Raw genomic sequence first — 55,904 nt, 5'->3', positions numbered from 1 at the left:
ATCGAGGAGTTCATCGACACCAAGGCGCGCGAGGAGGACAAGATCCGCGCGCTGCGGGACGCCGGCTTCGACATGGAGCTCGGTGGCCGGGACATCACCAGCGTCCAGTACCAGAATGCCAACAACTCGGTCCGGGTGTCGGACGAGTTCATGACGGCCGTCCAGGACAGTGGCGACTTCGCCCTGCGCGCCCGTACGGACGGCCGGGTGATCGAGAAAATCGACGCGAAGGGTCTGTTCGCCAAGATGGCGAAGGCCGCGTGGGAATGCGCCGACCCGGGCATCCAGTACGACGACACCATCAACGACTGGCACACCAACCCCGAGACCGGTCGGATCACCGCGTCCAACCCGTGCTCGGAATATATGAGCCTGGACAACTCGTCGTGCAACCTGGCGTCGCTGAACCTGATGAAATTCCTGCAGAGTGACGGGACTTTCGACACCCAGCGGTTCGTACGGGCGGTCGAGTTCGTCATCACCGCGATGGATATTTCCATCTGCTTCGCGGATTTCCCGACCGAGGCGATTGGTGAGACCACCCGCGACTACCGCCAGCTCGGCATCGGCTATGCGAACCTCGGCGCGCTTTTGATGGCCACCGCGCACGGCTACGAGTCCGACGGCGGTCGCGCGCTGGCCGCCGCCATCACGTCGCTGATGACCGGTACGGCGTACCGGCGCTCAGCCGAGCTCGCCGGGATTGTCGGGCCGTACAACGGATATGCCCGCAACGCGGAGGGTCACCAGCGCGTCATGCGCAAGCACGCGGCGGCCAACGACGCGGTTCGGCCCTTTGGCGGTGACGACACCCAGATCCTGCGCGAGGCCACCCGCCAATGGCAGCAGGGCCTGAAGGTCGGTGCGGTCAACGGCTGGCGCAACGCGCAGGCCAGCGTGCTCGCGCCGACCGGCACCATCGGCTTCATGATGGATTGCGACACCACCGGCGTGGAGCCCGACTTCTCGTTGGTGAAGTTCAAGAAACTCTCCACTGGCGGCTCGATGCAGATCGTCAACCAGACACTGCAGCGGGCCCTGGAGGTGCTCGGCTACCAACAGGAGTCGATCGAGGCCATCGTCGAATATGTGGCGGAGAACGGTCACGTCGTCGACGCGCCCGGTCTGCGCACCGAGCATTACGAGATTTTCGACTGCGCGGTGGGAAAGCGGGCCATCTCGCCGATGGGTCACGTGCGGATGATGGCGGCCGTGCAGCCGTTCATTTCCGGCGCCATTTCCAAAACGGTGAACATGCCGGAGACGGCCACCGTTGCGGAAATCGAGAACATTTACTTCCAGGGCTGGAAACTCGGCATCAAGGCGCTGGCGATCTACCGTGACAACTGCAAGGTCGGGCAGCCGTTGTCCGATGCCAAGGCCAAAAAGGCCGAGGCGCCGGTGGTTGTCGAGGAGTCGTCCGAGCACCGGGCCGTGCGCAAGCGGCTGCCGAAGAAGCGTTCGTCGCAGACGATCTCCTTCTCGGTCGGTGGCGCCGAGGGTTATATGACCTCGTCGTCGTATCCGGACAACGGTCTCGGCGAGGTTTTCCTCAAGCTGGGCAAGCAGGGATCGACGCTCGCCGGAGTGCTGGACGCCTTCTCGGTGGCGATTTCGGTGGCCATCCAGTACGGCGTACCGTTGGAGACTTTCGTTGAGAAGTTCACCAACATGCGGTTCGAGCCGGCCGGCATGACCGACGACCCGGACATCCGGATCGCCAACTCGGTGATGGACTACATCTTCCGCCGGCTGGCGCTGGACTACCTGCCGTACGACAAGCGTGCCGACCTGAGCATCTTCACGGCCGCCGAGCGTACGCAGCAGTTGGATGCTGCCAGCACCGCCGCGGCTCCGGTCGCGGACACCGACGTCGACTTGGAGGGACTCGCCCAGTCCGCTCCGGTCAGCGCCCCAGTCGGTGCGATTCAGGAAGCGCCCCGCAGCGTCGGGTCGACCGCCGAGCTTTTGGAGGTCGTCCAAGGAAAGTCCGCCGACGCGCCACTGTGCATGACCTGCGGGACGAAAATGCGCCCCGCCGGCTCCTGCTTCGTGTGTGAAGGCTGCGGTTCGACAAGCGGCTGCAGCTGAGCTGATGGCGGCAGTGCCTGCCGCGCGCATCGACTTGCCGTCGACGGGGTGTCCAAAGAGCGGGCACCCCGGCGCCGGCAGTCGGTCGGCCTGACGGCCGACGCGGCGGTGGTTGAGTTTCGGCCGCAGGTGGTGGGGTGATTCCGCGGAATCACCCCACCACCTGCGTGTATTTAGAGGTGCCTTAGTACGACGCCGAGGATTCGGTTTGTTGCTACGTAGCCGAAGTGTCGGGAGTCGGTGGAGTGGCTGGCGTTGTCGCCGAGTACGACCAGCTGTGCCGGTGGCACGTGTTCCTCGTGGATGTGGTGTTGCGTTTCCTGGGGGACCGGATCGCCGGGCACGGCGGCGACGCGTTTGAGGATCCAGTGCGGTGGGCCGGCCGATCTCTGATCGGCGAAGACCACGACCTGTCCGACGCCGATCGCGCTCTTTCGCCGTAACAGCAGGCGATCGCCGTGCTCGTACGCGGGGCTCATGCTTTCGCCGCGCACGGTGATCACCGAGTATTGACCGCGCAACCAGAAAACTCCGCCAATGATCAACACGAGCAGCGCAGCTGCCGCGATCATGACGTCACCGCCAGATAACCTTCGGCCTGCAGGTTGAACAACCGCGCATAGTCGCCATCGGCGGCCAACAGTTCGCAGTGCGTGCCCTGCTCGGCGATCAGACCGTCGACGAGGACGGCGATGTGGTCGGCGCCGCGGATCGTACCGAGCCGATGGGAAATCAGCAGGCTCGTACGACCCGCTCGGATCTCCCGCAGCCGCGAGTGCACCTCGTGCTCGGCCTCAGCGTCCAGACCCGCGCTCGGCTCGTCCAGGATCACCAGGTCGCGGTCCTCGCGCAGAAATGCTCTGGCCAACGCGACCCGCTGCCACTGGCCGCCGGAGAGCACCACACCGGGGTCCCTGTCCACATCGGACTGGCTGCGAAAAGCCCTGGTCAACAACGTGTCGTAGCCGCGTGGCAAGGCCGCGATCGCGTCGTGCACACCGGCCCGTCGAGCCGCGAGTTCGATGCGGTCGGGATCGGCGATCGCCGACAGGTCGCCGATCGCGATATTGTCGCTCGCGCTGAAGTCGTACGCCACGAAGTCCTGAAAAACGGCCCCCATCCGGGTGCGCAACTCGCCGACCGGGATATCCCGGATATCGACTCCGTCCCACCGGATCTCGCCTCGAGTCGGATCGTAGAAGCGGCACAGCAGCTTCACGATCGTGCTTTTGCCGCCGCCGTTGCGACCCACCAGCGCGACGGTCGACTGGTGCGGCAGGAAAAGATTCACGCCGCGCAGCACCCAGGGATGTGCGTCGGAATAGCGAAACCAGACGTCTCGCAGCTCAATTCCCTTGCGCAACGCCGAAATCTCGCCCGGTTGGGACGGCTCTGGCAAGTCCGGCCCTGCCGATATCACCGCGTCGAAATGCTCGAACAGCAAAACCTGCTGGCGCACCCGGGCGGCGGCGCTGACCATTGCGCTGGTGGCGGACTGTACAGCCGCGGTCGCCGCGACAAACAGCGAGACATCGCCGACCGTGAGCTCCCCTGCGCCGGCGGCCATCAGGGCCCACACCAGACCGGTGCCGGCGATCGTACCGGCGAGCGCGATCAACCCGCCGTGGTGGACCAGCTCTTTCCGGTCCATGTCGCGACTGGTGGCGTTGCCGCGTCGGGCTTCGGTGATCATCCGTCCGCGCAACAGCGGGCCGAGCCCGAACAGTCGGATTTCCTTGGCCGCGGAGGCCATGCTCAGCATGCTCGCGTAGAACAGCTCGCGTCGCTGGATCGGCGTGAGCGTCAGTATCATTTCGGTACGCTGCTTGGCCAATCGCAGTTCGACCAGGAGAGCGGGTGCGGCCGCGGCCAGTACGACGAAGGTGAACCACGGGCTGATGATCGCGAGCGCGCCGACAAAACCGATCAGCGTCACACCGCCGCGCCCGACCACGAGTACCGAGTCGATCAGCTGACCCGGGCTCGTCGCGCTCTGTTCGGCCAGCCGCAAGCGGTCCAGAAACTCTGGATCCTCGAATCGTGACAGGCCGGTGAAACGTTCCACGGCCGCGAAAAGCGTGTCCTTGGCGCGCAGCCCCGCGCGGCGATCCAGCTCCGCGCGTAAATACTGGCCGAACTGCGGGTTGAGCGCGCCAACCAGTCCCCAGACCGCGATGCCGGTCGCCAGTGCGAGCAGCAGGCCAACCGGGCCTGGGGACACCAGTCGGTCCAGCGCCAGCTTGGTCAACCATGCCACGACCACCGAGGTAAGCCCGCCGAGGGCGGTCAACACGACATAGGCCACGAGGTGCCAGGGAGCCGACCGCCAGACCAGACCGGTCACCCGGAACGCGGTTCTCACACCAAGGCCGGCAGCCGGGAGAAGTTCGACGCGACCGAGGTGACCGTGCCATCCACGACCACACAGGACATTGGAAACGCTTGTACGTCAAACGCCTCGCGTACCCCCGAGGAAGAGCGATCCAGCGCAACTCTGGTGACCTTTTCCAGCGCCGCGGTGAAATCGGCGCCGTCGGAAAAGGTGGTATCGACCACGACAAGGACTCGCTCGCGGTTTCGCGCACCGGCCCACGCCACCAGGTCAGGCAGGTCCGTACGACAGGTTTCGCATTCAGGGGAGACGAAAACCACGGCCGTCGTACCCACGAACGATATCGGCTCACCGTCCACTGTGGACGCCGTGAACTCCCGGACCGGCTGGCCGACGACAGGAGCTTTCGCAGTGCCGCCGTTCTCGCTGACGAGGCGCTCGAGCGTCTCGGTGTGCTCTCGCAGCCTCCGGATCACCCCAAAGGTCAACACCAAGTCGAGCAGGCACAACGCACCGACCAGGATCCCGATCGCGATCAATACGGCCATTAGTTCCGCCTCGTCAGAAGATGCCGGAGTGGGACAAGCGGCTGGTAGCGCTGACGCCGAAGGCCGGTACGACCCCGACCGTCAGTCGAACGTTTGGCCGCGACACCTCATCGCGCGCGTCTGGCGCACGCGATGAGGTATCGCGGCTAGGACCGTACAACTAACACCGGTCCTCACTGAGCTGACAATCCCCGCAGCGGGTGTCGTGCAGTTCGTCCCACAGCTCGTACGCCTGGACGAGATACATGTGCGTGCCAAAGCCGCAGCCGCACTTGCGTCGCGTGCACACCACCGCGTCGGCGGTCATCCGGGGAACGACGCGTTCGAGCATCCGATCGCTCAGCCGCCCGATCCGTTCCTTGATTGTTGCCACCATGCCACCAGCTCTCTTTGTCGAGGTGCTGTGCTGAGCCCGAGCCCGCCGGCGGCGTGCCGGGATGGAGACAGCGCGAAATGTAGCCGCCGGCCGTTGGCAGTGCAATGCGCGTACGCCCAACCAAGGGAAGTTTCCGCGATCTTTGAGAAGACATGCCGGAAGGGTGGAGCTTTCCAAAGAAACATGCAAAACTGCCAAGTTTAGCGTTAAAATCAGGCGGCGAAATACTCGCCGACAGTGGTCCGTGCTCGCGGCGATCCGCGAGGCGGCGCAACGTAAGTACGTCACGTACTTGACGTACGTAGTGATGTGGTGCAGGCTTGGGGTTCACCGAATCCTGGAGGCGCCACGGTGAACGCGATTCACTACGACAGCTACTCGGATGCGCGGTCGCATTTGAAGGACCTGTTGGACGCCGCCGAGCGGGGGCGGCCGGCGACGGTGCGGCGTGAGTCCGCGCTGGCGGCGGTGGTTGATGCGGGGCGGATGCAGCATTTCCTGGTGTCCGTGGTGCCCGCTCGTGCCCAGGTCGTGGCGGAGGCGGATGGCTGGTCGGTGTTCCTGCCGGGCGTGCCGGTGGCGGCTGATGGCGGCACCTTCGATGAAGCGATCATGGAGATGGTCGACTCTCTGCGTGAGTATGCGGACGATTGGCAGGACCATCTCCTGGACGTCGCCAACCACCGGGAAAACTGGGGTTTGGTGCAGCTGATCAGCCTCAGTGACGACCAGCAGCTACGGGACTGGCTGGTGTCCGCGTCATCGTGACCAGCTGGCCGACGCCGAGTCGGGCGGACCATGAGCGGTCCTGCCGAACCGAAGGGTGGCGGCGGATCCGGGACGCGCGCGGGCGGGCCGGAACGCATCACGTGACGTACGAGCTGGATCTTCCGGACGGGCGGGTGCTGCGTACGCGCATTTCACACCCGCCGGATCGCAGCGCGTATGGGCCGAGCCTGTGGGGGCACATTCTGCGCGACCAGCTGCACGTCGATGAGACGCAGTTCTGGGCGTGTGCGCGGGACGGCGCAAGACCGGATCGTGGCATGCCCAAGCCGCCGGCGCAGGCGTTGCCGGCGGAGCTGGTGCACCTGCTGGTGCACAGGGCGGGCGTGGACGAGCGAGAGATCGCCCAGATGACGCTGGAGCAGGCGATGGAGCGTGTGAACCGCTATTGGGCCGAAGGCGGCTGACGCCAGCGATCCAGGACCTGGTCGATGGTGTCGCGGATGCGGTCGCGGGCGTCTTCTCGTGGGACGCCGGCCATCAGCAACGTGTCGTAGTCGGTGTTCTCGTGACGTACGGACGCGATGACGGCCAGCGTGATCGCCTGGTGGCCCAGTGCCCGTCCGGCCGCGCTGCGGCCGACCCGGCCGCTGCCGCGAGTGCCGGCGTGCAGGGCGATGGCGTCGGCGCGGGGCGCAGGGCATCCTGGGAAGAGCCGGCCGATCTCGGCGGCGAACTTCGCCTGGAACTCCACGTCCTGGCCGACGCGGCGCACTCGGTCGCGTTCGCGGCGGCGCTCACGCGCGTCCTCGTCGGCGAGGCATTGTTCCTCGGCGGCTTCCAACGCCGGCTCCTCGACCAGGATGCCCTGGCGTTCGTACCGCTTGCGGGAGCGGCTGAAACGTACGACCACGGCCGACAGCACGCTGGCTTTCTTCGCCCGCCTGGTCAGCGCCGCGTCGCCGGACGGCAGGAACGCCAGGTGGTCCATGTCCGCGCAGGTGAGGCAGAGTGGCCCCGGACCATCCATGATCAGCAGGTCGCCGGTGCCCGTACAGGTCCCGCATTCCCAGTCTTTGAGCGGCATGATCACCAGCAGGTCCGGCGCTTTGTTCTGTTTCGCCGTCAGCTGCTCCTGCTTGGCCTCGCTGAGGTCCGGGGAATTCCAATGGACGCGGAAGATCCGGTCGGTGTCGGCCGTGCCGTCGGCGACGAACCGCAGCTCGCGACGGTCACGAGTGGCCGCGACATAGGACGCCTCGGTGGCGATCAGGTTTTTGCCGATGGCCCATTCCCGCAGATATTCCAGCGCCGCCGCGAGTTTGTCGGGGCTGGTGGAGACCATCTCGGTGAAGAAGTCGATCCGACCGGCGCGCCAGGCGTCGATTTGGTTTCCCGAAGCCCAGCCCATCGCGTTCAGCACCTCAATCGGTGCCACGTACTTCTGCCGCTCCAGCGCGGTTTCGGCGGCGGCGACCACCCGGCTCCGCACTTTCGCGTTGCTCATCGCGATATTCCTCGAACCATCCGTCAAACGATAGTGGGCGCGGTTTCGGTCAGCCGAAGCAGTGCCGCGTGATCCGAACTTCCAGGCGTGGCGCGGTAAACGACGAGCCGATGGTGGCAGGTGCCGGAGATGTCCAGCACTCGGTACGCCAGCCGAAGCCGGCCAGCGACCGGATGGGCGAACTCCTTCGCGCCGCTGTGCCGCGGTCGTACGTCCCGCCGGTCCCAGCGCTTGGCGAATTCTTCGCTGTCGGTCCGCAACCGGCTGACGAAATCGAGCAGCTGCGGGTCGTCCGGCCGGTGTCCGATGGTGGCCCGCAGATGCGCGACGGTGTCGTCGGCGACCTCCGTCCAGTCAGTGAGCAACCTGCGGGCGGCCGGATGGCAGAACACCCACCGAATATTGTTCGGGCGTGTTTCGCCGGGCTGAAAATGGCCGAGGAACAGGGCGGCCGCGGTCGGGTTCCAGGCGAGCACGTCGCTGACCCGGTCGATGACGTACGCGGCCGCGGGTGCCGCGATCATCTCCACTGCCTCTTCGGCAGCCTGGATCATGGCGGGGGTCGGCGTGGTCGGGTAGCGGTTGACGCCGGCGTCAACCAGCAGGTGCACGTGCGTTTTTCGTCCTCGGTCAGCCGTAGAGCCCGTGCCAGCGCGTCCAGGACGCTCGTCGAGGGCGGCCCGCCGCGGCCCTGTTCCAGCCGTACGTAATAGCCGACGCTGATGCCCGCGAGGTCCGCCAGCTCCTCGCGGCGCAAGCCCGCCGTCTTGCGCGCTTGGGCCGGCAGCCCGACGGCGGTGGGCTCCAACCTGGAGCGTCGATCCCGCAGGAAGGCACCCAGCTCGCGTAGCCGACCGTCCATCCGCGCTCGTCTCCCTTCGCCGTCGTCACCGCCAGTTTATTCCGCGCCGGGTGACCATGGCATGGTCACCCAGAACGCTGTCCAGGCTGGTCAGGGCCGACAACGATAGTGGTCATGGCACAGACTTTGATTCCCACCGTCGAAAAGCGCTCCGGTGTGCGGGCGTTGGTGGTCGCCGCGCTCGGTTTTTTCGTGCTGACCCTCGATACCCAGATTGTGACCGTCGCCATGCCGGTGATCGGGCATGAACTGCACGGCGGCATCAACGCCTTGCAGTGGGTGGCGACCGGCTACACGCTGATGCTCGCCGCGCTGTTGCTGTCCGCCGGCTCGATGTCCGATCGGCTTGGCGCGAGCCGGACCGTCGAGATTGGCCTCATCGCCTTCACGCTCGCCTCGGCAGCTGGTGGGCTCGCGCCCGGTCTCGGCGTACTGATCGGCGCCCGTTTCGTGCAGGGAGCGGCGGCCGCGGCGATCCTGCCGGCGTCGCTTTCGCTCGTACGACAGGCATTCCCGGACACGGCGGCACGGACCCGGGCGATCGCCAGCTGGACCGCGGCTGGCGGTGCCGCGATGGCGGCCGGTCCGCTGGTTGGCGGGCTGCTCACCAGCACGCTCGGTTGGCGGTGGGTTTTCTTCGTGAACGTACCGATTGGGATCGTCGGTCTGGTTCTTTTGGCTCGTATGCCCCGATCCCTGCCACGCCGTGTGCCTTTCGACCTGCCGGGGCAGATTTCCGTCGTGGTGGCGGTGGCCGCGGTCACCTACGCGGTCATTCAAGGTGGCCGGGCCGGTCTCGTCGCACTCGCTGTTTTCGTGGCTGCGGCGGTGTTTTTCGTGGTCTCGCAAAGCCGGTCTGCGCATCCGATGGTGCCACCGCAGCTCTTTCGGTCGGCCGCGGTGACGGTCACCACGGCCACCGGGATGGCACTCAACTTCGGTTTCTATGGTGTGGTTTTCCTGATGGCGCTGTATTTCGAGCAGCTTCGTGGGCTCTCGTCGCTGGTCACGGGTTTGATGTTCCTGCCGATGACCGCGTTGATCACCGTGGTCAACCTGCTGGCTGGCCGGTTGACCGGCCGCTACGGGCCACGGCTCCCGATGCTGGTCGGCCAGGCCCTGTTGTTCGCCGGTATGCTGGGCCTGCTCGCATTGGACGTCGGCAGCTCGTTTTGGCTGCAGGTGGTGGTTCTGCTGCCCTTCGGCCTCGGCGGCGGGCTGGCCGTACCGGCACTTACCGCGGCGCTGATGGGGTCGGTCGACGCCGACCGGGCCGGGATGGCTTCGGGCGTACTCAATGCCGGCCGCCAGTTCGGCGGTGCTTTAGGCGTGGCTGTCTTCGGTACGCTCGCGGCCGGCGATTTCATTGCGGGGCTGCATCTTTCTGCTGTGCTGGGGGCTGTCTTGTTGGTGATCACTGGGACCGTCACGACGATTTTCCTTCGCCCGCGCTAACAGAATTCGTCGAAGGCCGGGCAGCCGCGCGGGACAACCCACTGTCCGGTGCTGGTTTTGCGGTAACGCGAAAGACAAGTGGCCGGGTCGACATCGACAGCGTGCCGTACCAGCGGCCACCGGCGCGGCTCGTTCGGGACCGAGGTGAGCACCGGGGTGCTGGCGCACAGCAGGCGACTGCCCTCCGGGTCGGTCACCACCACGTCCAGGACTCGCAACCGATGGTCGGCGGCCGCCTGGAGCAGCGCGTAGACCCACCCGATGTCACACCGCTCCGGAGCCACCGAATTGCGCTCCACCAGCAGTGACAGCCAGCTGTTGGCGCGCTGCCTGGGCCGGGTGGCGACCAGTTGTGCGACCAACGGCTCGATCGGGCTGCCGGTGGCGGCGTCGCCGAGGCAGTACGGCGCGGGCGCGAGCCTGGCCATCCAGAGCGCCGGCATTCGGGCGTCCGCGAGGATGGCGGTCACCGCACAACCGGACCGGAGCCAGTCCGGCGGACCGAGCAAACGGTTGACCAGATCCCCGGCAGACTTCAGTGCTGGTGGCATCCAATGGGGTGGCCGGTCTTCGTACAGATGAGAATCGCTTATCGACATGTAGAGAACTGTGGCCTATTCGGGTGCGGCGGCGCTGCGGTTATCCACAGGATTTCCCTGAAAGGAGGCGCCTTAGCACATTGAAAGTGATTTTCGCGGGTATCCCCAGTGCGTCTTTTCGTCCACAGATCTGCGTCGCGTCCATTCCAGCCGGCCACCGCGACGCAATGCTGGTGGCATGAATTCCTTCCGCCAGCGATCACTCGCCGGGCAACGCGCCGACAGCGCCCTGGAGTCAGGTGCCCGCATCCGGCTCCGCGGGCCTGGCGCGATGGCCGCCGCGATGCCATACATGCTGGGTTTCCACCCGTCCGAGAGCCTGGTCGGATTCGGCCTCGCCGCGGACCGCCGCCGAGTGCGGCTGACCGCGCGGATCGATCTGCAGCGCCCGCCTTTCCGACAGGAGGCGGCGACCCTCGCCGCCTACCTGAAGGAAGCCGAGGCGGTCGAGGTCGTGTTGCTGGTGGTCTCCGAGCTGCCGTTGTCGATTGTGCGCCGGGCCGCCGGCGCGGCCCGCGCGGCGGCCCGGCGAGCCGGCCTCACGGTGTCCGAGGTGATCCATGTTTACGATGCCAGGTGGAGGTCGCTGAGCTGCCGCAACGCGGCCTGCTGTCCACCCGGCGGCCGGCAGATCGATGAGGAAGCCGCGGCTGGCTATGCCGCCGAGTTGGCCGCCCTCGGTCGTGCGGTGTTGCCGGACCGGGCCGCCGTGCAGGCATCGGTCTCGTACCAGCCGTCCGCCGAGGTGGTGGAGGTGCGCGCGGCGTACGAGGCGGCTCGGGAAGCGCAGACGAACCTCGCGACCAGCACCACCATCGAAGCCATGGTGGACGCCGGTGAGCGGATCTTCGGAGCCGCCGTGGTGGCCCGCCGTGACGGCCCACGAGAACTGACCGCCGCCGAGGTCGGCGAGCTCGGCGCCGCTCTCGCGGTGGTAACAGTCCGCGACCGCGCTCTGCGTTGGACCATCAGCCCCCTCGCGGATGCCGCCGAGAGCATCTGGCGCCAGCTCGTCCACCGCCTCCCGCCGCCGCTCGCCGCACCCCCGGCCACCCTGCTGGCCATCTGGGCGTATGCGGAAGGAGACGGCACTCTGGCCAAGGTCAGCCTGGAACGAGCACTAGCCGAGGACCCCGACTACGGAATGGCCCAGCTCGTCGACGAGATCCTTGCCCGCGCCATCGCGCCCAGCGAATTCTCCGCCACCATCCGGCAGGCATGGTTCAGCGAGCTGCGCTTCAAACGCACCCAAGCCGCGGCCAAGGAGGCTCCAGTGACTACCTAACCGACTCAGCAGCACCCGGCCCGGCCTGCGACCGGTACGCCGCCCGACGCGATCGCAGCGCGCCGCGCGACGGCCCGTGCTGCACAGTGGCCCGTGCCGCACGGAAACCCGTGCGCCGCACCGAGCCGCCTGCTGCCGGTCACGCAACGAAGAGGGGGAGGGTGGGGGTGGGGGAAGGCCCCGGCAGGTCGGATCGAAGGTGGCGGCAACGTGGTCGAGATCGTCTCGCACAGCTGGGACGCTGGCCCTTCGCGAACTCGACGTTTTCGCTGCCGCCGCCGATTGCCACCACTAAAACGTCAAACTCGCGGTGTTAACGCTGGACGTGGGTCGTGAATCACCTCGACCGCGGGACAAAATCCCACATTCGACGTCGACTGCGGGACATTGTCCCGCACTCGCCGACCAACACCACAGCATCGTCACGCTCAGCACCGACAGGCGGCCCAACTCGGCACTCTCGGTCACCGAACGTTGGGGGATCCGCGAATGTAACGAAACTGCGCGGATCCGTCCGTTTTGTCCGCCGTTTCGTTACATTCGCCGAGCGCCGAGCGCCGAGCGCCGAGCGCCGAGCGCCGAGCGATCTGTTTTCGCTGGTAAAGCGCTACAAGGCAACAAATGACGAAATGTTGCTATGTTGTTAAGGCGCTTTGTCCGTTCTGTGGGTGCATCGGCGGATGGGATTTGCGATAGTGCGTCCACCTACATCCTATGGTGAGGGAGAACGTATGAATCTCTTGCGCACGAAGACGATCGAACAGTCGATCGCGGACACCGACGAGCCGGACACCAAGCTTCGCAAGAGTTTGAGCGCGCTGGATCTGACAGTCTTCGGTGTCGCCGTGATGATCGGGGCCGGCATCTTCATCCTCACCGGCCGGGCGGCGGCGACCACGTCCGGTCCGGCGATCGTCATTTCCTTCGTCCTCGCCGCCATCGCCTGTGGGTTCGCCGGGCTCTGTTACGCCGAATTCGCGTCGACGGTGCCGGTCGCCGGCAGCGCGTACACGTATTCGTACGCGACGCTGGGCGAGTTCGTCGCCTGGATCATCGGCTGGGATCTGGCGCTGGAGCTGGCGCTCGGCGCGGCCACCGTGGCCAAGGGCTGGTCGAGCTATCTGCTCAACACACTGCAAGGCTTCGGGATCCCGGTGCCGACCTGGTTCGCCGGCTCTGACGCGAAAGTCGACTTCGGCGCGTTCATCCTGGTGGCCGCGCTCACCGCGTTGCTGGCGGTCGGTACGAAGCTGTCCAGCCGGGTGTCGCTGGTGATCACCTCGATCAAGGTGGTCGTGGTGTTGTTGGTGATCGTCGCCGGCGTTTTCTACATCAACGGCGCCAACTACGTGCCGTTCGTGCCGCCCGCGCAGGCGGCGAGTGCCGGTGGTGGCGGCTTGCTCGACAGCACGCTGATCCAGGCGGTGTTCGGCGGCATCGGTACGTCGTACGGCCTGTTCGGTATTTTCGCTGGCGCCTCGCTGGTGTTCTTCGCGTTCATCGGGTTCGACGTGGTCGCGACCGCGGCGGAGGAGACTCGCAATCCGCAGCGGGACGTGCCGCGCGGTATTCTCGGGTCACTCGTGATTTGTACGATCCTGTATTGCGCGGTCTCGATGGTGATCACCGGTATGCAGAAATACAGCCAGATCAACCCGAAATCGGCCGCGCCGCTCGCTGACGCGTTCAAGGCGCACGGCGTGCAATGGACATCGCAGATCATTTCGTTCGGCGCGCTTTGTGGTCTGACGACCGTGGTCATGGTGTTGCTGCTCGGCCAGTCGCGGGTGTTGTTCGCGATGAGCCGCGACAACTTGCTGCCGCGCGCTTTTGGGAAAACCAACCGGAAAACCAACACCCCGGTCTACATCACCGTCACCACTGGCGCGGTGGTCGCGCTGCTCGCCGCCTTCGTGCAAATCGGTGCACTGGAGGAAATGGTGAACATCGGAACGTTGTTCGCGTTCATTTTGGTGTCGGCTGGCGTTTGGGTGCTGCGCAGGAAACGGCCCGACCTGCCGCGCAAGTTCAAGGTGAAGGCGGTGCCGGTGGTCGCGACCCTCGCGATCGTTTTCTGTGTGTGGCTGATGCTCAACCTCAGTGTGGTGACCTGGCTGCGGTTCATCATCTGGATGGTGATCGGTCTGGGCTTCTACTTCGCGTACGGGGCCTGGAAATCACGCCTCGCGGTCGAAGAGAAGAAAGCCAGACAACAGAACTGAAGCAAAAGAAACCGCCAGCGGTGCTGGCGGTTTCTTTTTGCTCGTACGAAGAATCAGGCAGCTCCGACGAACACCAGGTTCGCCACCTCTCGGGGCAACTGCACGGACTGCTCGCCGTTCACCACCTGCATGCCGCCGTCGATCCGGGACACCGTGATCGTCGCGCCCGGCGCCACCCCGGCACTGTGCAGGGTTTCCATCATCCGCTCGTCGGCCTGCAGCAGCTCGGAGATCCGCCGCACCACCACCGGGTTCTGATCCCGCACCGCGTCCAGGCTGACCGCCGGTTCCTCGTCGTCCGCGCCGGTGGCGAGCTCGTCCAGCTCGTCCAGCCCGGGGATCCGGTTCCCATACGGCGACACCTTCGGCCGGCCGAGCATCTCGTACACCTTGCGCTCGACCGCGTCGCTCATCACGTGTTCCCACCGGCAGGCCTCGCTGTGCGCGGCCTCATATTCCAGCCCGATGACGTTCACCAGCAAAAGCTCGGCGAGTCGGTGCTTGCGCATCACCGAGATGGCACGCCGGCGGCCCTCGTCGGTCAACTCCAGGTGCCGGTCACCGGAAACGCGGACAAGTCCGTCGCGCTCCATCCGGGCCACCGTTTGGCTTACAGTCGGGCCACTTTGATGCAAACGCTCGGCAATCCTCGCCCGCAGCGGCGTGATGCCCTCTTCCTCGAGGTCGAGGACAGTGCGCAAATACATCTCAGTGGTGTCAATTAGGTCGTTCACAGTTGCCTCCTCCCGCCCTGAGAAGCCTACTCTCACCACCGTCGTCAACACTTGAGCCATGGCACCCTCACCGATCACCACTGTCGCCGACTTGCGTGCCGCGCTCGACACGCCCGCCCCGCTGCGGCTGCTGGACATCCGATGGCACCTCAGCGGACCGCAGGGCCGTCCCGAGTACGACGCCGGGCACATTCCGGGTGCTGTTTTCGTCGACCTCGAAACCGTCTTCTCCGGCCAAAGCGGTGGCGGCCGGCACCCCTTGCCGGATGCTGAGACGCTGCAGGCGGGTCTGCGAGCCGCCGGCGTAAGCGCTGAGGTGCCGGTCATCTGTTACGACTCCGGTGACACGCTGGCCGCGGCGCGCGCGTGGTGGGTCTTGCGCTGGGCCGGTCTCACCAACGTGACCGTGCTGGACGGCGGCTGGGCGGCCTGGCTTGCCGCGGGTGGCCCGGTGAGTACGGACGAGCCGCGGGTCGAGGCCTCTGACCTGGTCGTACGTACGGGCGCCATGCCATTGGTCGACGCTGACGGCGCGGTCCACGCTGAGCTCCTTATGGACGTACGAGCGCACAACCGCTACACCGGCGAGGTGGAGCCTTTCGACCGGGTCGGTGGGCACATCCCGGGCGCGGTCAACGTGCCCGGCGGCGATGACTTCGACGAATCTGGCCGGTTCCTCGCGGCTGACCAACTGGCCAACCGGTACGCCGACGCGGGCGTGGACGCCGACCGCGAGGTGGTTGTTTCGTGCGGCTCCGGCATCACCGCCGCTCGTACGATCCTCGCCATCGAGGCCGCCGGGCTGCCCGTCCCGACGCCCGCGCTGTACGCCGGCTCGTACAGCGACTGGTCGTCGGACCCCTCCCGTCCCATCGCCACCGGCCCCCAGTCGTAACCCTCCGGAGTCGCCCGTTTGCCGCATCGACGCGATGCGTGCCTCAGGCGCACGTATCGCGTCGATGCGGACAAGGCTGGGTGGCTGAGGGCGACGGGTGGGCGGTGAGATGGTGGGTGGCCGGGCGGCGTGATGGGATAGCGGCATGCAGACCGCGCTGGTGTGGGATCCGGCCCTGCTCGGCTACAACCTCGGCGAGCATCCGTTGGATCCGGTGCGGGTGGAGCTCACTATCGCGCTGGCTCGGGAGCTTGGCGTGCTCGACCGCGACGGCGTCGAGCTGGTGGTGCCGGCGCCGGCACCCGAGGAAGCACTGCTCAGGGTGCATTCCGCAGAGTATTTGACGGCTGTCCAGACGGCGCCGCACGACCCGTTCTGGTCCGGGTTCGGCCTGAACACGCCCGACAACCCGACCTTTGACCACATGCACGAGGCGTCCAGCCTGGTCTGCGGCGGCAGCATCGCCGCGGTCGAGGCCGTCTGGTCGGGGCGTACGCAGCGGGCCGCGAACATCGCTGGCGGCCTGCACCACGCGATGCGCTCGTCGGCGTCCGGTTTCTGCGTCTATAACGACGTGGCCGTGGCGATCGCGCGCCTGCTGGACATGGGCGCGGAGCGGCTCGCGTACGTCGACCTCGACGTGCACCACGGCGACGGCGTGCAGGCCGCGTTCTACGACGATCCGCGGGTGATGACGATCAGCCTGCATGAGACGCCGCTCGCGCTGTTCCCCGGCACCGGTTTCTCCGAGGAGATCGGTACGAGCGGAGCCGAAGGCACGGCGGTGAACGTGCCGCTCCCGCCTGGCGCCGGCGACGCCGAATGGTTGCGCGCGTTTCACGCCGTCGTGCCGAGCCTGCTGCGTGCGTACCAGCCGCAGCTCCTGCTGACCCAGTGCGGCTGCGACACGCATGCCGTGGACCCGCTGGCCGATCTCCGGCTAAGCGTTGATGGGCAACGTGCTTCCTATCTGGCGCTGGAAAAACTGGCCGAGGAACTGACCGGCGGCCGGTGGGTGTGTTTCGGCGGCGGTGGGTACGGCGTCGTCAGTGTCGTCCCGCGCGCGTGGACCCACCTGCTCGCCACCCTGACCGGCCAGCCGCTGGACGTGACCATCGAGACGCCAGACCGGTGGCGGGCCTTCGCCGCCGAGCGTCGCCCGTCCGCCCGCGTTCCGCTGGCCATGACCGACGGTGGCAACACCGAGTTCACGCCGTGGCAGCGTGGCGGGGATAGCGTGGACCGTGCGGTTCTCGCGACCCGCCGAGCCGTGTTCCCGCTGCACGGCCTGGACCCGGACGATCCGAGAGACTGAGAAAGCACATGTCCACTCAGGACGGTTATCCCGAACATCGCGCGGCCGACGTCCTGCTTTCCGACGGCGGCACTGTCCACATCAGACCGATCCGGGCAACCGACGCGGACCAGGTCGTCGCGCTGCATTCCCGGTTCAGCGAACGGACCCGCTACCTGCGGTATTTCTCGCCGTATCCGCGGATTCCGGAGCGCGACCTGAAGCGTTTCGTGACCGTCGACCACGTGGACCGGGAGGCTTTCGTGGTCGAGCTCGGTGACGAGCTGATCGCGATCGGCCGGTTCGACCGGATCTCCGCGGACGAGGCCGAGGTCGCCTTCGTGGTCGAGGACACCCATCAGGGCCGCGGCATCGGTTCGGTGCTGCTGGAACATCTGGCCGCCGCCGCCGAGGAAAGTCACATCCGCCGGTTCGTCGCCGAGGTGCTGCCGACGAACCACACGATGATGCGGGTTTTCAGCGACGCGGGTTACACGGTGGCGCGGTCGTACGACGACGGCGTCGTCCATCTTGAGTGGGACATCGTGGAAACACCGCAGTCGGTGGGCGTCCTGCGGCGACGCGAACAGCGTTCCGAGTCGGCCTCGATCGCCCGGCTGCTGTCGCCGCGGTCGGTGGCGGTGATCGGCGCGAGCTCCACCGAGGCGGTGGCCGGCCGGGTGCTGCTCGACAACCTGCGCGAGGCCGGCTTCGGTGGCCCGGTCTACGCGGTGAACCCGCATCGCAGCGAGATTGCCGGCATGGTCTCTTTTCCCACTGTGACGGACATTCCCGGTGGTGTCGACCTCGCGGTCGTGGCGGTGCCAGCGGCCGCGGTGGCCGAGGTCGTACGCCAGTGCGGCCGGGCCGGCGTCCGTGGCCTGGTCATCGTTTCCGGTGGTTTCGGGGAAACCGGGCCGCACGGCCGACAGGCCGAGCGGGAGCTGGTCCTTTCCGCGCGTTCCCACGGCATGCGCGTGGTCGGGCCCAACTGTCTGGGCATTCTCAACACCGATCCGGACGTACGACTCAATGCCTCGCTGGCGCCGACGCTGCCCTTACGCGGCAGGATCGGGTTTTTCTGCCAGTCCGGCGCGCTCGGCATCGCGCTGCTGGACCAGGCCGAGCAGCGTGGCATCGGACTGTCCACTGTGGTCAGTGCGGGCAACCGCGCGGACGTGTCCGGCAACGACCTGATGCAGTTCTGGATCGACGACCCGAGCACCGACGTGGTGCTGCTCTACCTGGAATCTTTCGGTAACCCGCGAAAATTCGCCAGAGTGGCCCGACGACTGGCCCGCCGCAAGCCGGTGGTGGCAGTGAAGAGCTCGACCCCGCCACCGTCGCTGGCCGGCCGCGGCCCGACGGTCGGCGAACGCGGTGTCGAGGCACTTTTCGCCCAGTCCGGGGTGATCCGGGTGACCACGGTGTCCCAGCAGTTCGACGTGGCGCAGATTTTGGCGTACCAGCCGCTGCCGACCGGTCGTACGGTCGCGATCGTCGGCAACTCGGCAGCGCTGGGCGTGCTGGCCGCCGACGCGTGTGCCGCGGTTTCGTTGCGGGTAGCCCAAGGATCGCCGATCGATATCGGGCCGGACGCCTCCGCCGACGACTTCGCGGTGGCCCTGCGGTCCGCTGTCGACGATCCGCAAGTGCATGCCCTGGTCGCGGTGTTCGTGCCGGCGATCGCCACTTCCGCTGAGGCGTACGCCCGGGTGCTGCGGGGAACCGTGGGAGATTGCGGAAAACCGGTCGTCTCCACTTTCCTGGCCGCGGAGGGGGTGCCGGAGCGGCTGCGTCAGCGCGGCGAGGCCGGCTACACCGACCGCGGCTCGGTGCCGTCGTATCCGTCGCCGGAGGAAGCCGTGCACGCGCTCGGCCTGGTGGCCAACTACGCGGACTGGCGGCGGGCCCCGGTCGGGTCGCTGCCGGACCGGTCCGATGTGGACACTGCCGGCGCTCGGGTGGTGGTGCGGAAATGGGATGCTCGGCACCGGCTTTCCGAGCATCCGGACGGCAAACAGATCGATGACCAGGCGGCAGCGGAGCTGCTGGCCGCGTACCGGATCGGGGTGCTGCCGTCGATTCGCTGCGGCACCCTGGACGAAGTGCTGGCGGCGGCCGATTCGGTCGGTTACCCGGTGGTCCTCAAAGCCGCCGACGACGAGTTGCGGCATCGCATCGATTTGGGCACGGTACGGCTGGATATCGGCGGGCCGGGCGAGCTTTCCGCCGCGTACGGCCGCGTACGAGACGTGTTGTCCGCGTCCGGCTCAGATTCCGCGGTGCTCGTCCAGACCATGGTCGACCCCGGGGTGGCTTGCGTGGTCGAGGTCGCAGACGACCCGTCTTTTGGTCTGGTGCTGGGATTCGGCCTCGCCGGCGTGGCCACCGAGCTGCTCGGCGACATGGCCTGGCGGGCCATTCCAGTGACCGACGTGGACGCCGCCGATCTGGTACGCGCGCCACTGGCCGCGCCGATGTTGCTCGGCCACCGCGGGGCCACGCCGGCCGATGTGGACGCACTCGCCGACCTGCTGCTTCGGCTGGGCATGCTGGCCGACGACGTACCGGAAATCCGGCACCTGGCACTGCGCCCAGTGTTGGCCCGTGCGCACGGTTTCGCCGTCCTGCACGCGACCGTACGACTCGGCCCGCCGGTATCGCGCCCGGACCACGGCCCCCGCCGGCTCCTTCTGTAACTCAGAGAGCGGCGAGCGCCTCGACCTCGACCCGAAAGCCCGGATGCACCAGGCCGCTGACCTGGACGAGCGAGCTGGCCGGGGGAGTGTCAACGGTGATGTGTTTGTCCCGTACAGCACGGAAAATCGGCAGGTCGGCGAGGTCCGTCAGAAAGACGGTCAGCTTCACCACGTCCGCCATCGTCGCGCCCGCGGCGGCCAGCGCGGTCTCCAGATTGGTGAACACCTGCTCGATCTGTGCCGCCGGATCGTCCGGTCCCACGAGCACACCATCGGCGTCCAGCGGGACCTGGCCCGAAATGACCACCGTCTGTCCTTTGTAGACGACCGCGTGACTGTAGCCATTGACCGGCGGCAGCCCAGCCGGTCGAAGCAGATGGTGGCGCATTTCGTGGATTCCTTCCGCAACGGTGATTGGTCAGTCGCCGATGGCGGCGAGGACCTGGTCGAGGTTGTGTTCGATCGCGTCCACGGTCAGCTGCGCGGCGGCCAGCGGGGCAAACTCGCCTCGCATCCGTTCCACATGGTCCCATCCCACCTCTTCATCCCTTCACCATAATTCGCCCTCCCCCGGACGTCCGCAACGCTCCTTTGCTTGCGCCACACGCAAGTAAAGGGGCGTTGCGAACAATGCGGAGGTTCAGCTGGCGAAGGCGCGGAGCCGGTCGCAACGTGAGGGGTCGCGGAGCTTGCTCATGCAGGACTTCTCGATCTGCCGGATCCGCTCGCGGGACAGGCCGAACTCGCGGCCGATTTCCTCCAGCGTACGAGTGCGGCCGTCGCTGAGCCCGAACCGCAGCACCACCACGTCCCGTTCGCGCTGGGTGAGCGACTCCAGCACGCTCTGGACTTCGGTTTTCAGCAGCCCGTAAGACATTCCCTCGCCGGGCAGGTACGGGTCATGGTCGGCGATGAAGTCGCCGAGCAGGGTCTCGCCGTCGTCACCGACGGTCTGGTCCAGGCTGACCGGCTCCCGGTCGTAGCCGAGCAGTTCCACCACCCGGGCCGGATCCAGCTCGAGTTTCGCGGCGATCTCAGCGATGGTCGCCTCCCGGCCGAATGCGACCGACAGCTCGCGGCGGGCCCGTACCAGTCGGTTGACCTGCTCGACAAGGTGGACGGGCAGCCGGATCGTCCGGGACTGGTCCGCCATCGCCCGGGTGATCGCCTGCCGGATCCACCAGGTCGCGTACGTGGAGAACTTGAATCCCTTGGCGTAGTCGAATTTCTCCACCGCCCGGATCAGCCCCAGGTTGCCTTCCTGGATCAGGTCCAGCAGCGCCATCCCGCGGCCGGTGTAGCGCTTGGCGATGCTCACCACCAGCCGCAGGTTGGCTTCCAGCAGCCGCCGCTTGGCGGCCTCGCCGTCCCGGACCACGGTCCGCAGGTCGGCGGTCAGTTGCTTGTCCTCTATGTCCTGCCCCGAAACCAGCCGCTCGTCGGCGTACAGCCCGGCCTCGATCGCCTTGGCCAGTTCGACCTCTTCGGCCGCGGTCAGCAGTTTGGTGCGACCGATGCCGTTCAGGTACGTACGAACCAGGTCGGTCGAGATAGTGGCCTCGGTGTCCTGCCAGGTCTCCACCAGTTGGAGTGCCACAGTCCTTCGCCTCCTCAAAAACGCCGCCCCGTTCGGCGATGTTGAGGTGACTCTGCTCCTGCGGGCGTGAAGCGGCCGTAAGACGGATGTGTGATCCGTGTGAGTTTTGAGGGTGGTTCCACAGATTCGGCGATATCTCCCAGTGGACCGTGACCCCAGTGTGCAGAACGCTGTCAAGCCGGCGGTCGGGAGAAAACCCGGAAGAGTACGACTAATGCCGGTATGACGCAGGAGATGCCGGCGAACAGGATGATTCCCACGGCCAGCACGACCGCCGGCGGTGCCGCGGTGCCGGGCAGGCTGAGGTTTCCCACGCCCAGCGCCGGATACTGCGCCAGCCACCAGCCCCACAGCACGCCGGTAGGGGCGAGACCTGCGGCGATGCGGGCTGTTCGGTACGCGCGGCGCCAGAGCAACCAGAGGCCGAGAACCCCGCCGGCGATCGAGACCACCATGAAAACCAGGCCGCGACTGGTCAAAGCCGCGAAGAGCAGCGGGGCGTCGGTGGCCGCCGCGATCAGGGTGACTACCGCGAGTGCCCCGGTGACTACCGCAGCGGCCAGTGCGCGCGTACGAAAAAGCTCACCCAGTCCTTTGTGGACTCGCTCGGCGTCCCGGCAGAGAAAGACCGCCGCGAGATAGGCCGTACAACTGACCGCGAGCGCACCGGCACAGAGCGCGAGCGGAGACTGGAAAGGCGCGAGCAGGCCGCTGGAGCCGTCGGCGGCCAGCCGGCCGGTGGCCACCGAGGCCGCGCCGGCGCCCAGCACGAACGGCGTGATGGTCGACGTCACCGCGAAAACCCGGCCCCACGTGCGGGCCAGCCGGCCGTTGCCACCGTACTGCCGGAAGACGAAAGCCGAACCGCGCAGCACGATCCCCAACAGTGCCAACGAAAGTGGCAGGGCCAGGGCGCGTGAGTACGACGCGAAAGCGAGCGGGAATGCGGAGAAGAGTCCAATCAGGACGAACACCAGCCAGACGTGGTTCGCCTCCCACACCGGTCCCATCGACTCGGCGATCACCTCCCGCTGTATTTTCTTGCGTGGCCCGAAAGCGAGCAAATCCCAGACCCCGCCGCCAAAGTCGGCGCCGCCGAGCAGCGCGTACGCGGTCAGGCCGAGTCCCAGCAACACCGCGATGGCATTGACGACGGTCATGCCGAGACCGCCTCTTTTGGTGCGCCGGTGGCGATTCTTCTCAGCAGTACGACCAAAGTCACCGCAAGCAGCGTGTATATCGCCGCAGCCGCGTAGAAGTAGACGTAAAGGCCGGGTTGGTCGCTGACGGCCTGGGTCGTACGCATCAAGTGGAAGACGATCCACGGCTGTCGGCCGACCTCGGTGACGATCCAGCCGGCGATCAGCGCGACCATCGCGGCCGGACCGCCGATCGCGACCGCCCGCAAATACCATTTCCGGTCGCTGATCCGGACCATCGTGCCCTTCCGGTGCCGCCACCAATACCAGAGCGTCCACACGCCGAGCGCCACGAAAGCGGTCCCGATGCCGACCATCAGGTCGAAACAGAGGTGCACGACGGCGACCGATGGCCGGTCCGCTGGTGGCACCGCGTCCAGGCCGGTGACGACCGCGTTCGGGTCGTAGGCGAGCAGAAGCGACAGTGCTTTGGGGATCTCGATCGCGCCCCGGAGCTGCCCAGCGGCGGCGTCGTAAATGCCGCCGAGGGACAGTGGTGCGCCGGCCATCGTGTGGCCGAGGCCCTCCATCGCGGCCATCTTGGTCGGCTGCGTCTGCGCCACCACCCGTACCGCCCAGTCGCCGACGATGACCTGCAGCGGGGCCGCGACGAGGCCCATGACCAGCCCAGACGCGAGCCCGCGGCGGTGGTAGGCGTCGCGGCGGCCACGCAACATGCCCACCGCGTACACGGCCGCGACGGCGAACCCGGTGCACAGCAAAGCGGCCAGCAACATGTGCGTCACCTGCGGCCCACTGGTCGGCGCGGTGAACGGCGCGAACGGTTCGGCGGCGACGATTTTCCCGCCCTGCATGACAATTCCAACCGGCGCGTTCATCCAGGCGTTGGCCGTGGTGACGAAGCCGGCGGACGCGAGGCCGCCGACCGCGACCGGTACGCCGGTCCACCAGTGCGTCCGCGGTTTGAGTCGGTCCCAGCCGTAGAAGTAGAGCCCGAGGAAGATCGCCTCGGCGAAGAAGGCGAAGGCCTCCAGCGAGAACGAGACGCCGAAAGCGCCCGAGTAGGTCGCCATGAAGTTCGGCCAGAGCAGCCCGAACTCGAACGACAGCACGGTTCCGGAGACCGCGCCGATGGCGAAGATGATCGCCGACGCCTTCGCCCACCGGCGGGCCAGCGCGGTCCAGATCGGGTCGCCCGTACGGATGCCCCGATCTTCGGCGTAGAGCATCAGCCAGGGCATGCCGACGCCCAGAACAGCGAAAATGATGTGGAAGGACAGCGAGATGGCCATCTGCTCGCGGGCCGCGGTGAGGTTGTCCAACATGAGATCAGTATCTTCTACGGATCGTAGAACTTCTACTGTGCGTAGAATGGAACTCGCAGTTGGGTGCGTCACGTTCACCCGACAGGGTTATGGATCGACAGGTGCGCATGCCGGACAATAGGCCGGAGACGTACGAATGCGCCTGTCGTACGGAAGGAGCCGGATGCTGCGCCTGGGCGAGCTGGAACGCGCGGTCATGGATGTGCTGTGGTCTGCACCCGGCCCGGTGACCGCGCGGGTGGTGTCCGACGCGCTGTCCGACCGCTCGTTGGCGCTGACGACAGTGCTCACCGTGCTGTCCCGGCTGGAGGCCAAGGGCTATGTGAGCCGGATGCGGGACGGCCGGGCGCACCACTACGCGGCGACCGCTACCCGCGAGGAACATGTGGCGGGTCTGATGCATGAGGTGTTGGATACTGCTGGAGAGTCATCCGACGACCGGTCCGCTGTGCTGGCCCGGTTCGTCGGGCAGGTCAGCCGGGAGGAGGCGGAGGCTTTGCAGACGGCCTTGGCCGAGGCACTGCGCCGCAGACCCGGTGGTCGAGAGGTGCCGACCGAGTGATCGCACCGGCCATCTTCCTGGGCATGCTGGCGGTCGTGCTGGTGCTGCCAGCCGCGCACTGGCTGGCGGCGGCCCGGTGGACGGTCCGGGAGCCGCGCGCCGCACTGGTGCTGTGGCAGGGGCTCGGGTTGGCGTCCGGGCTGGCCGCGCTTGGCGCGGTGCTGATGCTGGGCCTTAGCCCGCTGGGGTCGACCGTTGGGCAGGCCGCTGGCGCCTGGCTGGTCGCGGTTGGCCACGGTGACCTCACCGCTCGTCTGGACCCGATCCACCTGCTTCTGGTGTCGTTGGCCGTTGTGCTCTTCAGCCGGCTGGTCGGCGTGCTGCTGATGTCGATCGTACGGACCGCCCGGACCCGGCAGCGGCACCGTGAGGTCGTCGACCTGGTCGGCGTCCCGTACGAACGGGACCGCTCCACCACCGTGCTGGATCACCCGGACGCGGTGGCGTACTGCCTGCCCGGCGTTCGTGGCCGCGTCGTACTGACCGCCGGCGCGATGGAGCTGCTCGACACCGACGAGCTGGACGCCGTCCTGCTGCACGAGCACGCGCACCTGTCCGAGCGGCACGACCTGGTGGTGCTGCCGTTCAACGCCTGGACCGCCGCGTTGCCCTGGCTGTCGGCCGTACGCTCCGCCGGTTCCGCGGTCCGCCGGTTGGTCGAGATGGTCGCCGACGACCGTGCCTGCTTCGGCTGTGAGCGGCACGTGTTGGCTGCCGCGTTGGCCCGGCTCGGCTCCGCTGCGCGGGGAAGCGCACCGGCAGGTTCGTTGGCCGTCGCCGAGGCCGCCGTGCTGGACCGCGTCCACCGCCTGCTGACCCCGCCCGGCCGATCCCCGCTGATCCGCCGGTTCGCTTATCTTGCGGCCGCGCTGATGGTCGCGTTGGCGATGCTGCTGCCCTGGGTCGCTCTGCCTCTTTAGCCTGTCGCTGCACAACCGGGCTCCGATGCGCACACACGCGCGCCCTTTGACCTGCGACGATCCCCGCTCTGTTGCAGTCGGACACGTTGCGACGGTGTCCGACTGCAACTTCTCTTGCCTGTTTGAGTAGTTAACGGTCAAGAAAGTGACAATCGGACATCGCGGCCGGACCGACCCGAACTGCCGGAGGATCGGCAGGCGTCACTCAAAGGGCTTGATCACAACATCACTACGCCACCAGCGCCTTCGCTGCTGCGGGTCAGAAGCATGTCACTCCGGCAGCAACTCGAATGTCTTGATGTGTTTTGGCCGGACAATAGTGAAATGTCGCTTGTCCAGCGTCGCGATTTTGGTGACTTTCAGCCGCTCTGCAACCGCGACAACGCAGGCATCGGCAGCGCCTAGTGGCAAGTCCTCGTACTGCTGGACGAGTTCTGCCGCTCGCGCGTAGTCATCGGACACAAGCTCAACCACTTGCAGCTCACCCTGTGCAAGGGGGGTCAGAAATGATGCTTTGCTTGAGTTCCTCGTCGACTAGCCAGGAGTTGGCAGACTTCCAGCACTATCGGAGCCGGAACCATGACTGGGCCGGGGTAACTTTCCAGAAGCGTGAGGCACGACTTGTGAAACTTGTCGCGATCATTGGCGACTGCCACGAGCGGGCCTGTGTCGGCGACTATCAACCAGCGTTCCGGCGGGTGAGATCGTCGAGGATCTCTTCGGAGCGCTCTGCGAAGTCTGGCTCCGCAGAAAGTGAGCCGGCGAACGACAGTCGTCGACGAGGCTGGGTGGACTCGACCTCAGGAGTGGTGACGAGCTGCAGCACGACAGCCCGCACGGCATCGGCCTGCGCGGGCTTCAACTGGTCGACCAACCGATGAAGGCCGTCGTACTGATGTGCTGCACTGGTCACGTCGACAAGTCTAATCTCCATGGCGCGAACCTGCGATAGAGCAGTTGTCGGTCAGTCCACGTCGAGAATGACGGTCTGCGGGCCGTCGTTGACGGATTCGACGAGCATGTCGGCGCCGAAGCGGCCGGTTTCGACGGGCGCGCCCACGGCGCGTAGAGCGGCCACGAAAGTGTCGATCAGCGGCGCGGCGACCGGGCCGGGAGCGGCGGCCTGCCAGGAGGGGCGGCGGCCCTTGCGGGTGTCGGCGTAGAGGGTGAACTGGCTGACGACCAGGATTTCCGCTCCCACCTCAGCGGCCGACCGCTCGCCTTCGAGGATCCGCAGGCTGTGAATTTTGCGAGCCAGCGCCGCTGCGATCGAGGGAGTGTCGGTGTGCGTGACGCCGACAAGGACGAGCAGGCCGGGGCCGATTTTCCCGACGACCTCGTCGTCGACGGTCACTGATGCCCGGGTGACGGTCTGTACGACCGCCCTCACGGCCGCAACAATCCATGCCGTACGAGTGGACCAACCACCAGCTCGGCGGCGGCGTGCAGCGAGGTGGGCTCGGTGTCGTACGCGTGAGCGAGCACGGTTAGCTGGTCCCGCAACGAAAGTGTGCCGTCGCAGCCAGCCACCAGCGACACCATCAACGGATCGACCGGGTGAGTGGCCCGCAACCCGCCGCCGGTCAGCAGTTGGTCCTCGACTTCCCAACCGTCCGCACCACGCGAAGCCTCTTGCCGAAGTCGCAGATCGGGCGCCGCGACGAGGTGCAGGTCGAGCAGGCCGGTACGCCGTACCGCCGCCTGCCGGTCGAAGAATTCGCCCACCTGAATGCCGAAAGGATGATCGGTCTGCTGCCGTAAATCCTCGATGACCTGGCTGGGGGAGTCCACATTGGACGCTCGTACGCTGATCAGCCCGAAGCCAACGCCCCGCACGTCGTGCTCGGCGAACCAGTCCAGCCAAGCCGTCGCCCGGTGGGCGTGCTCGGCGGTGTCCTGGCCGGCGTCCCGCAACCACATCGCCACATATTCGGCCGGGTCCAGCACTTCGCGTTGCACGACCCACGCGTCGCAGCGATCAGGCAGCCAGCCGGCCACCCGCTCGGTCCAGTCCCGATCGGCGAGATGCAGCCAGTTTCCCAACAACTGCAACCATCCGCCGTCATTCAGGAGCGACGGCGCGGTAGCCAGCACCTCGGCGACCACGGCGTCCCCACTGCGTCCGGAATCTCGATACGCGTGCGTTGCGTCGCCGGTGCCGATCACGAAGGGCGGGTTGGTCACGACCAGGTCGAAGCGGCGGCCAGCCACCGGCTCGGTGAGGTCACCGGCCAGCAGTTCCCACTCCAGGCCATTCAGCGCGGCGGTGGTGGCCGCCATCGCGAGCGCTCGCTCGCTGATGTCGGTGCCGGTGATTTTGGTGCTGTGTCGGGAAAGGTGCAGTGCCTGAATGCCGCAGCCAATGCCGATGTCCAGCGCGGAGGCGACCGGCTGTCGTACGGTCGCGCCGGCCAGCGTCAGCGCGGCCCCGCCGATGCCGAGCACATGATCTGGTGCCAGTGGTCCCGGTCGTACGTCCGTGCCCAGGTCCGAGAGCACCCACCAGTCGCCGTCATCGTCGCCGTACGGCCGCAGGTCCATCGCCGCCCGCAAACCCCCACGCGCCGGCTCGACCAGGCCGACCGACAGCGCCTGGTCGACCCGCAGCGGGTCCAGGGCCGCCTGCACGGTCGGTGTCGACAGCACCCCACCGCATACGAAGAGGTTGATCAGCGTCTCCAGCGGCGACCCACCGCTGGTGGCCCGCCGGGCCGGCAGCAGGTCGCCGCGCCCGAGCGCCACGCTGGCCTGCGGTCCGAGCACCGCGGCCACCCCTTCAGCGGTGTAGCCGGCCTTCTCCACCGCGGCCCGCAGCTTGCTGGTGACATCGGAACTGAACAGCGGTTTCACGCCCCCATCCTGCTGCATTGCCGGGTGGCCAGAGAACGGAGGTCAGCTTTCACCCTGAAGGCTGGAGAGATCGGTCCTCAGACCTCGCGGGTGATCGGGAGAGCGTCGAGTCGGCGACTGTACTCGTCGGCCAAAGCCGGAAACCGGCTTTGGGTCTCAGCCTGAAGTCCCGCTGCCCAGGTGGCCCTCAATTGGTCAACCGCGTCCTGGACATAGCGAACGGTTGCTTCTGGATCCGCATCGGCGTTGTCTGCCAGGTGTCGGAAATCATCAAGCCGAATGGACGTGGGAAGTCTCTCGCCGTTCAGGCTGAGCGCGAGCGGCTCATACCTGTGAATGCCGAAGAGGGTGACTCGGAGCCTCGAGCGGGTCGTCCAGAAGGTCAGCTGTCGGAAGATTTCCCTGCGGGTGAACGGTAACCGCTCCGGGGAGGTAGCTGCCGAGGTGCGCGAGGATGCTGTAGTCGCCGATGTTTCCGCCGCCCAGATCCCGGATGACCTGTCGCTTCATCTCACCTTCGGGGAGGAGATTGGCGAACCACGGTGGGATGCCGATCCGGCTGCGTCGCACAGTTCGGGGGTCGTCCTCGAAAACCTGTCCGAGCACCTCATGATCTGGTTGAGCGAGATCGTCCTCGTACGAGAAAATGGCGCCGCCGCGGTCAAAGCGAAGGTCACCCACCCGTCGCCCGTGCAGCCGGACCTCGGCGGTTGCCCCGTGATTCACTCAGACCGCCCGGCGCATGAGGTCACTGACAGCATGGGCATCTCGGGCTCCCCATTCGGCCATCTGGCTGACGTGCCAACGAATCGCCCGACTGAGTGCTTCGCCACGGTAGGCGGTGAATTCCTCGATGCTCCCCGATTTCAGCAGGCCAAGCGCGACCGCGTCGACAAGGTGACTTTCCCGAACCTCCGCGGGTGCGAGCGTGAGTCGTCGCTGCGCGTCGGGGTATTTGCGCTCGGTCACAATTCGGTTGGCCAGCTTGAGACCATCCGGAACTTCAGTGTCCGCGAGGACAGCGACCAGTGGACTTCCAGAACGCAATGCCTCGGGGATGTCGATCGAGGCTCCGGTGAGCAAATCATGAGGGTCGGACGCGAGCATCCCCAACACATTGATCTTGGTGATCGCGTGGTTGAAATGCACCTTGTCCAGTTCGACGGTGAATTCGGGTGGCGTGTTTACGAGTCGAAGCAGGTGCATCGCCGATTCGACTGGATCCTTCCCGCTCACTGACTCGACCTGGTTTCGTACGTCGGCGACGCTGATGCCGCGTGCGCGCGTACCCGCCACGGCGCCTCGCCATACCCAGCGGCGCAGCAGGGTAGCTGCCCGGCCCTCCGGTTGGCCAAACAGGCCGACGAACCGGGTAAGGACAGGCACGAAATGGGAGTAAGGAAGGAGCCGGATGTGTGGGATGAGAGCGTCCTGCTGGAGAAATCTAACGACTTCCAGCAAAGATTCCGAGACATTACGGAAGGTGTCCGCGCGGTCTTCCGGAGACAAGAACTCTTCCTTGAAGTCCTCTCGGAATATGTCGCCGCCGCGGAAGGCGAGAACGCACCGCAGGGCCAACCGGTTGTCGAGTGCGCCGAAACCGAGGCTTGCGGTGACATTCTCCAGGTCTTTGAGTGTGCTGGGGCCGTCGCCGGACCTACTGGAGTGAAGCGCCTGGAAGACCTCGTCCTTTCTTAGCCGCTTTCCCTGGCTGTTCATCCGCGCGAAGATCTCCACCAACGGTTCCTCGTCGGCGGAAGTCACCACATAGGTGGGGATCTGGTATTCCCTGATCGCCTTCGCCGCACTGTCGCCAAGCGAAAGATTGTCTTCGGTCAGCCATTCTCTGTTGTCCCTGACCCAGCGTAGATACGTACGAGTGTCCAGCAGTTTGCTGACTGGGATCCACGAGCGCGGGGGCACCTGCCGAGCGCCCGCCGTATGGAATTCGGCGTTGTCCAGGTCGAGGTGGACCCGAAACCGCGAGTCCGAAGAGGTCTCCGCGTCAACGAGTGCTCCCACCAGCGAGGTGATCCGCTGTTGACCGTCGACCACCCAGAGGGCCGAGTCGGTCTCCGGTGCGTCGATGACGAGTGGCCCGATCGTCAATCGCTGCTTCGGAGCTGGTCGTCGCCAGAGCAGGATGTTGCCGATCGGATAACCACGAAAGATGCTGTCGAACAGCATCACGACGTCTCTGGCTTCCCATTTGAAGCTGCGCTGAAAAGTAGGGATCCGGATCAGGCCACGCTGGACCTCGCCGACGAGGTCATCAGGCGTTCTGTACTCAATGCGCGGTCGGTCAAGGGTGGGCATGACATCTCCTCAGCTGCCGAACCAAGCCTACTGGGGGTTGCGTCGGCGGGACTGCAGGTGAGCCCGTAAGACAGAGGTGTGGCGAGAGTGGCGCGGCGTGGCACGATGGGCGGCATGAGTACCAAACGTGCCGCGGTGCGGTTGTGCTTGGCGCAGCAGCCGGAGGCGGACGCCCTGCTGTCGAAGGACCCGCTGGCGTTGTTGATGGGCATGCTGCTGGATCAGCAGGTGCCGATGGAGAAGGCGTTCGTCGGCCCGTACGTGCTGACCCAGCGGATGGGCAAGGTCACCGCGCAGGCGGTGGTGGAGCTCGGCGAGGACCGGCTGATCGAGTTGTTCGTGGAGAAGCCGGCGTTGCACCGCTTCCCAGCCGCGATGGCCCGCCGGGTGCTGGCGTTGTGCCAGCAACTGGTGGACGAGTACGGCGGTGACGCGGCGGCGGTCTGGAAGGGCGCGGACTCCGGTCAGGAACTGCTCGGCCGACTGAAGAAGCTGCCCGGCTTCGGCGACGCGAAGGCCCGGATTTTCCTGGCTCTTCTTGGTAAGCAGCTCGGCGTGCAACCGGCTGGCTGGCGGGAGGCGGCCGGCCAGGTGGGGCAGGAGGGAACCGCGATGTCGGTGGCGGACATCGTCGACGCGGACACCCTTGGTCAGGTACGGGAGCACAAGAAGCAGATGAAGGCCGCCGCCAAGGCCGCCCAGTGACCACAGCTGGGTCGTGGTGGCCGCTGTTCGACCTGCGGATCACCGCCCAGCTGCCGACCGCCGAGGGGCTCGTACGAGACCTGGTCCTGCGACCGCCGACCGACGACGACCTGCCGGTGCTGGCCGCGGTGGCACCGCCCGGGCTGGAGATGGACCCCACGCTGCCCGGCAGTGGCATGCACGAGTGGATCGCCCGGCACGTGTGGCGCTCCCGGGCCGAGTCCGCGCCGGACAAGTGGCGGCTGTCGTTTCTGCTGGAGGTCGACGGCGACGTCGCCGGATCGCAGGACCTGAAGGCGTCCGACTTCCCCCAGCTGCGGATCGTCGAGAGCGCCTCCTGGCTGGGCGAACGTTTCCGTGGCACCGGCCTGGGCAAGGCGATGCGGGCGATGGTGCTGCACTTCGCCTTCCAGGCGCTGGACGCGACCGCGGCCGAGACCGAGTCGGAGGAGCACAACGACGCCGCGCTTGGCGTCACCCGCTCGCTCGGATATCAGCCCTGCGGCGACCGGTACGCGCAGCGGGTTGACCGGATCGATCACATGCTCTGGTCGCGGCTGACCAGGGAGCGATGGGCGTTGCTGCGTAACGGATACGGCCTCGACGAGGTCGGAATTTCCGGCGCGGAGCGGTGTTTGCCGATGCTCGGCCTCGGGAAACCCGGTAAGGATCGTTGAAAACGGCCGCTATCCGTACCCGGACGTCGCACCCAGCCCGTCCGCGAGGGAGGATGGAGGCATCGAGAGTGGAGGCATCGTGGCGAGTTCGGTGAATGGTCGCCACCCGAGAGGGCGCTCCAAAGACCCGATCGTCATCACCGAGGCCGAAGAGAGCCTGCCGGACCAGCTTCGCAAGCGGCAGATTCGGTACGCGCTGATGATGGGCCTGCGGGTGGTGTGCCTGCTCGCAGCGGTGGTCGTCTTCGCCGCACAGCCGCCGCTGGCGCCGTTGTGGGTGGCCCTGTGCATCGCCGGCATGGTGTTCCTGCCCTGGATGGCCGTGCTGATCGCGAACGACCGGCCACCGAAGAAGGCCAGCCAGCTGCGCAACCGGTGGCATGGCCACCCGGCGCCGGAGCGCGCGATCACCTCTGGCCAGTCCAGCGACGAGGTGCTCAGTGGCGAGATCGTCGACCCCGAGCAGACCCGGCACGATCGCTAGCGAGTGAAATCGCGGGAGTCCACCAGCCCGAACTCGGCGAGTGGCACTGCCTAAGAACCACCCGCCGAGCCGAACACATCAGAGCAGCGACAACGGCACCGCGTCGGCCATCGCCTGGTAGCCAGCGTCCCCGGGGTGGAGGTGGTCGCCGGAGTCGTACGCGGGCAGCATCTGGTGCGGGTTGGCGGGGTCTCGTACGGCGAGGTCGAAGTCGGCGACGCCGTCCAGCAGCGGGGTCGTACGAATCCACTGGTTGACGGCCTCGCGGGTGCTTTCCCGCGGCCCGACGTAGTTCGGGGCCGGGGTGAGGGTGCCGCCGATGACGCGCAGGCCAGCGGCGTGCGCCCGGTTGATGATCTGGGTGTAGCCGGCGATCAGCAGTTGTGGGTCGCTGACCTGCGTGTTCTGGCCGATGTCGTTGATGCCCTCGACAAAGATGAGCGTACGAGCGCTAGGGCGGCTAAGGACATCGCGGGCCAGCCGGGTGAGCGCACTTTGGCCGGCCCCGGCGCCGGGGCCGCCCGGGCGGTCCCCATCAGCGAGAACGCAGTTCGCGCTGATGCCTTCGTTGAGGACGCCGAGGCGATGCGCGACCGATTGCTGGTTGAGGCGCGCGCCGAGGCGGTCCGGCCAGCGGCTGTTGGTGCTCGGCGTGGACGCGTAGCCGTCGGTGATCGAGTCGCCGAGGGTGACCACGCTGGCGCGGGCCGGCGAGTTGCGTACGTCGATCTGGTCGACGTAGTACCAGGAGCCGGTGGCCCGGGTGAAGGCGGCGCCTGAGGTGTCGGCGCTGTGGTCGCCGCTGATCGTGTAATACGAGGTCTGCTGCGCGTCCTGGTGGAAGGTGACCGGCCCGGACGCGGTCGACACGTACGTGGTGACCAGCAGGTTCGTGCCGGCGGCGACGGTCAGGTTCACCGGGTCACTGACCGTCTCGGCGCCCTTGGCGATGGTCGTCGTGGCATGGCCGCCGAAGGTGAGGGACCGCAGCGAGCCCGCCTTCACGGTGGGGGAGGCGGGGCCGGTGGCGATGGCGACTGTCGCGTGGTCCAGCGGCAGCGCGCCGGTGCCGAAGGCGTTCGACAGGTGGATCCGCAGTTGGCTGCCGCCAACCGACAGGTGCACCTCGTTGCGCAGCGAGTAGCTCGGATAGCCGGTCCCGTTCACGCCCGGGTCGCCGGCGTCCGGCGAGGCTGCCCACGTGCCCACCCAGCCGCCGGGTGCCGGGGCCGCGCCCGCGCCGGCTGGTACGGCGATCGCCGCCACCAACATGCCCACGATCGCCCAGCGGGAAATTCTTCTGGATCGCATCCTTGCCCTCCGCACATCGCCGCATTGGCCTCCATCACCTTTACAGCGCTCCATGCCGATAACCAGGTCCGTTTCCGGACATAGCCGGTAAACTCAGCGGCTCGGCCGGGCGCCAGGGTGGCTGACGCAGCGGGCCGCGGCGGCGCTGCCGGCGTCGAGGGCTTCGGCGCCCGAGACTTTTCGCAATATTGCCGCCAACAGCCCGGCGGTGAAGGCGTCGCCGGCTCCGGTGGTGTCCACCACGGCGGCCGGTTGGGCGACCCGCCGGACAACGCCGTCCCGGTCCGCCCACAAGGCCCCTTGGGAACCGAGGGTCACGATCGCGGCGAAGCGGCCCTCGGCCAGCGACGACGCGGCTCGCGACGGATCGGACTCACCGGTGACGACGAGCGCTTCGTCGTGGTTGGCCAGCACCACGTCCGTACGCGTCAACCACTCCCGCACCGCGGCCGCGCCGGTCGCCACCAGCGGAGCCGCCGACGCGAGGCTCGCCGAGCACTCGATGCCCCGCTCGTACGCCCAGGCCAGCGCGGCCAAACCGGCCGCTCGCGACCCGGCGCCCAGCAAGGTGTAGCCGGAAACATGCACATGTGCCGGCGTACAAGCCGCAAGAGCGCTGGTCACGTGCTCGGCGGTCAGCCGGTCGTTGGCGCCCCGGTCGGGCAGCATGCTGCGACCGCCATCGGGCCGCACCAGGACGACGACGGTCCCGGTCGGCTCGGCGGTAGTCAGCGCCGCCACGTCGACAGACCGCAGCTCGCTCGTACGGGCCCGCCCGGTGTCGTCGTCGCCGACCGCGCAGACGAAGGTCACCGCGGCACCCAGTTCGGCCAACCACGCGGCGGTGTTCGCACCGGCTCCGCCGCCGGTCAGCCGGATCCGCGCCGGCGTGTCCGAGTCCGTCCACAGTGGACCGCTGGCCAGCGCGAGCACGTCCGTCACCAGATCCCCGACGACCGCGATCCGTTGCTGCTCAGGGAAAGCGAGACTGGAAATGGTTATTCAGCCGGGGAGCGGGGCAGCACGATCGGTCCGGCCGGGGCGGCCGGGGTGCCGGCCGCGGCGACCGCGATCTGCGCGGCCAGGGTCGCGTTGCGGCTGACCAGGTCGATGTTGACTTCCAGGCTGCCGCCGCCGGTCGCCTCGTGGAAATACGCCAGCAGGTAGGGCGTGATGTCCTTGCCGGTGACGCCTTGCGCCGCCGCGCCAGCCAGCGCCTCGGCCAGCACCCGGTCGTGCAGCACCGGGTCGAGCTGCCGATCGACCGGGATCGGGTTGGCGAGCACGATCGCGCCCAGGCCGAACCCGAGGGCATCCCGGGCGGCCGCGGCAGCCGCCACCTGCGCGGGGTTGTCCAGCGTCCAAGGCACCTGATGACCGGAATCGGCCAGGTAGAAGCCGGGGAACCGGTCCGTACGGTAGCCGGCCACCAGCACCGACAGGCTCTCCAGCCGTTCCAGGGTGGCCGGCACGTCCAGAATCGACTTCACGCCCGCGCAGACGATGGTGATCGGGGTACGTCCGAGCAGCTGCAGGTCAGCGGATTCGTCATAAGCCGCGTCCCGGTGGACGCCGCCGAGGCCACCGGTGGCGAAGACGCCGATGCCCACCCGGTGGGCGATCGCGGCGGTGCTGGCGACCGTGGTGGCGCCGTCGGACTTGGTGCTGACCGCGAACGGGATGTCCCGCACCGACAGTTTGGGCACGTCCTCGCCGAGCGCGATCCGGGTCAGCTGGTCGTCGTCCAGCCCGACCACCACCTTGCCGTCCAGCACGCCGATGGTCGCCGGAGTCGCGCCGGCGGCTCGTACGGCCGCGCCGAGTTCGCGGGCCACCGCCAGGTTGCGCGGGCGGGGAAGACCGTGGGCGATCAGCGTGCTTTCCAGCGCCACCAACGGCCGGCCGTGGGCGAGCGCGAGGGCGACCTCGTCGCCCACCACGATCTCGGGCGGAAAAGGCAGGCAGCGCGCAGTACCAGTCACAGGGGAACGTTAGTACACCCCCGACCCACTCCGCGCGGTCTAGTCAGCGGTCCAGGTGGCGACCAGGTGCAGGGCGGCCTCGGTGGCGCTGTCCGGCTCCGGGGTGAAGGTGATACGCGCACTGCACCGACGCCTGGCGCGGGCTGCTCGCCTTCACCGCCCAAACACGGCAAGGCCGCCGGACCGACGGGACGCTGCGCGCGGCCGGTGAAATCGCGTGCGAGACTGGGAAGCGGCCCCAACAGACCTGAGGAGTTTCGGCGTGAGCGTGCAGACCGACGTCCGTCCGGAGACGAAGGACACCGAGACCGGTCCGGAGATGTTCCACTACGTGGACAAGGACAAGATGGTCGAAAGCGCCGTCATGGGAAGCATGGTGACGGCCCTTTGCGGGGAGACGTTCCCGGTGACCAAGGCGCCCAAACCGGGCTCCCCGGTCTGCCCGGAGTGCAAGGAGATCTACAACTCGCTCAGGCCGTAGGTGCGCGGTTTCGCGCCCATCACTGGTTAGGCTCTCTGGGCCTCCGCTCGCCGCTCGTGCGGAGGCCTCGTTCTGTGCTGGGGGGAGGGCGGAGAGTTGTCCACTGCGGCTGATGTTTCGGCTGGGGCGCTGACCGATACCGGGAGTACGGCTGGGCCGGGCCTGCGGGCCTGGCAGCGCCGGGCCCTGGTCGACTACCTGCGCCGCCGGCCGGAGGACTTTCTCGCGGTGGCCACGCCCGGTGCCGGCAAGACCACGTTCGCGTTGCGAGTGGCGACCGAGATGCTCGCGGACGGCACGGTTGACCAGCTCACCGTGGTCGCCCCGACCGACCACCTGAAGTCGCAGTGGGCGCAGGCCGCCGCGCGGGTCGGCATCCAGCTCGATCCGACGTTCTCCAACACCGTCGGCGGCACGTCCTCGGATTTCCACGGCGTGGTGATCACGTACGCGCAGGTCGGGCTCGCCCCGGCGGTGCACCGGCGGCGCACGACGGCCCGCCGCACGCTGGTGATCCTGGACGAGATCCACCACGCCGGCGACGCCCGGACCTGGGGCGACGGCGTGAAGCTGGCGTTCGACCCGGCGGTTCGCCGGCTGGCCCTGACCGGTACGCCTTTTCGCAGCGATGACAACGCGATCCCGTTCGTCACGTACGAGCGGGACCGGGAGGGCCTGCGCCGGTCGCAGTCCGACTATTCGTACGGCTATGGAGAGGCGCTCAGGGACGGCGTGGTCCGGCCGGTCATCTTCATGGCGTATTCCGGCGAGACCCGCTGGCGTACGTCCGCTGGCGAGGAGCTGTCCGCGCGCCTCGGCGAGCCGCTGACCAAGGAACAGACCGCGCACGCCTGGCGGACCGCGCTGGACTCCAAGGGCGAGTGGATGCCGGCGGTGCTGCGTGCCGCCGACGCCCGGCTGAAGACCATCCGCCAGCATCTTCCCGACGCCGGCGGCCTGGTGATCGCCACCGACCACGCGGCCGCGAAGGCGTATGCGGAGCTCTTACGTACGGTCACCGGGGAAACGCCGGTGACCGTACTTTCCGACGACCGCACCGCTTCGGCGAAGATCGCCGCCTTCGGCGCCAGCAACGACCGCTGGATGGTGGCCGTCCGGATGGTCAGTGAGGGCGTGGACATCCCACGGCTGATGGTCGGCGTCTACGCCACCAGCGCCAGCACCCCGCTCTACTTCGCGCAGGCCATCGGCCGGTTCGTACGAGCCCGCCGGCCCGGCGAGACGGCCAGCATCTTCCTGCCCAGCGTGCCCAGCCTGCTCGGGCTCGCCGAGGAGATGGAGGCTCAGCGCGACCACGTGCTGGACCGGCCGCACCGCGAGTCCGACGGGCTGGAGGACAGCCTGCTGGAGGACGCGAACAAGGAGAAGGACGAGGACACCGACGACCTGCCCAAGTTCACCGCGCTGGAGGCGTCGGCGAGCCTTGACCAGGTCATTTACGACGGCGCCTCGTTCGGTACGGGGGCGCTCGCCGGCACCGCGGAGGAAGAGGAGTATCTCGGCCTGCCGGGCTTGCTGGAGCCGGATCAGGTGGTCGCGTTGCTCAGCAAGCGCCAGGCCGACCAGATCGCCGCGCAGGCCAAGGTCCGCAAGCCGGACGCGCCGCCGCTGGACCAGGTGCGTACGACGTACCAGCGCCGCGCGGAACTCCGGCGCCAGCTCAACACGCTGGTCGCCGCGCACCACCACCGTACTAACCGCCCGCACGGCCAGATCCACGCTGAGCTGCGCAAACTCTGTGGTGGCCCGCCCAGTGCGCAGGCCAGCGTCGAAGACCTGGAAAAGCGAATAGTGGCTATTCAGCAGCTCTAGAGCTGCTTAGTGTTCGTCGTAGTGCCCGTCGTGTACGGCGTGGCGATGCCCGTCGTGGACGTAGTCGACGTGCTCGCCATGGGGGACTCCGACGTGACCGCAGCCGGTGCCGTGAGCGTGCGAATGTGCCTCGTGGGCCACATGTGCGGCCGGCTCACACTCGTCGAAATGGCCGTCGTGCTCGCGGTGCAGATGTCCGTCGTGCGCGTAGTCGACGTGGCCGGCATGCGGCACGGCGACATGTCCGCACCCCTGCTCATGAGTGTGATCGTGGCCGGTGTGCTCGGCATGTGCGCTGGTCATAGCGGTCCCCCTTGATGGCGCCGGCCTCGTCGCCGGCCTAGAGGCGAGACGTTAACGCATCCGCATCAGCGCACAAGTCGAACTTTTCGGACATCGCGACCTCCGGCTATTCCGGTACGTCGACAATGAGCCCAGCGTCCAGTTCTCGTCAAAGACAGTGGGCGTGGCGCTCAGCGCATCGCGGTTTCCAGTTGGTGGGCCGCGGCGACGACCGTGGTGGGGTGGAGTGTCGACGGGTGTGGGGCGAAGCGGCTGAGTGGGCCGGACAGGCAGAGGGCGGCCACCAGCTCGCCGTGCACCCGGATCGGCGCACTTATGGACGCGACACCAGTGGCGCGTTCGCCGATCGTTTCGGCCCAGCCCTGCGCACGTACGTCGGCTGAGTCCATAAGGGCGTGGGCGGCGGAGCCGAGCGGTAGGGGGAGCAGGGTGCCAACGGGAAGGAAGGCGCGGAGTTCGGCGGGGGATTCGACGCTGGCGACGCAGAGGCGGTGCTCGCCGCGGCGGACCCAGAGCTGCGCGGATTCGCCCGTACGATCCGTGAGCTCGGTCAGGATGGGGCGGCTGAGCTCGACCAACGCCGACGTGACGAAGCGGGAGCCCATCCGGTAGACGCCCGATTCGTCGCGAGTGAGCAGCCCGTGGGTCACCATCGCGTTGGCCAGTCGGTGGGCTGTGGAGACGGAGAGGCCGATCGCGCGAGCCAGCTCGCTGGCCCCAACCGGACGCCGCTCCACCACGTCGAGGATGGCGACACCCTTGTCGAGGACGCCGACGCCGGTTACGGTCTCTTTCACATAGTGAAATCTATTTCCCACTATATGGCAAGGTCAAGGGGTGAGGGTGCGATGACCTCCAGTGTGGTCCGTCCGACGGTGGCCGCGAGGATGAACCGTCTTCCGATCGGCCGTACGCACAAGCTCGCCACCGTGGCCGTCGGGCTTGGACTTTTCTTCGACATCTACGAGGTGTTCCTGGCCGGTGTGCTGGCCAGCGTCCTGGTCCAGGAGTTTCACCTGAGCAAGGCGCAAACTCCGATCCTGCTGTCGTCGACCTTCGTCGGGATGTTCGTTGGCGCGCTGGTGCTCGGCCGGCTCGCCGACCGGGTTGGCCGGCGCCGCGCCTTCCTGCTGAACCTCGGTATCTACTCGGTGTTCTCGCTGCTCGGCGCCTTCAGTTTCACCCCGATCATGCTGGTGGTGCTGCGTTTCTGCGCGGGCATCGGAATTGGCGCCGAACCACCGCTGGCCGACACGTATTTGAGCGATCTGCTGCCGGCCCGCCGGCGCGGCCGCTTCATTGCCTGGGCATACACGATCTCGTTCCTCGGAGTGCCGGCGGCGGGTTTTTTGGCTCGCTGGTTGGTGCCGTTGCACCCGTTCGGCATCGACGGGTGGCGGATCATGTTCGTCTTCGGTGCGTTGGGCGCGGTGATCGTCTATTTCCTGCGTCGATCGTTGCCGGAATCGCCGCGGTGGCTGGAGTCCGTCGGGCGTACGAAGGAGGCCGAGGAGGTCGCCGAGCGGTTCGAGTCGCAGGCGCGATCGGCCGGCCAGTCGTTGGATGAGCCGGCCGCGGAGCAGCCACCGTCGCCGGCCGGGACCCGGATCGGGACGCTTTTCCGTCCGCCGTACGGCAAACGTACGGGCATGATGATGATTTTCCACATCCTGCAGACGCTGGGCTATTACGGCTTCGGGACGTTGGTGCCGCTCGTACTTGCCGCGAAGGGTTATCCGATCGTCCAGTCGCTGCTGTTCAGCGCGGTCAGCTTTCTGGGCTATCCCATCGGTTCGCTGCTCTCCTTGCCACTTGTCGAGCGGGTGGAACGTAAATTCCTGGTTACCTTCTCGGTGTTGGGAATGGGTGCGCTCGGTCTTGCCTTCGGCTATTCCGGTTCGACCGCGCTGGTGCTGGTCTTCGGCTTCCTCTACACCTGCGTCAGCAACATTTTCTCCAACTCGTACCACATTTACCAGGCCGAGATTTTCCCAACAGCGCTGCGATCCACCGCGGCCAGCGGCACGTACGCGTTGTCCCGGCTGACCAGCGCGGCGATGCCGTTCGTGCTGGTGCCGGTGCTGAACTCGGCCGGCGCGGGGGTGATGTTCGCGGTGGTGGCGACCGCGATGGTGTTGGTGTCGCTGACTGTTGGCATCCTTGGCCCGCGGACCACCGGCCGGCCGCTGGAGGCCGTGAACGCGGTGACCGCATGACTGGTCCATTGGACGGCATTCGGGTGCTGGAGCTGGGAAACTTCATCGCCGCTCCCTTCGCTGGCCGGATCTTCGCCGACTTCGGGGCGGACGTGATCAAAGTCGAGCGACCCGGCCAGGGCGACGAGTTGCGTGGCTGGCGGCTGCTGGCCGGCACGACTTCGATGCTGTGGCGCACGATCGGCCGCAACAAGCGCTCGGTGACCATCGACCTGCACACCGACGCCGGTCGGATGTTGGCCCTGGACCTGGTGCGGCGATCCGATGTGGTGCTGGAAAACTTCCGTCCCGGCACGTTGGAACGCTGGGGGCTCGGTCCGGCCGAGCTGGCGGCGGCGAACCCGGAGATGGTGCTGGTCCGGATTTCCGGTTACGGGCAGACCGGTCCGTACGCCGGCCGGGCCGGTTTTGGTGGCGTGGCTGAGGCTTTCGGTGGGCTGCGGTATGTGACGGGTGACCCGGCCAGTCCACCGTCGCGTGCCGCGACCAGCATCGGCGACGAGGTGGCCGGTCTTTACGCGGTGATTGGCGCGCTGATGTCGATGTTGTCCCGCGCGCGCGGTGGCCCCGACGCGCCGGTGGTGGATGTTGCCTTATATGAGGCCGTTTTCTCGCTGATGGAATCGCTGGTGCCGGACTACGACGCCTACGGCGTGGTCCGGGAGCGGACCGGCGGCAGCCTGCCGGGGGTGGCGCCGAGCGGTGTCTATCCCTGTCGGGATGGGCAATGGGTGGTGATCGGCGGCAACGCGAACGCCGTTTTCGGTCGGCTGATGCACGCCATCGACCGGCCAGACCTGGCCGCCGATCCGGACCTCGCGGATGGCCGTGGCCGCGGCCTGCGGTCGGACGAGCTGAACACCGCGATCGTCGGCTGGACCGCCGGTCGCTCGGTCTCTGAAGTGCTGGCTGTGCTGGAAAAAGCCGGGGTCCCGGCCGGGCCCGTACACGACGCCAGTGCGATCGCCGACGATCCGCACTACCGCGCCCGGGACATGCTGGTCACCCGCCAGGTCGAGGTCGACGGCAGTCCGCAGCCGGTCCGTTTCCCTGGCATCGTACCGAAGGTCCCAGGCGCGCCGGGGGAGGTGCGGTGGCTGGGGCCGGAGCTGGGGGAGCACACCGACGAGGTGCTCGCCGGCCTGCTCGGGGTTTCGGCCGAGCGGTTGGCGAGCTTGCGTACGGAAGGAGTTATCTCATGAGGATCACCGATGTGGTCCTGCGCGACGGTCTCCAGGACGAGCCGGTGATCGTGTCCACAGTGGACAAGGTGCGGATCGCGCAGGCGCTGGTTGCCGCCGGGGTAAGGGAAATCGAGGCGGCCTCTTTCGTCTCCGCCAAACTGGTGCCGCAGATGGCCGATGCGCAGGACGTGCTCGCCGCGCTGCCGGAGCGGCCGGACGTACGGATCAGTGGCATCGCGTTGAATCTGCGTGGCGCGCTGCGCGCCCGGGACTGCCGGCTCGACGAGCTGCGGATGGTCGTGTCGGCCAGCGAGGGCCACAGCGCCGCCAATGCCGGCCGCTCCACCGAAAAAGCCCTGGACGAGATAGCTCAGGCGGTCGTCGAGTTTTCCGCCAGCCCGGTGACTTTGGTCGGCGCGGTCGCGACGGCTTTCGTCTGCCCGTACGACGGCGTGCTCCCCGTCGACCGGCTTGTTCGAGTGGTCCGCCGGCTGTACGACGCGGGCCTGCGCCGCCTCAGCCTCGCCGACACCCTCGGGACCGCTACCCCCGACCAAGTCCGTGCATCGGTGTCCGCTGTACGCGACGCCGTGCCGGACGCCCAGATTTCCCTGCACCTGCACAACACTGCTGGCCAAGCACTGTCCACAGTGGACGCCGTACTGGACCTCGGAGTAGTCAGCCTGGACAGCGCCTTGGGCGGCCTCGGCGGCTGCCCCTTCGCCCCCGGCGCCGCCGGCAACGTCGCCACCGACGCCCTGGTCGCCCACCTGCACGACCGCGGCATCGACACCGGCATCGACCTCCCCGCCCTCGCCACCGCCGAGCGCCTCCTGCGCGAAACCCTCACCCACTCGGAAAAACTCCCGATCAGCTGAGGCGCTGGGGTGGGTTTGAGACCGGACGAGGCATCGAGTTCGCCGAGGGCGGCGAAGACGCGCCGAGTTGCCGTACGTACGACGAAGGCCCCGGCGACCGGCGCCGGGGCCTTCGTGGCGAGTCAGGGGTGGGGTTAGTTGAGTGAGGTCTCGTCTATGTCAGCAGCCAGCTTTTCCAGCTGCTCCCGGTACTGGTTGGCGTGGTGCTGGCAAAAGACCAGATCCCCACCGCCGGGAAGCACGGCGCGAACCTTGGCCGCGGCCGTACAGCGGTCGCAGCGCTCACCCAGCACTTCCGGTGCCGACGTGTCGGACGGCGTAAGGGTCGGAGTCATAGCGCGCCTCCTTCTAGAGTCGGGGCCTGAGATTGCCTATCTCTCGTACACACATATCGTCCAACATCGCGGGCCTCAATGCGCTTCCCACACGCAAGACGCGAGCCTTGTCACAGTCAGTGAGGTGCGCCGAATAGTCCCAGTTCAGGGTGATTTATCAGGACTTATACGGTCGGATTTTCCGTGGCGTTCGCTTTCGGCGGAACGGCTGACGGCCCGTACGGGCAGATCCGATACTGCACGATCTGTCCCGGACTGGGTGTCCAGTAGGGGACAGCGCAGGTCAGACTGGTCTTTACAACGTTGCAGACCCTCCGCGAGACTGTCCCCGGCCGTGCCGCCGGTGACCTCGATCACTCACCGTGTACGCGGCGCCCCCCACTGCCTGGAGGCCATGAATGTCCCTGATCACCCGGCCGCAGCCGAGCCGGCCCCGACGGCTCCGCGCGCTGGTCGCGGCGCTTGCCGCCGGTGCCGCAGTCGCCGCCGGCATCGCCGGCGTGCCGCCCGCACAGGCGGCGCCCGCGCCCGCCGGTGGCACCTACCACAACGCCGTGACCGACGGTTACTCGATCGACTTCCCGGACCCGGCCGTGATGCGCGGCAAGGACGGCAAGTTCTACGCCTACTCCACCGGCGGCCCGTACGACGAGCAGGGCGCCGCCAGCGATCCCGTACGAATGGCCAGCTCCACCGACCTCACGCACTGGACCAAGCTCGGCGCGCCCTTCGTGGTGGGCAGGAACTGGCCCTCCTGGGTCACCACGACGAGCGGCATCTGGGCGCCGGACATCCGCTACATCAACGGCAAGTACGTGCTCTACTTCGTCGGCCCGGACACCACGGCCAGCTCGGAGGGCTTCGACCCGGCCATCGGGGTAGCCACCTCGGACAGCCCGGCCGGCCCGTGGAAAGACGCTGGCGCGCCGCTCATCCCGGCCCGCAAGAACACCGGCGCCGGCTGGGAGACGGTCATCGACCCGGCCCAGTTCACCGACACCGACGGCAGCCGCTATATGTATTGGGGCAGTTACGGTACGGGCGTCTGGCTGGTCCAGTTGTCGGCGGACGGCCTGCACTCGGTGACCGCGCCCCGGCAGGTCGCCACCAGCCGTTTCGAAGGCGCGTACGTGGTGAAACGGGACGGCTGGTACTACCTGATGGCCTCGTCGGCGAACTGCTGCGCCGGCCCGACCACCGGTTACACCGTCTTCGCCGGCCGCTCGAAGAGCCCGTGGGGCCCGTTCCTGGACCGCGACGGCGTCTCCATGGCCGACTCGCGGGCCGGCGGCACGATCGTGGTCGCGCAGAACGGCAACCGCTGGGTCGGCGTCGGGCACAACTCGATCGTGGTGGACCGCACCGGTCAGGACTGGATGACCTACCACGCGGTCGACCGGAACCAGCCGTATCTGCAGGTCTCGCCGGGTTTCACGATGCGGCCGATGCTGCTGGACCGGCTGGACTGGATCAACGGCTGGCCGATCGTACGAGGCGGCGCCGGACCTTCCGACGACGTGGAGCAGGCGCCGGTCACCACCAGCGCCCTGCTGGACCAGAAGTTCGATGGGGCCAGCGCCGGTGTGAAGGTGTTGGCCGGCGGGTTGGCCGTACAGCCCAGTGACACCAAGAGCGACTCCGGCGGTTTCGCGGCGCTGACCGGCACTTCGGTGGCGGTCTCCAGCAAGGCCCCGCCGCAGGACGTACGAGCGCAGGCGGACGTACGGGTGCCGGCCAGCGGTGGTTCGGTGGGCGTGACTGTGCGGTATGCGGACGCACGGAACAACGTCCGTGCGGTGGTGAACCCGGCGACGCGTACGTTCGACGTGATCGTCAGCGCCAACGGCAAGGCGAAGACGACCAGCGCCCCGATCCCGCCCAGCGCGGACCTGTCCACCTGGCACGACGTGGTGGTGGAGGCGCGTGGCTCGCAGGTGACCGCCGAGTACAGCGACTCCGACATGGGCGACCCGACCGCCTCGGTCAGCGTCACCCTGCCGTCGCAGCTCTACCACGGCGACGCGGGAGTCACCTCGACCGGCGCCGGCGAGGTCGACAACCTGGCCGTCGCGCCGCTCTACACGCCTCACACGACACTGGTGAAGCAGCCGCAGCCGGGCGGTCTGATGGCGGCCTACTCGGACGACTTCAGCAACGGCCTCAACTCCGGGTGGACCTGGAAGCGCCAGGACTCGGCCGCGCAGGTCGTCAACGGCAGCCTGCAGTGGCCGACCGAGGACGCCGACCTCACCGGCGGCTCGGCCGGCCAGGCCGGCGTGCTGTTGCGTACGCCGCCAACGGGCACGTACACGGTCGAGACGAAGCTGACGATCGACCTGGGCAGTGACACCACCCGGGAGTTCCAGCAGGCCGGCCTGGTGGTCTACAACGCCGACACGGACTTCCTGCGGCTGGACCAGGTGGCCACCGGCCCGAACCGGATCACCGAGTTCGGCAAGCGGGTCATGGTCGGGAACATCAGCTCCTGGGGCGGCGCGGTGCTCGGCCCGCCGGCGGCCACCACGTACTTCCGGATCCGGCACACGGTGAACCCGGCGAACGGCGAGAACGACTACCAGGGCGCGTCCAGCCGGGACGGTCGTATGTGGACGTGGGGTGCGACCTGGACCATGCCGGCCGGCATGGTCCCGCAGATCGGTCTGGTCTCGCAAGGATCCACGCCGACCGCTGAGGCCACCTACGGGAAAGCACTGGCGCAGTTCGACTATTTCCACGTGTACCGAGGCTGACCGTGTCCGCAACGCCCCGCTGCTTGCGTCTGGCGCAAGCAACGGGGCGTTGCGGATAGGTGGAGTTGGACACTAGCGGAGTTGGCGGGTTTTGTTGCGGGGCGGCTTAACTGTCCTGCCATGGAATGGAACGCGATCCTCCCGCCGCTCGTCGGTGCCGCGACCGGCGCGTTGTTGAACGGCCTGATCTCGACCTGCGTGGCGCTGCTGGTTGTCTTCAAGAGCCGCAACAACGCGCGGGAGCTGGCCAAGGAGTCGGCCGCCATCGCGGCGGCCGAGGCGATCGCCGTGGCGTTGGCGCCGGTGGTCGAGATTTTCAGTACGTACCATTATAAAAGATCGACTGACTGGGCGCCGGCGGCGGCCGATCGGCTCCGCGAGTTCCGCCGGGTGCTGTTCGTGAAGCTGGCCGCGATCAGCGACGACTCGATGCGTACGCACATTTCCCGGACCGAGGAGTCGTGCGCGCGGGTGATGACCAGGGTGCCGGACCACCCGGTGCAGCGGACCAGATACGTACGGGTGGTCGGCGACAGCTTTTCGCGACTGTCCGACGATCTCTACGCCTGGCGGCTCTATCGTACGGCGCCGGACACCGCTGATTTGGTGGCCAGCCTGGAAAGCGGCAGTCAAACCATCCTCGAGGAGGAGCCGCCACGACTCGCCGCCGGCCCGATGGGTGGACTACCGGCGCGCGGGTGACGTTTGGCGCGGATATGCCCCCGCTTTGAACGCCCATAACGGCACCCTCACCAAGGTGCCGCTACTCCTGCGCGGGTTTGGTTTGCAGCTCGGCTATCCGTACGAACAGGTGGGCCAGCTCGCGGTAGCCGTCGGCCATGTCCTGCAGGTGGCCGATCCGCTCGGACGCGGTGACGAAGTCCAACCGGGCGGCCTCGTTCAGGTAGTTGTACGCGTTCTGCGTGCACTGGCCGGCGAACTCCAGGTTCGCGTCGTACGGAAGAAGCGCCGCCATCTGTCCAGCCTCTCGTCGGTCGTTCCATTATTGACGAAAGGGCACCTGCCGGAAGACTTGGGGCAACCTCGCCGTCGGCGACGAGGTCCGTGGCCGTACGGGCGGGACAGTGTGCTGGTGACCTTTACCTCCGACGACGAATCGGTCGTCGAACTCGGGTTGAATCCGTACCGGCTGTCGTACGTGCTGCGGATGGTCACCATCGTGTTGACCGGCATGTGGCTGCCGATCGTTCTCTTCGTCGGGGCTCGGCAGGGAAACCCAGGTGTCTTCCAGTTCCAGGCCGGCGAGATCGGGCTGCTGGTGGTGGCAGTGGGCGGGATCGCGATGGCGGTGGCCGGGTGGTTCGCGCACCGGGCTTGGGCCACTCATCGCCGCGACTTGTTGATCGAGCCGGACCGGCTGGTTTTCGCTCGGCGCAATGGGCGCGTCATCGCTGAGGCGTTGTGGTCGGACGTGGTTGCGACACCGCGGCTGAAGAAACGCAGGAGCCGGTACGGCCCCACCACTTACGCCCTGCAGTTCGACCTCTGCCTGCTGCCGGACAGGTTGCTGACCGTCCAATGCGACGAGAGCCTCGCGGCGAGCTGGCATCAGTCTCGTTTCTACGGCGCCAAAAGGGCATTCGTCTCGGCCCGCTTTGTGGCTCCACCACGACTGGTCGACATTCTGCGTACCCATCGCTGCATCACACGCGGGGATTAGGGAAGGACGAAACTGACCGAGATGCCGGCGACAGCGCACAGAACGCCCATGCCGTAGATGATCCATCCGACCACATACCAGCCGGCTGGGCGCGCATTCAGCCGCTGGGCCAAAGACATCCCACCTTCGCTCACCGCCACCCCGAGAAGTGCGCCAGCATGCGGTGTGGCGATGACCGCGATGTCAATCGCGCCGATCCACGGCGACTGGTGAATGATGGCCCGGTTTATCAGTGATACGACAAAAAGTCCGCCGATCGACCAGATCGAGATGGTCGCCATGGCGACCGCGATGAGAGTGATCCGCCCACTGGGCGAGGCTTTCCCGAACGCACCCGGCCGCTGAATCGCCCCGAGAGTTTCCATGTCATGCCCCATCGTGTTTGTCGACGGCGCGTTTTTACCATGTATTCGAGGGTGGGCGTGCGGTTCTTCGGCAATATTCGCTGCTCTGCGGGCTTTTCGCTGGCACAAAAAGTCGACGGCGGCGGATAGGAACAGAATTACCTCGAAAGCCGCTATGCCCGCCGTATCCCGCGACACCGGCCATCGGTGCCCATCATTCCTGAAAGACGGGGAAAACACGAAAAAGGGCCCCAGCCATCGGCCGGGACCCTTTTCGTGCCAGTGCCTTAGTCCAGGTAATCCCGCAGGACCTGCGACCGCGACGGGTGTCGCAGCTTGGACATCGTCTTGGACTCGATCTGCCGGATCCGCTCCCGGGTGACCCCGTAGACCTGGCCGATCTCGTCCAGCGTGCGCGGCTGGCCGTCGGTGAGGCCGAAGCGCAGGCGTACGACGCCGGCCTCGCGCTCGGACAGCGTCTGCAGCACCGAGGTCAGCTGGTCCTGCAGCAGCGTGAAGCTGACCGCGTCGACCGCGACGACTGCCTCGGAGTCCTCAATGAAGTCGCCGAGCTGCGAGTCGCCCTCGTCGCCGATGGTCTGGTCCAGCGAGATCGGCTCGCGCGCGTACTGCTGGATCTCCAGCACCTTCTCCGGGGAGATGTCCATCTCCTTGGCCAGCTCTTCCGGGGTGGGCTCGCGGCCCAGGTCCTGGAGCAGCTCACGCTGTATGCGGCCGAGCTTGTTGATGACCTCGACCATGTGCACCGGGATGCGGATCGTCCGGGCCTGGTCAGCCATCGCGCGGGTGATGGCCTGCCGGATCCACCAGGTCGCGTACGTGGAGAACTTGTAGCCCTTGGTGTAGTCGAACTTCTCGACCGCCCGGATCAGGCCCAGGTTGCCTTCCTGGATGAGGTCCAGGAACGCCATCCCACGGCCGGTGTAGCGCTTGGCCAGCGAGACGACCAGCCGGAGGTTGGCCTCCAACAGGTGGTTCTTGGCGCGCTCCCCGTCCCGGACGATCCACCGCAGGTCGCGGCGCATCTGCGGGGACAGCTTCTGGTTGTTGTCCTCGACCTGCCGGAGCCGCTCGGCGGCGTAGAGCCCGGCCTCGATCCGCTTGGCGAGGTCGACCTCCTCTTCCGCGTTGAGCAGCGCCACCTTGCCGATCTGCTTGAGGTACGCACGCACCGAGTCGGCCGAAGCCGTCAGCTCGGCGTCCCGGCGGGCCTGCTTGAGGGCCGCGGACTCCTCCGGCTCCTCCTCGTCGGCCTCTTCCTCTTCGGTCTCTTCTTCTTCGCCCTGGCCGATCACAATGGTCTCGCCAACCGCGAGACTCTTGCCATCGGCGGGAGCGGCTTGGCCCTCGGCCACGTCGCCACCCTCGGCGACCACTGCCACGTCGTCTTCGGCCACCAGGTCGCCCTCTTCCAGTGACACGTCGAGGTCCTCGTCGGTCAGGTCGACCGGCTCCAGGTCGTCACCGGACGGCTCGCCATCCTCGCCGACCTTCTTCGGAGCCGCCTTGGCCGCCGCCTTCTTGACGATCGGTTTCCCGGTCTTGGCGTCGCCGGTGGGAGCCTCGCCGTCGGCCGGCTGGTCGGCCTTCTTGGCCGGCTTGGCGGTGGTCGCCTTCGCGGTGGTGCTGCGTGCCGCGGTGGCCGAGCGGGCCGCGACAGCTCGCGAGCGGGACGCGTTGGCGGACGGCCCGGTGGTGGGCCTGGTGCCGTCCACGACCACGGTCACGCCGGACTGGGCGAGCGCCTGCAGGACCTTCTTGCTCTGGCTGGTGTCCAGTTCCGCGGCTTCCAGCACCAGGGCGATCTCCGCGGACGTGATCGAGCCCGCGGCAGCGGCGCGGGAAGCGAGATCATCGACGGTCGACCGGATGACATCGGTACGGACGGATGTGCGGTCAGCTGCTGTCACGAACGACCTTCCACGAGCCGGGCACTACACGTACCGGGGGCTACCGGTACGCCTGCATGCCCGGTCAGTTGCGAGCTTGGGTTTATCGATGGGCTTCAAGTCTGTGCCGCCTCCGCACCGTCGCAGGGCCGACCTTGGTCGGGGCGGTGGCGGACGCGAGTCTTAATTGTACCGCCGTCCGGCCCAGAAGTTCGGGCAGCTGGCCGCAGCGAGTCTGAACCGGCCTGGTCGAGGCGGGATTACCGGCCTGCCACCGGGTCCGCGGTGGCCATGGCGGCACCCACGATACCCGCTTCGTTGCGCAAACTGGCGGGTTGCACGGGCGGGCGTACGTCGATGAACGGCAACCACTTCTCGGACACCTTGCTGACCCCGCCGCCGAGCAGGATCAGGTCCGGCCAGAGCAGGCTGTCGACGTGTTTGAGGTAGTGCTCGACCCGGTGCGCCCACTGCTTCCACGACAGGTCCTCGCGCTCCCGGGCCAACTCAGCGGCCTTGCGCTCGGCGTCGTGGCCGTCCAGCTCCAGGTGGCCGAACTCGGTGTTGGGCACCAGCGTGCCGTCCACGAAAAGGGCGCTGCCGATGCCCGTACCGAGGGTCAGCACGAGCACCACGCCGCCGACGTTCAGCCCGGCACCGTGCCGGATCTCGGCCAGCCCGGCCGCGTCGGCGTCGTTGAGGACGGTCGGTTTCACCCCGACCGCTTCCTGCACCAGCGCCGCCACGTCGGTGCCGATCCAGTGCTTGTCCACATTGGCCGCGCTGAACGCGACGCCGCCGCGGATCACCGCCGGGAAGGCGACGCCCAGGTCGCCCTCCCATTTCGCGTCGGAGACCAGCCCGGCGATGGTTTCCACCACCGGACCGGGTTTGCCGCCCTTGGGCGTCTCCACCCGTACCCGCTCGGTCACCAGTTCCCCGGTCGACAGGTCGACCACGGCCGCCTTGATGCCGGTGCCACCCACGTCCACGCCTAGCGCTTGCGCCATCTCCGCTCCCTGCCGACCGATGCCGAAAATTCCTGCCGATCTTGTCTCCGCGGAGACACACCCTAAGGTGCTGAACTCCTAGTGTGCTGGACTGGGGCTATGTCTGACGCCGCCGCCCCGACCACCGCCGACCTCGACCAGCGCGGGCCGCGGGAGCTGCTGGCCTGTGCCGTACGGATCGCTGAGGGCGCGGCCGCGCTGGTGGCCCGAGGGCAGGCGCATGCCCGCGACCACGTGTCGACGAAGTCGTCGCCGACCGATGTGGTCACCGAGATCGACAAGGCCAGCGAGACGTACGTGATCCAGGAGCTGCGGGCCGTTCGGCCGTACGACGGCGTGCTGGGCGAGGAGGGCGGCGAACGCGCTGGCAGCAGCGGTGTGCGGTGGATCCTGGACCCTGTCGACGGCACGGTGAACCTGCTTTACGGCATTCCCGCGTACGCGGTGAGTCTCGCCGCCGAGGTGGACGGCGTGGTCGTGGCGGCAGTGGTGCACAACGTGCCCACCGGCGAGGTGTGGACGGCGACCCTTGGTGGCGGGGCTTTCCTGGACGGCGAGCCGATCCACGGTTCCGGGGCGACCGAGCTCGGGCAGGCGCTGGTGGGTACGGGATTCGGCTACACCGCTGAGCGCCGTCGCTGGCAGGCCGAGATCCTGCTGCGAATCCTGCCGGCCGTCCGGGACATCCGGCGGATCGGCTCGGCCGCGATCGATCTTTGTTACTGCGCGGACGGAAGGCTGGACGGGCACTACGAGATCGGCCTGAACCCGTGGGATTTCGCCGCCGCCGCTCTGATCGCGGCCGAGGCCGGCCTGCTGGTCACCGGGTTGGACGGCGCGCCGGCCAGCCCGGACCTGGTGATCGCCGCGCCGCCGCTGGTCCATCGGGACCTGCACGACCGCCTCGCCGCGTTGTTGCGGTGAGGCGGTCGCGGGTTTCGGTGTTTAGTGGTACGTGTCGGTGAACCAACCGCTCGCGTCGGCGGCTCGGCCGCCGACAGGTATTTCCCGGTCGGGTCGGTGACGTTGATTCCCAGCAACTGCCCGGAAACATTGACGACAATCGCACGAGCGTCCGAGCCCGAACGCCGCTGGTTGTCCAATGTGGACAGATAGGCCGGGCGGCCGCCGATAACAGTGTTCGCCTTCGCGCCCTGGTAGGTGTCGCCGGTCAGTGGCACTGACTCGGCGCCATTTGGCGTACACCTTGGTGGCCGTCTCCCGGACGAGATCGTGGGCGCGGTGCCGGTCAGCAGATAGGCCGTACGTCTGGAGCCCACCTCACTGACGGGAGGCCGCGGCCGCCAGGTTGGGCGTCAGCCGGAGTTGGTTCCCGAGCACATCGGGGTGACCGGGTCCGCTGCCAGTCGCTTGGCCGCGGTGTTGATCTCCGAAGTGGTGGCCAGCCGCGAATACTGGGCGCCCAGCACGATGTCCACGTCGGCCGTGGCGCGGGTGTCCATCACCGGGGTGAGGCCGATGATGTTCGACTGGACCACCTGGGCGGCGGCGATCCCGGTCGGCCCGTACCGGACCAGGCCGACGCCGGTGACCGGGGTGCCGTCCTGGAAGGTGCTGATGCTCACGACCTTGAAGCCGCGGCCGGCCAGCTGGCTTTTCACCGTGTTCGCCAGCCCATCACGGTCGGTGGCGTTGAAGATCTGCACGCTGACCTGGGTGGGCTGCGGGAGTTCCTTGGGCGCGGCCGCGGCGAGGCACTCGGCCTCGGCCCGCGAAACGTTGGTGCTCGCGATGGCCCAGCTGGCGAAAACCAGACAAAAGAGCAACATCACGCCGACGATGATGAGCGCCCGTGCTCGTGCGATGCTCATTTCCAGCTCCTGCCCCCGCTCATGCCAACCAGCCTAATCGGTCCAGGCCAGCGATGGAGCGGTAATACCGGCCGTGCCGGGCATTTACTCCTCAAGGATGACCGGGCGTACGCCCAAAAGGTTGCTCTACTGGACCTGGCCGCCCAGGGCGCCATAAGCAAGCTCCACCAGCGGTCCGAGTCGTGACTCCATGTGATCGAACCCCTCGCCGACCATCGCGCCGGCTCGGTGCCTCGCGACGATGCCGGCCACCACTACCGCGAGTTTGAAGGCGCCAAACGACACGTACCAGGGCAGGTGGCTCAGGTCGCGGCCGGACTTCTGGGCGTACAGCTGGGCGACCTCGGCGCGGGTCGGAAAGCCGGGCAGACTGGTGACCGCGCTGATCGGCAGCACCCCGCTGCGCTCGGTGGTGTCGCTGGCCTGCACCCAGTAGACCAGGAGTAATCCGACATCGGCCAACGGGTCACCGCGGGTGGACATCTCCCAGTCCAGCACGGCCGCGATCCGGCCCGGCCCGGCCGCGTCGAGGACGGTGTTGTCCAGCCGGTAGTCGCCGTGCACGATGGGCCCGGTGGGAGCGGTCGGCGCCTGCGCCGCAAGCGTCTCCGCGAGCTTGTCCAGCCGGGCCGCGGCCGCGGTGGCCCCTTGGTCGCCGGCCGCCTCGACGGCGTCCCGGGTGGCCGTCCACTGCCGCATCCAGCGGGACACCTGCCGCGTCAGGTAGCCGTCCGGCCGCCCGAAACTCTCCAGTCCGATCTCGGCCGGATCGACCGCGTGCAGCGCCACCAGGGTGTCGATCAGCCCCTCGGCGACCGCCCTGCGCTCTTGCGGCTGGTCCGCGTACCCGGCCGGAAACCCGTCCCGTGCGATCGGACCGCGGACGAAGTCCATGAGATAGAACGGCGCGCCCAACACGTCCGTGTCCGTACACAGATGCCTGGTCGCCGGAACCGGCACCTCGGTGATCGCCAGCGCCGAAATAACCGTGTGTTCGCGCACCATGTCGTGCGCGGTCGGCAACACGTTCCCCAACGGCGGCCGACGCAACACCAGCTCACCGGCCGCACTGCTGACCCGATACGTCAGATTCGACTTGCCACCCGCGATCAGCTCCACCTCAGCCGCCGCCCAGGCCGGCTCGTCGAGCACCCTCGCCACGTACGGCCCCACCACGGCCGGGTCCGCACCGGTGGAGTTCTTACCGGCCTGCTCGCGCGGGGATGAGGTCACGAGCGTTGACATTAGGTCCCCAGCCCGTACGAGTCGATGCCGGAGGGGTCCGGCGTCGACTGCGGGACAAAACCCCACTCTCGACGTCGAGAGTGGGACAAAGTCCCACAGTCGACGATAAATCAGCATCACGCTCGCCAAGGTTGATCCTCGCGAATCGGCGGCAACTCACGCATAGTTGGCAATTGATCACGTAAGGTACGTTCCGATCGGTGGCGACGCGGTCCGCGGGGAGGCCGACACGCCGGGGATGGTGTGTCGGTCGTGAGGTCCGTGAGGTCGGCGACAGAATCCGCTGGCATGGCGGTGACCTGCGGATTTAGTATGTCGGCCGACTGCTGGTGGGGGGCGCGGTGTCAGTTCGGTCACATGTCGGGAACATGCGGGCTTCCTGATGCGTACTAATGGGGCCGGAGGCGGTAAGGTCACGCGCTCGCCGGGTCCCTTACCGGCCACTGAGTAGCCGCTTCGGCGACCGCGAAAGAGGCTTTCGACCGGCAGTGATAGGTATCGCCCGACAGTTTCGGATTTCCGGACAAGAGTGACCCAGCTGGGGAGTGAGAAACCAATATGGCTACCGATTACGACGCCCCGCGTCGTACCGACGACTCGGGCCTTGGAGAGGACAGCCTCGAGGAACTGAAGGCTCGTCGTACCGAGGCTCAGTCCGGACAGGTGGACCAGGACGAGGCCGACATCGCCGAGGGGTTCGAGCTTCCGGGCGCGGACCTGTCCGGTGAGGAGCTCACCGTCAAGGTGCAGCCGATGCAGAACGACGAGTTCCGCTGCTCGAGCTGTTTCCTGGTCCATCACCGCAGTCAGCTGGCCGAGCAGCGTAACGGCCAGCCGGTCTGCAAGGAGTGCGCCGCCTGAGCGTCGTCCAACAAGTCGATGGTGATGGTGGTGAACCCTCCGCCGATGGCCGGTGTCCGCACCGGCTCATCGGTGGGGGAGTCGCCTCTCGAATTCAGGCACCGACCAGGATGGTTGCATGAGTGACGTCGAGGGGCCCGGTGGTACGACCTGCACTGTGCGGGTACAGCTGCTGGACCCGGATCTGCCGATGCCCGCGTACGCGCGGCCTGGCGACGCCGGGGCGGACCTGACAGCCGCCGCCGGGGTCGACCTGGCGCCCGGCGACCGCGCCTTGGTGCCGACCGGGGTGGCGATCGCGTTGCCCGATGGGTACGCGGCTTTCGTGCACCCGCGGTCCGGGTTGGCGGCGCGGCTCGGAGTCACCATCTTGAACGCCCCAGGTACCGTCGATGCCGGCTACCGTGGGGAGATAAAGGTCAACCTGATCAACCACAGTCGTGAAGCCGTACACATCGCCCGCGGCGACCGGATCGCACAGCTGGTCGTGCAGCGGGTGGAGCGGGTGCACTTCACCCCGGTCGCCGAGCTGCCCGCGTCGGTGCGGGGAACCGGCGGGCACGGATCCACAGGCGGACATGACCGGCTCGACGCGAACGCGTACGCGGCCACGGGAGGGGAGTGACGGTGTTCCGACGCCGGAAGCAGAGGCGAGCCGAGAAGGAAGAGGAGTTCGCCGACCTCTCGCTTGGCGGTGATTCCCAGGACGGCGTCGACGACATCGAGGCCTGGATCGCCGAAGGCCCCGGAGGTGCCGAAGGTGCCGCTTCCCGGCACCGCTCCGACGACGAGCCGGAGCCGGTGGCTCCGGCCGATGACGACCTGTCCGCCGACTTCGACGACCACTTCGAGGCGAAGCCGGCCGTACGCAAGGCCCCGGTCAGGCGCGTCGGTGGGCCGTGGGACGTGACCGAAGACCCGAACGACGGGCTACCGCGGATCGACCTGGGGGCCTTGCGGCTGCCCACCCCGCCGGACGTGGAGCTGCGGCTGGAGGCGGACCAGAACGGCCAGATCGTCACGGTCGCGTTGATCCACGGGACCAGCACGCTGAACCTGGGCGTCTTCGCCGCGCCGCGTTCGGAGGGCATCTGGGACGAGGTCCGCGAGGACCTGCGCGACAGCATCAACTCCGACGGCGGCCAGGCGAACTTCGTCGACGGTGACTACGGCACCGAGCTGTCGGCCCGGGTGCCGACGCCGGAAGGACCGCAGCCGCTGCGTTTTGTCGGCGTCGATGGTCCTCGCTGGTTCGTACGCGCTGTCTACTCCGGTCCCGCCGCCATCGACCCCGCGAACGCCGGTCCGCTGGCCGACGTGATGCGCGGTCTGGTGGTCGTACGAGGCGAGCAGCCGATGCCGGTTCGCGACCCGTTGCCGCTGGTCCTTCCCACCGAGATCACCGAACAGGCCGAAGCCGCGGCTGCCGATGCCCAGGGCGAAGAGGACGACTCCGGCGGCCGGCACCGCAAGCTCGACCTGCCCCGCCGTGGCCCGGAGATCACCGAGACCCACTGAGCTCCC

At 67.4% G+C, this 55,904-nt stretch carries 57 protein-coding genes (1 of these 57 cut by a window edge); 26 read left to right on the top strand and 31 right to left on the bottom strand.

Annotation, left to right across the window (positions count from 1 at the left end):
• Positions 1–2,091, top strand: partial view of a vitamin B12-dependent ribonucleotide reductase gene (locus ABD301_RS38845; protein WP_344315053.1) — the 3' portion only. The gene continues 1,863 nt to the left of window position 1, outside the view; the window shows 2,091 of its 3,954 coding nt (coding positions 1,864–3,954); the start codon falls outside the window, past its left edge; its stop codon occupies positions 2,089–2,091.
• Positions 2,092–2,264: 173 nt separating this feature from the next.
• On the opposite strand, the gene ABD301_RS38840 is transcribed toward ABD301_RS38845, so the two are convergent.
• The 4 genes from ABD301_RS38840 to ABD301_RS38825 form a co-directional block, all read right to left on the bottom strand.
• Positions 2,265–2,663 carry a S26 family signal peptidase gene (locus ABD301_RS38840; protein WP_163568334.1) on the bottom strand — a complete coding sequence of 133 codons (399 nt, stop codon included), beginning with the start codon at positions 2,661–2,663 and terminating at the stop codon, positions 2,265–2,267.
• On the bottom strand, positions 2,660–4,453 hold the full coding sequence (locus ABD301_RS38835; RefSeq protein ID WP_344315052.1) for an ABC transporter ATP-binding protein: 1,794 nt from the start codon (positions 4,451–4,453) through the stop codon (positions 2,660–2,662). Before ABD301_RS38835 ends, ABD301_RS38840 begins: the two co-directional genes overlap by 4 nt.
• Entirely contained in the window at positions 4,450–4,971 is a 522-nt protein-coding gene (locus ABD301_RS38830; protein WP_344315051.1) for a TlpA family protein disulfide reductase, read from the bottom strand. The genes ABD301_RS38835 and ABD301_RS38830 overlap by 4 nt, the downstream gene beginning before the upstream one ends.
• A gap of 160 nt (positions 4,972–5,131) precedes the next feature.
• Complete coding sequence (locus tag ABD301_RS38825) at positions 5,132–5,347, bottom strand: hypothetical protein (RefSeq protein ID WP_344315050.1); 216 nt, start codon at positions 5,345–5,347, stop codon at positions 5,132–5,134.
• Between the two features lie 351 nt (positions 5,348–5,698).
• Between ABD301_RS38825 and ABD301_RS38820 the strand changes: the two genes are divergently transcribed.
• Together ABD301_RS38820 and ABD301_RS38815 are read left to right on the top strand one after the other, a co-directional pair.
• Entirely contained in the window at positions 5,699–6,115 is a 417-nt protein-coding gene (locus ABD301_RS38820; protein WP_163568337.1) for a prevent-host-death protein, read from the top strand.
• Positions 6,112–6,540, top strand: coding sequence for a cytotoxic translational repressor of toxin-antitoxin stability system (locus ABD301_RS38815; RefSeq protein WP_344315049.1), 429 nt, complete (start codon positions 6,112–6,114; stop codon positions 6,538–6,540). The genes ABD301_RS38820 and ABD301_RS38815 overlap by 4 nt, the downstream gene beginning before the upstream one ends.
• On the opposite strand, the gene ABD301_RS38810 is transcribed toward ABD301_RS38815, so the two are convergent.
• Genes ABD301_RS38810 through ABD301_RS38800 form a run of 3 tightly spaced genes read right to left on the bottom strand, consistent with a single transcriptional unit; the run spans position 6,519 to position 8,442 of the window.
• Positions 6,519–7,580 (bottom strand): DUF2293 domain-containing protein, encoded by a 1,062-nt coding sequence (locus ABD301_RS38810; protein WP_344315048.1) that lies wholly within the window; start codon positions 7,578–7,580, stop codon positions 6,519–6,521. The genes ABD301_RS38815 and ABD301_RS38810 overlap by 22 nt on opposite strands.
• A gap of 23 nt (positions 7,581–7,603) precedes the next feature.
• A complete protein-coding gene (locus tag ABD301_RS38805) occupies positions 7,604–8,191 on the bottom strand; it encodes an MmyB family transcriptional regulator (protein WP_344315046.1) in 588 nt (195 codons plus the stop codon).
• Complete coding sequence (locus ABD301_RS38800; protein WP_344315044.1) at positions 8,131–8,442, bottom strand: helix-turn-helix domain-containing protein; 312 nt, start codon at positions 8,440–8,442, stop codon at positions 8,131–8,133. Before ABD301_RS38800 ends, ABD301_RS38805 begins: the two co-directional genes overlap by 61 nt.
• A gap of 114 nt (positions 8,443–8,556) precedes the next feature.
• Between ABD301_RS38800 and ABD301_RS38795 the strand changes: the two genes are divergently transcribed.
• Positions 8,557–9,897, top strand: a complete 1,341-nt coding sequence (locus ABD301_RS38795) for an MFS transporter (RefSeq protein ID WP_344315043.1) — start codon at positions 8,557–8,559, stop codon at positions 9,895–9,897.
• Here ABD301_RS38795 and ABD301_RS38790 read toward each other — a convergent pair.
• Positions 9,894–10,496: a hypothetical protein gene (locus tag ABD301_RS38790; protein WP_344315042.1), complete on the bottom strand. Its 603-nt coding sequence runs from the start codon at positions 10,494–10,496 to the stop codon at positions 9,894–9,896. The two genes, ABD301_RS38795 and ABD301_RS38790, sit on opposite strands and share 4 nt — an antisense overlap.
• Before the next feature lie 178 nt (positions 10,497–10,674).
• Here ABD301_RS38790 and ABD301_RS38785 point away from each other — a divergent pair, with 178 nt between their 5' ends.
• Positions 10,675–11,781 (top strand): DUF4192 domain-containing protein, encoded by a 1,107-nt coding sequence (locus ABD301_RS38785; RefSeq protein WP_163568340.1) that lies wholly within the window; start codon positions 10,675–10,677, stop codon positions 11,779–11,781.
• A gap of 731 nt (positions 11,782–12,512) precedes the next feature.
• A complete protein-coding gene (locus ABD301_RS38780; protein ID WP_344315041.1) occupies positions 12,513–14,003 on the top strand; it encodes an amino acid permease in 1,491 nt (496 codons plus the stop codon).
• A 53-nt stretch (positions 14,004–14,056) separates the two neighbouring features.
• Here the strand turns inward: ABD301_RS38780 and ABD301_RS38775 are convergent, their stop codons facing one another.
• A complete protein-coding gene (locus tag ABD301_RS38775) occupies positions 14,057–14,737 on the bottom strand; it encodes an iron-dependent transcriptional repressor DtxR (protein ID WP_279580247.1) in 681 nt (226 codons plus the stop codon).
• 58 nt (positions 14,738–14,795) lie between these two features.
• Between ABD301_RS38775 and ABD301_RS38770 the strand changes: the two genes are divergently transcribed.
• From ABD301_RS38770 to ABD301_RS38760, 3 genes are all read left to right on the top strand, one after another.
• Positions 14,796–15,632, top strand: coding sequence for a sulfurtransferase (locus ABD301_RS38770; protein ID WP_344315040.1), 837 nt, complete (start codon positions 14,796–14,798; stop codon positions 15,630–15,632).
• Positions 15,633–15,777: 145 nt separating this feature from the next.
• Complete coding sequence (locus ABD301_RS38765) at positions 15,778–16,947, top strand: acetoin utilization protein AcuC (protein WP_344315039.1); 1,170 nt, start codon at positions 15,778–15,780, stop codon at positions 16,945–16,947.
• Between the two features lie 8 nt (positions 16,948–16,955).
• The gene (locus tag ABD301_RS38760) at positions 16,956–19,628 is read left to right on the top strand and encodes a bifunctional acetate--CoA ligase family protein/GNAT family N-acetyltransferase (protein WP_344315038.1); all 2,673 of its coding nucleotides are present in this window, start codon (positions 16,956–16,958) and stop codon (positions 19,626–19,628) included.
• Between the two features lies 1 nt (position 19,629).
• Here the strand turns inward: ABD301_RS38760 and ABD301_RS38755 are convergent, their stop codons facing one another.
• The 4 genes from ABD301_RS38755 to ABD301_RS38740 form a co-directional block, all read right to left on the bottom strand.
• Entirely contained in the window at positions 19,630–20,016 is a 387-nt protein-coding gene (locus ABD301_RS38755) for a RidA family protein (RefSeq protein WP_163568342.1), read from the bottom strand.
• Between the two features lie 252 nt (positions 20,017–20,268).
• Complete coding sequence (gene sigB, locus ABD301_RS38750) at positions 20,269–21,225, bottom strand: RNA polymerase sigma factor SigB (protein WP_279580251.1); 957 nt, start codon at positions 21,223–21,225, stop codon at positions 20,269–20,271.
• 173 nt (positions 21,226–21,398) lie between these two features.
• A complete protein-coding gene (locus tag ABD301_RS38745) occupies positions 21,399–22,385 on the bottom strand; it encodes a cytochrome d ubiquinol oxidase subunit II (RefSeq protein ID WP_344315036.1) in 987 nt (328 codons plus the stop codon).
• Positions 22,382–23,710 carry a cytochrome ubiquinol oxidase subunit I gene (locus ABD301_RS38740; protein ID WP_163568345.1) on the bottom strand — a complete coding sequence of 443 codons (1,329 nt, stop codon included), beginning with the start codon at positions 23,708–23,710 and terminating at the stop codon, positions 22,382–22,384. Before ABD301_RS38740 ends, ABD301_RS38745 begins: the two co-directional genes overlap by 4 nt.
• Positions 23,711–23,873: 163 nt before the next feature.
• Between ABD301_RS38740 and ABD301_RS38735 the strand changes: the two genes are divergently transcribed.
• On the top strand, positions 23,874–24,272 hold the full coding sequence (locus ABD301_RS38735) for a BlaI/MecI/CopY family transcriptional regulator (protein ID WP_163568346.1): 399 nt from the start codon (positions 23,874–23,876) through the stop codon (positions 24,270–24,272).
• Positions 24,269–25,192, top strand: coding sequence for a M56 family metallopeptidase (locus tag ABD301_RS38730; RefSeq protein ID WP_344315035.1), 924 nt, complete (start codon positions 24,269–24,271; stop codon positions 25,190–25,192). Before ABD301_RS38735 ends, ABD301_RS38730 begins: the two co-directional genes overlap by 4 nt.
• A 270-nt stretch (positions 25,193–25,462) precedes the next feature.
• Here ABD301_RS38730 and ABD301_RS38725 read toward each other — a convergent pair whose 3' ends face one another.
• From ABD301_RS38725 to ABD301_RS38700, 6 genes are all read right to left on the bottom strand, one after another.
• Entirely contained in the window at positions 25,463–25,666 is a 204-nt protein-coding gene (locus ABD301_RS38725) for a PIN domain-containing protein (RefSeq protein ID WP_390623997.1), read from the bottom strand.
• Positions 25,667–25,871: 205 nt separating this feature from the next.
• A complete protein-coding gene (locus ABD301_RS38720) occupies positions 25,872–26,105 on the bottom strand; it encodes a hypothetical protein (RefSeq protein WP_344315034.1) in 234 nt (77 codons plus the stop codon).
• 51 nt (positions 26,106–26,156) lie between these two features.
• On the bottom strand, positions 26,157–26,582 hold the full coding sequence (gene dtd / locus ABD301_RS38715) for a D-aminoacyl-tRNA deacylase (RefSeq protein ID WP_344315033.1): 426 nt from the start codon (positions 26,580–26,582) through the stop codon (positions 26,157–26,159).
• Complete coding sequence (locus ABD301_RS38710) at positions 26,579–28,042, bottom strand: DUF7059 domain-containing protein (RefSeq protein ID WP_344315032.1); 1,464 nt, start codon at positions 28,040–28,042, stop codon at positions 26,579–26,581. Before ABD301_RS38710 ends, dtd begins: the two co-directional genes overlap by 4 nt.
• Positions 28,043–28,366: 324 nt before the next feature.
• Positions 28,367–28,768 (bottom strand): HipA N-terminal domain-containing protein, encoded by a 402-nt coding sequence (locus ABD301_RS38705; protein ID WP_163568349.1) that lies wholly within the window; start codon positions 28,766–28,768, stop codon positions 28,367–28,369.
• Complete coding sequence (locus ABD301_RS38700) at positions 28,769–30,358, bottom strand: DUF262 domain-containing protein (RefSeq protein WP_163568350.1); 1,590 nt, start codon at positions 30,356–30,358, stop codon at positions 28,769–28,771.
• A gap of 114 nt (positions 30,359–30,472) precedes the next feature.
• On the opposite strand from ABD301_RS38700, the gene ABD301_RS38695 reads away from it, so the two are divergent.
• The 3 genes from ABD301_RS38695 to ABD301_RS38685 all read left to right on the top strand — a co-directional run bounded on the left by ABD301_RS38695 (position 30,473) and on the right by ABD301_RS38685 (position 32,224).
• Positions 30,473–31,063, top strand: coding sequence for an HhH-GPD-type base excision DNA repair protein (locus tag ABD301_RS38695; RefSeq protein ID WP_163568351.1), 591 nt, complete (start codon positions 30,473–30,475; stop codon positions 31,061–31,063).
• Complete coding sequence (locus ABD301_RS38690; protein WP_344315031.1) at positions 31,060–31,740, top strand: GNAT family N-acetyltransferase; 681 nt, start codon at positions 31,060–31,062, stop codon at positions 31,738–31,740. The genes ABD301_RS38695 and ABD301_RS38690 overlap by 4 nt, the downstream gene beginning before the upstream one ends.
• A gap of 79 nt (positions 31,741–31,819) precedes the next feature.
• The gene (locus tag ABD301_RS38685; protein WP_279580255.1) at positions 31,820–32,224 is read left to right on the top strand and encodes a DUF3099 domain-containing protein; all 405 of its coding nucleotides are present in this window, start codon (positions 31,820–31,822) and stop codon (positions 32,222–32,224) included.
• A 78-nt stretch (positions 32,225–32,302) separates the two neighbouring features.
• Here ABD301_RS38685 and ABD301_RS38680 read toward each other — a convergent pair whose 3' ends face one another.
• From ABD301_RS38680 to ABD301_RS38670, 3 genes are all read right to left on the bottom strand, one after another.
• Positions 32,303–33,535, bottom strand: coding sequence for an SGNH/GDSL hydrolase family protein (locus ABD301_RS38680; protein WP_344315030.1), 1,233 nt, complete (start codon positions 33,533–33,535; stop codon positions 32,303–32,305).
• Between the two features lie 93 nt (positions 33,536–33,628).
• Positions 33,629–34,498, bottom strand: coding sequence for a carbohydrate kinase family protein (locus tag ABD301_RS38675; protein ID WP_344315104.1), 870 nt, complete (start codon positions 34,496–34,498; stop codon positions 33,629–33,631).
• A gap of 35 nt (positions 34,499–34,533) precedes the next feature.
• Positions 34,534–35,517: a pseudouridine-5'-phosphate glycosidase gene (locus ABD301_RS38670; RefSeq protein WP_344315029.1), complete on the bottom strand. Its 984-nt coding sequence runs from the start codon at positions 35,515–35,517 to the stop codon at positions 34,534–34,536.
• 319 nt (positions 35,518–35,836) lie between these two features.
• Between ABD301_RS38670 and ABD301_RS38665 the strand changes: the two genes are divergently transcribed.
• Together ABD301_RS38665 and ABD301_RS38660 are read left to right on the top strand one after the other, a co-directional pair.
• Entirely contained in the window at positions 35,837–35,998 is a 162-nt protein-coding gene (locus ABD301_RS38665; RefSeq protein ID WP_163568399.1) for a DUF3039 domain-containing protein, read from the top strand.
• A 129-nt stretch (positions 35,999–36,127) separates the two neighbouring features.
• Positions 36,128–37,831 carry a DEAD/DEAH box helicase gene (locus tag ABD301_RS38660; protein ID WP_344315103.1) on the top strand — a complete coding sequence of 568 codons (1,704 nt, stop codon included), beginning with the start codon at positions 36,128–36,130 and terminating at the stop codon, positions 37,829–37,831.
• Positions 37,832–37,837: 6 nt separating this feature from the next.
• Here the strand turns inward: ABD301_RS38660 and ABD301_RS38655 are convergent, their stop codons facing one another.
• Together ABD301_RS38655 and ABD301_RS38650 are read right to left on the bottom strand one after the other, a co-directional pair.
• Positions 37,838–38,134 carry a hypothetical protein gene (locus tag ABD301_RS38655; RefSeq protein ID WP_163568354.1) on the bottom strand — a complete coding sequence of 99 codons (297 nt, stop codon included), beginning with the start codon at positions 38,132–38,134 and terminating at the stop codon, positions 37,838–37,840.
• Between the two features lie 170 nt (positions 38,135–38,304).
• Complete coding sequence (locus ABD301_RS38650; RefSeq protein WP_344315028.1) at positions 38,305–38,931, bottom strand: IclR family transcriptional regulator; 627 nt, start codon at positions 38,929–38,931, stop codon at positions 38,305–38,307.
• Positions 38,932–38,982: 51 nt separating this feature from the next.
• On the opposite strand from ABD301_RS38650, the gene ABD301_RS38645 reads away from it, so the two are divergent.
• The 3 genes from ABD301_RS38645 to ABD301_RS38635 are packed head-to-tail and all read left to right on the top strand — an operon-like array spanning position 38,983 to position 42,412.
• Positions 38,983–40,350, top strand: coding sequence for an MFS transporter (locus ABD301_RS38645; RefSeq protein ID WP_344315027.1), 1,368 nt, complete (start codon positions 38,983–38,985; stop codon positions 40,348–40,350).
• Positions 40,347–41,552, top strand: a complete 1,206-nt coding sequence (locus tag ABD301_RS38640; RefSeq protein ID WP_344315026.1) for a CaiB/BaiF CoA transferase family protein — start codon at positions 40,347–40,349, stop codon at positions 41,550–41,552. Before ABD301_RS38645 ends, ABD301_RS38640 begins: the two co-directional genes overlap by 4 nt.
• Positions 41,549–42,412 carry a hydroxymethylglutaryl-CoA lyase gene (locus tag ABD301_RS38635; RefSeq protein ID WP_344315025.1) on the top strand — a complete coding sequence of 288 codons (864 nt, stop codon included), beginning with the start codon at positions 41,549–41,551 and terminating at the stop codon, positions 42,410–42,412. Before ABD301_RS38640 ends, ABD301_RS38635 begins: the two co-directional genes overlap by 4 nt.
• Before the next feature lie 134 nt (positions 42,413–42,546).
• On the opposite strand, the gene ABD301_RS38630 is transcribed toward ABD301_RS38635, so the two are convergent.
• The gene (locus ABD301_RS38630) at positions 42,547–42,747 is read right to left on the bottom strand and encodes a DUF7455 domain-containing protein (protein ID WP_344315024.1); all 201 of its coding nucleotides are present in this window, start codon (positions 42,745–42,747) and stop codon (positions 42,547–42,549) included.
• A 398-nt stretch (positions 42,748–43,145) separates the two neighbouring features.
• Between ABD301_RS38630 and ABD301_RS38625 the strand changes: the two genes are divergently transcribed.
• Together ABD301_RS38625 and ABD301_RS38620 are read left to right on the top strand one after the other, a co-directional pair.
• A complete protein-coding gene (locus tag ABD301_RS38625; protein WP_344315023.1) occupies positions 43,146–45,497 on the top strand; it encodes a glycoside hydrolase family 43 protein in 2,352 nt (783 codons plus the stop codon).
• 120 nt (positions 45,498–45,617) lie between these two features.
• The gene (locus ABD301_RS38620) at positions 45,618–46,199 is read left to right on the top strand and encodes a hypothetical protein (protein ID WP_344315022.1); all 582 of its coding nucleotides are present in this window, start codon (positions 45,618–45,620) and stop codon (positions 46,197–46,199) included.
• Between the two features lie 61 nt (positions 46,200–46,260).
• Here ABD301_RS38620 and ABD301_RS38615 read toward each other — a convergent pair whose 3' ends face one another.
• Complete coding sequence (locus tag ABD301_RS38615; protein WP_163568360.1) at positions 46,261–46,473, bottom strand: hypothetical protein; 213 nt, start codon at positions 46,471–46,473, stop codon at positions 46,261–46,263.
• A gap of 117 nt (positions 46,474–46,590) precedes the next feature.
• Here ABD301_RS38615 and ABD301_RS38610 point away from each other — a divergent pair, with 117 nt between their 5' ends.
• Complete coding sequence (locus tag ABD301_RS38610) at positions 46,591–47,178, top strand: hypothetical protein (RefSeq protein ID WP_344315021.1); 588 nt, start codon at positions 46,591–46,593, stop codon at positions 47,176–47,178.
• Here the strand turns inward: ABD301_RS38610 and ABD301_RS38605 are convergent.
• The 3 genes from ABD301_RS38605 to ppgK all read right to left on the bottom strand — a co-directional run bounded on the left by ABD301_RS38605 (position 47,175) and on the right by ppgK (position 50,442).
• Positions 47,175–47,543 carry a hypothetical protein gene (locus ABD301_RS38605; protein ID WP_344315020.1) on the bottom strand — a complete coding sequence of 123 codons (369 nt, stop codon included), beginning with the start codon at positions 47,541–47,543 and terminating at the stop codon, positions 47,175–47,177. The two genes, ABD301_RS38610 and ABD301_RS38605, sit on opposite strands and share 4 nt — an antisense overlap.
• 266 nt (positions 47,544–47,809) lie before the next feature.
• A complete protein-coding gene (locus ABD301_RS38600; protein WP_163568362.1) occupies positions 47,810–49,453 on the bottom strand; it encodes an RNA polymerase sigma factor in 1,644 nt (547 codons plus the stop codon).
• 239 nt (positions 49,454–49,692) lie between these two features.
• Complete coding sequence (gene ppgK, locus ABD301_RS38595) at positions 49,693–50,442, bottom strand: polyphosphate--glucose phosphotransferase (protein ID WP_344315019.1); 750 nt, start codon at positions 50,440–50,442, stop codon at positions 49,693–49,695.
• Positions 50,443–50,541: 99 nt separating this feature from the next.
• Between ppgK and ABD301_RS38590 the strand changes: the two genes are divergently transcribed.
• Complete coding sequence (locus ABD301_RS38590) at positions 50,542–51,366, top strand: inositol monophosphatase family protein (protein WP_163568363.1); 825 nt, start codon at positions 50,542–50,544, stop codon at positions 51,364–51,366.
• A gap of 392 nt (positions 51,367–51,758) precedes the next feature.
• Here the strand turns inward: ABD301_RS38590 and ABD301_RS38585 are convergent, their stop codons facing one another.
• Complete coding sequence (locus tag ABD301_RS38585; protein ID WP_344315018.1) at positions 51,759–52,274, bottom strand: LytR C-terminal domain-containing protein; 516 nt, start codon at positions 52,272–52,274, stop codon at positions 51,759–51,761.
• 126 nt (positions 52,275–52,400) lie between these two features.
• Positions 52,401–53,507 carry a phosphotransferase family protein gene (locus ABD301_RS38580; protein ID WP_344315017.1) on the bottom strand — a complete coding sequence of 369 codons (1,107 nt, stop codon included), beginning with the start codon at positions 53,505–53,507 and terminating at the stop codon, positions 52,401–52,403.
• Between the two features lie 570 nt (positions 53,508–54,077).
• Here ABD301_RS38580 and ABD301_RS38575 point away from each other — a divergent pair.
• The 3 genes from ABD301_RS38575 to ABD301_RS38565 all read left to right on the top strand — a co-directional run bounded on the left by ABD301_RS38575 (position 54,078) and on the right by ABD301_RS38565 (position 55,898).
• Positions 54,078–54,380: a DUF4193 domain-containing protein gene (locus ABD301_RS38575; RefSeq protein WP_163568365.1), complete on the top strand. Its 303-nt coding sequence runs from the start codon at positions 54,078–54,080 to the stop codon at positions 54,378–54,380.
• A 118-nt stretch (positions 54,381–54,498) separates the two neighbouring features.
• The gene (dut, locus tag ABD301_RS38570; RefSeq protein WP_344315016.1) at positions 54,499–55,005 is read left to right on the top strand and encodes a dUTP diphosphatase; all 507 of its coding nucleotides are present in this window, start codon (positions 54,499–54,501) and stop codon (positions 55,003–55,005) included.
• A gap of 2 nt (positions 55,006–55,007) precedes the next feature.
• A complete protein-coding gene (locus tag ABD301_RS38565) occupies positions 55,008–55,898 on the top strand; it encodes a DUF3710 domain-containing protein (protein ID WP_279580265.1) in 891 nt (296 codons plus the stop codon).
• Positions 55,899–55,904 lie beyond the last annotated feature (6 nt).

The organism is Fodinicola feengrottensis, from assembly GCF_039530045.1.
GTDB lineage: Bacteria > Actinomycetota > Actinomycetes > Mycobacteriales > HKI-0501 > Fodinicola > Fodinicola feengrottensis.
This window is presented reverse-complemented; position numbering and strand designations above follow the sequence as displayed.

Bases quoted from the DNA above. Each gene is read 5' to 3' on its own strand.
- ABD301_RS38840 (WP_163568334.1), bottom strand. From the start codon at position 2,663: ATGATCGCGGCAGCTGCGCTGCTCGTGTTGATCATTGGCGGAGTTTTC.
- ABD301_RS38830 (WP_344315051.1), bottom strand. From the start codon at position 4,971: ATGGCCGTATTGATCGCGATCGGGATCCTGGTCGGTGCGTTGTGCCTG.
- ABD301_RS38825 (WP_344315050.1), bottom strand. From the start codon at position 5,347: ATGGTGGCAACAATCAAGGAACGGATCGGGCGGCTGAGCGATCGGATG.
- ABD301_RS38810 (WP_344315048.1), bottom strand. From the start codon at position 7,580: ATGAGCAACGCGAAAGTGCGGAGCCGGGTGGTCGCCGCCGCCGAAACC.
- ABD301_RS38800 (WP_344315044.1), bottom strand. From the start codon at position 8,442: ATGGACGGTCGGCTACGCGAGCTGGGTGCCTTCCTGCGGGATCGACGC.
- ABD301_RS38795 (WP_344315043.1), top strand. From the start codon at position 8,557: ATGGCACAGACTTTGATTCCCACCGTCGAAAAGCGCTCCGGTGTGCGG.
- ABD301_RS38790 (WP_344315042.1), bottom strand. From the start codon at position 10,496: ATGTCGATAAGCGATTCTCATCTGTACGAAGACCGGCCACCCCATTGG.
- ABD301_RS38785 (WP_163568340.1), top strand. From the start codon at position 10,675: ATGAATTCCTTCCGCCAGCGATCACTCGCCGGGCAACGCGCCGACAGC.
- ABD301_RS38780 (WP_344315041.1), top strand. From the start codon at position 12,513: ATGAATCTCTTGCGCACGAAGACGATCGAACAGTCGATCGCGGACACC.
- ABD301_RS38770 (WP_344315040.1), top strand. From the start codon at position 14,796: ATGGCACCCTCACCGATCACCACTGTCGCCGACTTGCGTGCCGCGCTC.
- ABD301_RS38765 (WP_344315039.1), top strand. From the start codon at position 15,778: ATGCAGACCGCGCTGGTGTGGGATCCGGCCCTGCTCGGCTACAACCTC.
- ABD301_RS38760 (WP_344315038.1), top strand. From the start codon at position 16,956: ATGTCCACTCAGGACGGTTATCCCGAACATCGCGCGGCCGACGTCCTG.
- ABD301_RS38755 (WP_163568342.1), bottom strand. From the start codon at position 20,016: ATGCGCCACCATCTGCTTCGACCGGCTGGGCTGCCGCCGGTCAATGGC.
- ABD301_RS38745 (WP_344315036.1), bottom strand. From the start codon at position 22,385: ATGACCGTCGTCAATGCCATCGCGGTGTTGCTGGGACTCGGCCTGACC.
- ABD301_RS38740 (WP_163568345.1), bottom strand. From the start codon at position 23,710: ATGTTGGACAACCTCACCGCGGCCCGCGAGCAGATGGCCATCTCGCTG.
- ABD301_RS38735 (WP_163568346.1), top strand. From the start codon at position 23,874: ATGCTGCGCCTGGGCGAGCTGGAACGCGCGGTCATGGATGTGCTGTGG.
- ABD301_RS38700 (WP_163568350.1), bottom strand. From the start codon at position 30,358: ATGCCCACCCTTGACCGACCGCGCATTGAGTACAGAACGCCTGATGAC.
- ABD301_RS38695 (WP_163568351.1), top strand. From the start codon at position 30,473: ATGAGTACCAAACGTGCCGCGGTGCGGTTGTGCTTGGCGCAGCAGCCG.
- ABD301_RS38680 (WP_344315030.1), bottom strand. From the start codon at position 33,535: ATGCGATCCAGAAGAATTTCCCGCTGGGCGATCGTGGGCATGTTGGTG.
- ABD301_RS38665 (WP_163568399.1), top strand. From the start codon at position 35,837: ATGTTCCACTACGTGGACAAGGACAAGATGGTCGAAAGCGCCGTCATG.
- ABD301_RS38655 (WP_163568354.1), bottom strand. From the start codon at position 38,134: ATGACCAGCGCACATGCCGAGCACACCGGCCACGATCACACTCATGAG.
- ABD301_RS38645 (WP_344315027.1), top strand. From the start codon at position 38,983: ATGACCTCCAGTGTGGTCCGTCCGACGGTGGCCGCGAGGATGAACCGT.
- ABD301_RS38640 (WP_344315026.1), top strand. From the start codon at position 40,347: ATGACTGGTCCATTGGACGGCATTCGGGTGCTGGAGCTGGGAAACTTC.
- ABD301_RS38635 (WP_344315025.1), top strand. From the start codon at position 41,549: ATGAGGATCACCGATGTGGTCCTGCGCGACGGTCTCCAGGACGAGCCG.
- ABD301_RS38630 (WP_344315024.1), bottom strand. From the start codon at position 42,747: ATGACTCCGACCCTTACGCCGTCCGACACGTCGGCACCGGAAGTGCTG.
- ABD301_RS38625 (WP_344315023.1), top strand. From the start codon at position 43,146: ATGTCCCTGATCACCCGGCCGCAGCCGAGCCGGCCCCGACGGCTCCGC.
- ABD301_RS38620 (WP_344315022.1), top strand. From the start codon at position 45,618: ATGGAATGGAACGCGATCCTCCCGCCGCTCGTCGGTGCCGCGACCGGC.
- ABD301_RS38615 (WP_163568360.1), bottom strand. From the start codon at position 46,473: ATGGCGGCGCTTCTTCCGTACGACGCGAACCTGGAGTTCGCCGGCCAG.
- ABD301_RS38605 (WP_344315020.1), bottom strand. From the start codon at position 47,543: ATGGAAACTCTCGGGGCGATTCAGCGGCCGGGTGCGTTCGGGAAAGCC.
- ppgK (WP_344315019.1), bottom strand. From the start codon at position 50,442: ATGGCGCAAGCGCTAGGCGTGGACGTGGGTGGCACCGGCATCAAGGCG.
- ABD301_RS38590 (WP_163568363.1), top strand. From the start codon at position 50,542: ATGTCTGACGCCGCCGCCCCGACCACCGCCGACCTCGACCAGCGCGGG.
- ABD301_RS38585 (WP_344315018.1), bottom strand. From the start codon at position 52,274: ATGAGCATCGCACGAGCACGGGCGCTCATCATCGTCGGCGTGATGTTG.
- ABD301_RS38575 (WP_163568365.1), top strand. From the start codon at position 54,078: ATGGCTACCGATTACGACGCCCCGCGTCGTACCGACGACTCGGGCCTT.
- dut (WP_344315016.1), top strand. From the start codon at position 54,499: ATGAGTGACGTCGAGGGGCCCGGTGGTACGACCTGCACTGTGCGGGTA.